This is a genomic window from Novosphingobium fuchskuhlense (assembly GCF_001519075.1).
Lineage (GTDB): Bacteria > Pseudomonadota > Alphaproteobacteria > Sphingomonadales > Sphingomonadaceae > Novosphingobium > Novosphingobium fuchskuhlense.
Map to the genome: position 1 here is coordinate 228432 of NZ_KQ954244.1, position 56553 is coordinate 284984.

A 56553-nucleotide genomic window follows, 5' to 3' on the forward strand; every position below is an offset into this window, starting at 1 on the left:
TGCTCGCTGAACGGCATGGCCTGGTTGGCGCCATAGACGCTGCTCGTCGAGGCATAGACCAGATGCTCGACCCCGCCATGGCGGCAGGCCTCGAGGATGTTGGTGAAGCCGATGATGTTGCTTTCGACGTAGGCGTGCGGGTTCTCGATCGAATAGCGCACTCCGGCCTGAGCGGCGAGGTTGATCACCCGGCGGATATCGTTCTCGCCAAAGGTCCGTTCGACCGCGGTGCGATCCGCCAGATTGGCGCGCACGAACGTGTACTGCGCATTTGTCTTGCGGGCGGTTTCCTCAAGGATGGCAAGGCGCGCCTCCTTGATGGCCGGATCGTAGTAATCGTTGACCACATCGAGCCCGACCACATCGTCGCCGCGTTCGAGCAGGGTCTTGGCTGTGTGGAAACCGATGAAGCCGGCATTGCCGGTGACGAGGATGGCCATGTGAGGTCTCCAATGAGGTCTTGGGCCGCCCGTAGCAGGCTGGCGATCAAGTTGCAGCGGATTCGGTGATAATTCCGCAGCTTGTCGAAACAAAGTTTTCGAGCATGCGCGGCACCGAGAACTTGGCATCGAGGAAATCACGCGTCGCCGGCTCAAAAATCGCTGGATCGTGGGCGCGGCCGACAAGCGCGCGCACCTTGGCGCAAGCCTCGTCGAGATCGGTCTTGTCCGCCGATCCGAGAATATGACCGGTCACCCCCTCGATGAAGCATTCCGCCGCGCCGCCGGCCGGGGTCGACACGACCGGCACGCCGAGGAACTGCGCCTCGATCAGCACGTTGGGCAGGCCTTCGAAGCTGGACATGAGGACCAGCACATCCATCCGCTTCATCCAGCTGCCGACTTCGGTCGAGCGGCCGACGAAAAGGATCTTCTCGCGCACGCCAAGTGATTCCGCGAGGGCGATGGCATCATCGAGCAGGCGGCCACCGCCGACCAGAAGGAAGCGCGCGGTGGGATGCGCCTTGGCATAGCGCGCGGCAAAGCGGATCCAAAGCAGGGGGCGCTTGTCGGTATCGAAGCGGAACACACCGCCGATGGTATGATCGGCCTGGGGCGTTGCGGCGGTGAAGGCCTGCCACTGCGCCTCGATCTCATCGCTGTGCGGCGTCGGCATGCGCTGTACGCCGTTGTAGACGATGGCGAAGCGTTCGAGCGGCAGTTCGAGCCATTCGGCATAAGCCCGCGCTGCCGCCTTGCTGTTGCTGATGAACTCGACGCCGGGCACCGCGGCAAGCGCGCGGTACATCACCTCGTATTCCGGCTGGAACATGTGCCGGCGGATGACCGGCGGCAGGCCGCGGATCACCAGCTGGACGCGGGGCACCCCGGCGATCACGGCGGCAAGGCCCGCGAACAGACAGGCACCGTCCTGCCAGATCGAGACGACATCGGGCTGCGACTGCTGGAAATGCTGGACCAGACGGCGGGTGCCGAAATTGACCTTGGGCGGCAGATAATCGAGCAGCGCCAGCAGCGTCTTGTCATCGACGCCCAGTTCGGTCACGCGCGCCTGCGGCATCGCGTTGATCTCGAACAGGTCGACATCTGCGGCGCGCAGATCGTCGAGGAAGAAATCGTGCTGGCCGTTGGGTTGGTGCGAGCGGACGACCACCTCGACCGGGCGATCGAGCGCGAAATCGCCGATCCGGCCTTCGGCGCGGCGCTGCTTTTCAAGCTCGGCCGCCGTGCGCGTGAGCTGCCGCTCCGCGCCGCCGGGACCGAGGCTGCCGGTAATCAGGGAAATGCGCCCCAGCCGGTCCTTGGCAAGTTCCCGTACCGGGCGATTCTCGAAAGCCGCGATAGCAAGCCTGAGCGCGCGCATCCGGGCGTCTTCATCCTCAGCCAGCGGGGTGCTGTCGGCGTTCTCGAAAATTGTCTTGAGCCGGACCAGACGGCGGTAAAGCTGGAGCGAACGACTATCCTGAGGCAGCGCATCGGCCACAGCGTGCAGGACGTTGTAGGCGCGCAGCACCAGACCGCGCACATGAAGGCGCTTGGCGTAGGCCACGTGGATTTCGCGGTGGCCGGGATTGGCGGCAAGCAGGCGTTCGAACAGCTGGTCGGAAAGATCGGGCGCGCGGGCTTCGATCAGGGCTTCTGCCCAGGCGATCTGCAGGGCAAGATCGGCGTCGGGCGAGAGCAACGCAGGATCAAGTTCCTGCGCGGCAGCCTTGTAATCGCGCGCGGCAATGAGGCTCTGTGCCCGGGCGAAGTACTCCGTCGCATCCTCGGCGACCGGGGTCTCGGCCTCAGCCGCCGCAGCGAGGCGCAGCGGCACAACCGTCGACTGCACGGCGGCGGCGGGATCGGGCTCGACACCCTTGACGTGGACAGTTGCCATGACGGTCCCCTAGAGCCCCCTTGCGCGCCGCGTGATCATGCGGCGAGTGCCGGGCGCATGCGGCTGGCGCGGGCCGCCTGACGCTGTGCGTGGATCTGGCACCGGCTGATGTTGTTGGCCGTGCTTTCAAGGCCCGGCGAGACGCGGTCAAGCTCCCGCCAGTAATCAAGCGCGGTTTCGAAATCCTGAAGTTTCATCGCCTCGAGCGCGGCGCGGCGCAGGGTGGACGGATCTTCCGGCATGATCGCCAGCATCAGCCGCAGGATCCGCATCGGCTCCGTGCCGGTATCTTCTTCTTCATCGAGCTCGCGCAAGCGGTTGCGCAAGGTCCTGCGCAGCTTGACGAGCTCGACCGAGACGCGTTCGCGCGCCGAAGTATGCTGTTCGAGCAGACGGCAGAGCGCGATCGCCTTCTCGAATTCGCCCGCTGCGACCAGGGTGCGGATCTGCTTGATCCCGTTGCGGCCGGCCCGCTCGAAACACCGCTCGGCCCGGACCCGGTAGCGCTCGGCAGCGGGATCGTTTTCGAAATCGAGTTCGCCATAAAGCGTGAGCGCCAGCGCGGTTTCGCCGATGCTCGCGGCGATATGGGCGGCGAGGCCGCGCATGTCGATGTTCTCTGGAAAGGCTTCGCAGCCCTGGCGCGCCACGGCCAGCGCTTCGATGCCGCGGCCCGCAGCGAGCAGCGAGCGGGCGTAGGCAGCCGCGATCTCGAAGCGGCGGAACAGCATGCGTCCCGCGCCCTGCCCCATCCGGATCACCGCCTCGTGATCACCGATGGCCTGCGCCGAGCGGATCTTGTCGCGCAGATGCAGCACGATTCCGCGCTCGATCCGGCGGGCATCGCGGTTCTTGGGCAGCACAGTCATGTAGCCCGTGGCGAGCACATAGGCATCGCCGATCCGCCCTTCCTCGAGCAGCGCCTCGCAACGGGCCGGCCAATCGGCCACCATCGCACGGAAGCTGCGCATCAGTCCGGTGTCGTCCGAGCCGCTGAGCGCGACCAGCTCAACCAGCGTTTCCGACGCGGCAGCCAGCATGCCGCGGGTCGCCGCTTCCTCGACCAGCCGCACCATGCTGCGTGGCTCGCTCTGCGCGACCAGCAGGCTGGCAGCGCGGAACATCTGCTCGTCCTGGCGGCCTACGGCCCATTCCGCCAGCGCGCGCGCCAAGGGCACGTTGGGGGCCGCTGCGAGCCGGTCGCGCACTTCGGCGTGCCAGCTGCGCATGAGTTCCGTCTCACCCGTGGCGATATAGTGATCGAGCACGCGCGTGGCGAAGCGGTGCTGTCCGGGATCGAGCCGGAACGCGAGCTTCGCATAGTGCACCGCAGCGTCCGCCCGGCCCAGCTTGTCGGCCGCGAGACCCGCCATCTCGTAGATCTCGATCGTCTCGTACTCGTCGGTCAGCAGTTGATCGGCGATCTCGACGGCCGTCGCCGCATCGCCGCTCTCGTAGGCTGCGCGCATGAGGCTGGCGAGCGCGGGCACCGTCATCTCCGGGCTTTCCCTGAGCGGGGTCAGCATCCGCACAACCGCGCTGTAATCGCCGATCTGGCCATAGACCTGCCCCGCAAGCAGGCGCAGCGCGGCATTGTCGGGATGATCGGCCAGGGCAACGAACAGCTGTCGCGCGCCTTCGAAGAAATCGTCGTTCTCGATAGCCGCGCCGATGCTTTCGGCCAGCAGCGAGGGACTTGCCGCTTCACCCTGCTCGGCGTCCATGCCGGCCTCGATAATTCGCGGCAGCACAAACTCGCGGTGGACGTGGGTGTACCAGCGATCGGAAAAGGCGTTGGTATAGTGCGTGGTATCGAGCCCTTCGCGCTCCATCGCACGTTCCTGCCCGAACTCCCGCATAAGCCCTGTCGGATCGAAAATCTGGGTGCCGAGCCGTTCGGCTGCCAGCTTGACCCAGCGGATCACCTTGTCACGCGAGGCAATGACCGCCCCGTCCGGTCCGGACGCATTCACATGGGTCACGAACAGGATCCGGTTGCGCCCCAGTCGTTCGACCATTGCGCCCATATGCTGCAAGATCTCGTCAAAACCCTGCATCCGCATCGAGATCGAGGCAAGGAGCGCCTGATCTGTCTTGCTGTAGAGGTTGTAGACCGGGTCCGCCTTGAGAAATGCGGCCATTTCGGCGCGACTTGCCCGGTCGGACTCACTCGCCAGCTGCCAGAAACGACGGGTACGCGGCACCGATGCGAAGAAATCCGCAAAATAGCGAGTCAGATAGTTCGACTGAACTGCCGTGTCGCCTACGCGGTAACTCTTGGCCGAGCTGATCTCGATGATGGTGAGATCGGCCGGCTGCCACTGGCCCGCAGCCGCATCCGCCCGCTCGCCCGGGCGAAACAGCAGCGGCAGCTGCTCTTCCGCAAAACCGCGTTCACCCGCCATGAACTCCAGCTGCTGAAGCGCCTCTTCGGTCGTGTGGACGAAGCCGTAGACCCGCTCAAGGTTCAACCGGAACGGATACCGCGCCGCGCCGCGACGCAGCGGCGTATTGATGCGGCAGGTTCCGATCGGTGTAATCGCAATCTTGCTCAATGGATGTGGTCCCGGAGGCAAGGAACAAACAAGGCGGAGCGATCCGGCTTCCCGACTAGAGGCTCCAGTAGCGGATGTCACTCCGCAAGTCGGCAGGCTGGACGGCTGACTTCACGTCGATCAGTATGCCCTCGGGAGCGATCATGCCCTCGATCGTCGGGACACCGAGCGCAGCATATGTGTCGTGCGACACTGCATAGATGAGGACATCGAGACCCGTAAATGCATCGAGATCGGAGAGGGTGATGCCGAACTCGCGCTCGGCCGCGCCGCGATCCGCCATCGGATCGTGGACCAGCGGGCGGATGCCGAACTCGCAAAGCTCGCGGTAGATGTCCTCCACCTTCGAATTGCGGATGTCGGGCACGTTTTCCTTGAAGGTGAGGCCCAGAATGCCGACGCGGGCCGCACCCAGCGAATGGCCCGAAACCGCAAGCAGCTTCACCGCGCGCTGCGCGATGTAGCTGCCCATGCCATCGTTGATGCGGCGGCCCGAGAGGATCACTTCGGGGTGATAGCCCAGCTGCTCCGCCTTCGCCGTGAGATAGTAGGGATCAACCCCGATGCAGTGCCCGCCGACAAGGCCGGGGTAGAACTTCAGGAAGTTCCACTTCGTGCCCGCTGCGGCCAGCACTTCGGCGGTACGGATGCCGACAAGGTCGCAGATCTTCGAAATCTCGTTCATCAGCGCGATGTTGATATCGCGCTGGGTGTTCTCGATGACCTTCGCGGCTTCGGCCACGCGGATCGAGGAGGCACGATGGATGCCCGCATGGATGATCGAACCGTAGAGCGCGGCGAGCGTGTCGAGCGTCGCTTCATCCTGCCCGGCGACCACCTTGACGATCGCCTCGAGCGGATGGGCCTTGTCACCCGGATTGATCCGCTCCGGGCTATAACCCAGCTTGAAGCCCGCACCGCTCTTGAGCCCCGAGGACGCCTCGATCACCGGCGCGCAGATTTCTTCTGTCGCACCCGGATAGACGGTGCTTTCGAACACGATGATCGTGCCTGGTGCGATGACCTTGCCGATCGCAGCGCAGGCATCCACGAGATTGGAGAAATCGGGACGGCAGCTGTCGTCAACCGGCGTCGGCACTGTCACGATCAGGATACCGCACCCGCGCAGGTCCTCTACCGCACCGGTGATCGTAAGGGTCGAAGCCGCGAGTTCCTCGGGCGCGATTTCATTGGTGTAGTCATGCCCTTCGCGCAGCGTGGCGACACGGGCCTCGCTCACGTCGAAACCGATCACGTCATATTTGCGGGCGAACGAAACAGCGAGAGGCAGGCCGACGTAACCAAGTCCAACAACACCGATTTTGCCGAAACCATCCATACAATAAAAACCTGCCTCACGAGCTCAGTCTGCCGGACGCGGCCCTATTCGCTCGTCCGGATCAGCACCAAAGGACCGGACGATCGGCCAGTGCCTGCATACACAAGGGTCGCCAATACGGACTTCACCGCATCAACTCAAGCAGCGAGCCCGATGCGCGTGCGATCCCATCGTGCGACCCATTAGCATTGGATATGTGACAAAATTCCAACAGGTTTGCTACCTATCGTTAAAGGCTGGGATTGCAAACCCCCAGCAGCGGCGGGCGCAATCGCCTGATGCGGTCCGTCCGAATTGCGGGGCAGGTCGGCGCAGGTCAACTGCCGGGACGATCGCCCTGGACGCCCCTGCAACCCTACGCTTTTTCAGCAGGTGTTGCCGATTTGCACCGACCTCCTTGACCGCTGTGTGACGCGGTTTTCCAGCCGTGAAATGAACTGACCTATTCCATGGAAGCCACCACAGGCGAACTCGGCTAAGGGCAACACCCTGATTCCCTTGATCTGCAATACCGACGGAGTGAGCCATGACCGAAGCCGCGACCACCCTTGCCCGCGAAGTTGCGGCAAGCACCGGAACCGCCGGTGAACCGCTCGGCACGGTCCGCACCGACTGGACCCGCGCCGAAATCGCCGCGCTGTTCGATCTGCCATTCACCGAACTGCTGTTTCGCGCTGCGGAAGTGCACCGCCTTCACCACCGCGCGGGCGAGATCCAGCTCTGCACCCTGCTGTCGATCAAGACCGGCGGCTGCCCCGAGGACTGCGGGTACTGCTCGCAATCGGTGAAGGCCGACAGCGGCGTGGAAGCGACAAAACTGATGGACGTTCAGGCGGTGATGCAATCCGCCGCGCAGGCGCGCGACGCCGGATCGAAGCGCTTCTGCATGGGCGCAGCCTGGCGCAACCCCAAGGACCGCGACATGCCTGCGATCATCGCGATGGTGAAGGGCGTGCGCGAAATGGGCATGGAAACCTGCATGACACTGGGCATGCTGAGCGAAGCGCAGGCGGCCCAGCTCGCCGAGGCCGGGCTCGATTACTACAACCATAACATCGACACCTCGCCCGAACGCTATGGCGAGATCATCACCACGCGCAGCTTCGACGAGCGGATCGACACCCTGGCACAGGTCCGCAAGGCTGGCATCAACGTGTGTTCGGGCGGGATTGTCGGCATGGGCGAAACCCGCGCCGACAGAGTAGGCTTCATCCATGCGCTGGCGACGCTGGAGCGCCACCCCGAAAGCGTGCCGGTGAATGCGCTGGTGCCGATCAAGGGCACTGTGCTGGGCGACATGCTGGCTGATACTCCGCTCGCCAAGATCGACGACATCGAGTTCGTGCGCACCGTCGCGGTGGCGCGGATCACCATGCCGCGCTCGATGGTGCGCCTTTCGGCGGGGCGCGAATCGATGGTTGACTCCGCGCAGGCGCTGTGTTTCCTGGCCGGGGCGAACTCGATCTTCACCGGCGACCGCCTGCTCACCGCCGCCAACGCTGGCGATGATGCCGACGCGGCGCTGTTCGCCCGCCTCGGCCTAAAGCCGATGGAAGCCGAGGAGCCGATGCGCGCGGACAGGATTGCCGCCTGCGGGCAGTAGGCCATGGATCTCTGGCAAGCGCACCGCACCGATCTCGCAGGACTTGCGGTGCGCGGGCGGCAGCGCCGGCTCGTGCCGCGACAGGGCCGGGATTTCTCCTCGAACGACTACCTCGGTATGGCGCGCAGCCCCCGGCTGGCACGCGCCGTGGAAGCGGCGATTGCCCGGGGCGTGCCGATGGGATCGGGCGGATCGCGCCTGCTGCGCGGCAACGATCCTGAACACGCCGCTCTGGAAGCGGAGGCGGCGCGCTTCTTCGGCACCGAAAGCGCGCTGTTCCTGTCCTGCGGCTATGCCGCGAATGTCGCGCTGCTGGCCGCATTGCCGCAGCGCGGGGACCTCGTGGTGCATGACGCGCTGATCCATGCCTCGATGCACGAAGGCCTCGCGCTGACACGGGCTGGCAAGGCAGTCGCCGCGCACAATGATGTGGACAGCTTCGCCGATGCGATCGCGGCATGGCGTGCAGGCGGCGGCAGGGGCCGGGTCTGGCTCGCTTTCGAGAGCCTCTATTCGATGGACGGCGACCGCGCCCCGCTAACCGATCTTGCTGCCCTTGCCGAGCGGCACGAGGCGATCATGCTGATCGACGAGGCCCACGCGACCGGCGTGTTCGGCCCGGACGGCCGGGGCCTGGCCGCCGGGCTTGACGGGCGGGAAGACACGGTGGTGCTGCGCACCTGCGGCAAGGCGCTGGGGTGCGAAGGCGCGCTGGTGTGCGGCCCGGCAGTGGTGCGCGACTTCCTCGTCAACCGCGGCAGGCCGTTCATCTTCTCGACCGCACCCTCCCCGCTGATGGCCGCCGCGGTGCGCGAGGCGCTGCGCATGCTGGTGGACGAACCGGAGCGGCGCCGCGGCCTGATGGCGCACGTGGCGCACGCCGAGGCCTTGCTCGCCCCACTGGGAGCCGACGCGACGGGGACGCAGATCATACCGCTGATCCTCGGCGAGGAAGCGCGCACGATGGCGGTTGCGGAGCGGTTGCAGGCGGCCGGCTTCGACATTCGCGGCATCCGCCCGCCGACAGTGCCGCAGGGCACAAGTCGCCTGCGGATTTCACTGACACAAAACATCACGTGGGAAGATATTGACGCCTTGGCAGTAGCCTTGGCAGAGGCGCTGGCATGAGTGCGTTTGTTGTAACCGGAACCGATACCGGGATTGGCAAGACCGTCTTTTCCGCCGCCCTCGCCGGGGCCATGGGGGCGCATTACTGGAAGCCTGTGCAATCCGGCCTTGCCGACGGCGCGGACAAGGACAGCGTGGCAGCGCTGGCCGGTCTGTCCGCGGAGCGGATCATCCCCGAGGCCTATCGCCTGACCGAACCGCTCTCCCCGCACCGCGCGGCAGAACTCGATGGCGTCGCCATCGATCCCGACGGCCTGATCCTGCCCGAGATCCGCCCACTGGTGGTGGAAGGCGCAGGCGGCGCGCTCGTGCCGCTGACGCGGGAGGTGACCTATGCCGATATCTTCGCGCAATGGGGGCTGTTGACGATCGTGGTCGCCCGCACCGCGCTCGGCACGATCAACCACAGCCTGCTGACGATCGAGGCGCTGCGCGCCCGCCGCGTGCCGATCCACGGCGTCGCTTTCGTGGGCGAGGCGAACGAGGACAACGAAGCGACGATCTGCGAAATGGGCCAGGTGCGGCGGCTGGGGCGCCTGCCGCTCCTGCCCGCACTCGCGCCGGAAGCTCTGTCGAGCGCGTTTGAGCAGGGATTCTCGCTCGAAGACTTTTCGTGAGCGGCTCCTCCATCTGGCACCCGTTCACCCAGCACGGGCTGGGCGATCCTGTCCCGCTGGTCACGCATGCGCAGGGCACCTCGCTCTACACCGCCGACGGACGGCGCGTGATCGATGCGATCTCATCGTGGTGGGTGACAACGCACGGCCACTGCCATCCCCGCATCGTCGAGGCGATCCGTGCACAGGCCGGCGCGCTTGATCAGTTGATCTTTGCCGGCTGGACCCACGCGCCCGCCGAGCGCGTCGCCGCCGGCCTGCGGGCAATGATGCCTGCGGAACTGACGCGGGTGTTCTTCTCGGACAGCGGCTCGACCTCGGTCGAAGTCGCGCTCAAGATGGCGCTGGGCTTCTGGGCCCACACCGGGCGGCCGCGTTCGCGCATCCTCGTGCTTGAACACAGCTACCACGGCGATACCATCGGCGCGATGTCGGTCGGCGAGCGCGGCGTGTTCAACGCGCCTTACGAGCCGCTGCTGTTCGACGTCGGTTGTATCCCGTTCCCCACGGGCGACGGGACCAACACGCTGGAGGCGCTTGAAGCCGCCTGCCGCGATGCGCCCGCCGCCTTCATCGTCGAACCGCTTGTCCTGGGTGCCGGGGGCATGATGATGTATCCACCCGCGCTGCTCGCTGCGATGGCGGAAATCTGCCGGCGCCATAATGTGCTGCTGATCGCCGACGAAGTGATGACCGGCTGGGGCCGCACAGGCACGCTGCTCGCCAGCGAACAGGCCGGTGTGGTGCCCGACATCCTGTGCCTGGCCAAGGGCATCACCGGCGGCTCGATGCCGCTGGCGGTGACGATGGCGCGCGAGGATATCTTCATGGCACATTGGTCCACCGACCGCGCGAAGATGTTCTTCCACTCCTCCAGCTATACCGCCAACCCGATTGCCTGCGCGGCGGCGGCGGCGAACATCGCGATCTGGCGGGAGGAGCCGGTGCTGGACCGCCTCGCCGATCTCGGCGCGCGCCAGCAGGCGCTGCTCGACCGGCTGGCGGTGCTGCCCGGCGTGGCAGCCGTGCGCCGCTGCGGGACAATTGCCGCGCTCGATCTGGAAACCGGCGACGGGGGCTACATGTCGTCGCTCGCCCCGCGCCTCCTCAGCCTGTTTCGCGAGGCGGACGTGCTGCTGCGTCCGCTCGGCAACACAATCTACGTGATGCCCCCCTATTGCATCGACGAGGCCGACCTCGCGCGGATTGCCGATGTCATCGAGATGGCTGTGCTAACGGTCAGGCCCTAAGGACAAACCCTGAGGCGTTCGGCGAGACTGGCGCAACACAGAAAAATGGCCGCTTAAGCGAATCCGCTGGGAGCGCATTAAGGCGCCTTCGGCACACCTTTGCCGCATCCCCTAGCCGGAGAGCGTGCCATGGTCCGCCGTGCCTTGATCGATCCCCTTCGCCATGCTGCAAGCCAGGTGCGCCCGACGCTGCGCATCGCCGTGCTTGTGGCCTTGCTGGCTGCCTGCGGCCCGGCGCACTTGCGCCGGACGGCCGAAATTACCTCCCCCATCGGCACCGCGCAGGCTGCCGGCACCCCGGCGCGCAGCGTGGCGGAGATCGCGCAGCTGCCGCCGCTGGTGCTGGGCGTGCAGACCCATTTCAGCCAGGGCTGGTCGCCTGCCGTGCTCCCGCTGGCCCAGCAGGCCGGTGCGCCGCTTCTGCGCGATTCGCTGCCATGGGCCGGAGCGGAGAAGGTGCGCGGGACCTATGACTTCGGGACGCCCGCCTCACAGGCGCTCGCCTCGGCCTGCGCCGCCGGGCAGCGCCTGCTGCTCACCGCCGTTCCGGTCAATCCGCTCTACGATGGCGGCCAATGGGTTTCGAGCGCGGGGGGCAACGCCGCCTTTGCCGCATACCTTGCCGCGCTGGCGGACCGCTTCGGCCCGTGCCTTGCCGGCATCGAGGTGGGCAACGAGATCAACGGCCCCGGCACGCTGCTCTATCCCGCAGGCACCAACCGCCCCGCCGCTTATGTCGCCACGCTGAGGGCGGCGCGCGCACGGATTGGCGGGCGCACGGCCATTCTCGGCGGATCGACCAACACCATCGGGACGGGCTTCCTCAAGACGCTGTTCGCCGCCGGCATGCTGGCCGAAGTAGACGGCATCGCGGTCCACCCCTACCGCTCGCGCGCGGAAGGGCTCGATGTGGAGCTTGCCTCGCTGAATGCGGCGATGGACGCGGCAGGCCGGCGCGTCCCGGTCTGGGCCAGCGAGTTCAGCCTCGATACGCCAAACCAGCCGCTGGCGGCTGGCGAGCTCGTCAAGCAGACGACGATGCTCGCGGCGGCGGGGGTGGCGCAGGCCAGCTGGTATGCCCTGATCGACCAACGCTGGTATCCGAGCATGGGTCTCTATGCCGGCACCACGCCCAAGGCGCAGGCCGCCGCCTTCCGCCTGATGCAGCAGGTGCTTGCGCTGGGCCGCCCGCAGAGGCTGGAACTTGGTGATCCGCTGCTCTTTGCCTACCGCTTCGGGGCAGATACCACGGTCGTCTGGGGCGCGCCGCGCTCGCTGGAAGTCCAGGGCGGGCAAGTGAGCGATGCGACGGGGGCGCCGGCTGCAACCCTGCAGGTCGGCGAGAGCCCGCTGGTGATAACCGGCACCACCGCGATCAGCTTCGGGCAGAGCACCTGGATCGCCGATACGTTGATGGGCTGGGGCACGCCGCAATGGCGCTATGCGGTGCGGGTGAAGGCGGGCAACACCTACCGCCTGCCGCTGTTCGACGATCAGTTCACCAGCTACTTCGGCGACCGCTGGTACCGTCCGCTGCGGATCAACACGACTTCGGCCGCGGTTGGCGGCACCGGACTCGCGCCGCTGCGCGCGGTCTGGCAGCACATCGCGCCTGCAGCGGAATCCGTGGATATCGGCGGCTGCTTTGCCAAGACTGCAGTGGGCGACGGGGTGGACCTTGCCATCACCGCCGCAGGCCGCCTGCTCTGGCGCGGGGTGGTGACCGGGCCGTTCCAGTTGCCCCCGCTTAGCGCCGATCTCGCGCCGGGCGAAGCGCTGGAACTCGTCGCCGGGCCCAACCAGACCTCGGGCGGGGATGCGTTCAACCTCAGGCTGGTGCTGTTCCAGCGCGGCGCGGGCGAGCCTGTCGCCTGCCCGAAATGACGGCGATCAGGGCGCAGAGCCAACTGGTTGCGGGAGACGGCGCGCGGTGAGGATCTTCACCGGCGCTTCCAGCATCTGCCCGCGCATGCCCCCTTCGCCCAGCGTTGGCGAGATCGGCGATTCCCAGATCTTGCGCACCACATCCATGCCGGCGGTGACCTTGCCGAACACGGCATAGCCCGCCTGCGCTTCCGGGTCGCTCGACTTCGGATCGGCGTCGAGTCCGGTCAGGTCCGACAGCATGATCGAGAAGTCCGCCGTCGCGGTGCCCGGCGCATTGCGCGCCATCGAGATCGCGCCGGCCTTGTGGCTGAGCCCGGTCTGGCTCGTCGGCTCGTGCGCGATGGGCGGAAACAGGCGGCGCGGATCGCGCAGGCCGCCCTGCAGCAGCCCGTTGGGCTGATCGCCCCAGGCAAGATGCATCGCCCGGTAGAACGTGATTCCGTCAAACCGCTTCGCGTCCACGTAGCGCAGGAAATTGGCGGTGCTGATCGGCGCATGGGCCCAATCGAGCGCAAGCTCGACCGTGCCCAGCTCGGTTACCAGCGCCACCCGCTCGACGGCGGCAAGTGGGCGTGGCGGGGCGAGCGGCGGGAGTGGCGCCGGCTTCTGCGGCGCGGCGGCCACCAGCAGCGCGGCAAGAGGAAGGGCGGCGAGAACGAATCGGCGGGTCATCATAACGAGACATTAACCTTCAAGGTGCGCGGCGAAGCAAGGTTTGCCGCCGCCCAAGGCCCCGACTGCCGTGAATCGGCCCTCCGGTGCCGTGCTTAAGCCGCCTTGGCGCGAATCTAACAGGGCATCCGCCAGATGGACGCACCACACGCCAACCGGAAGGATCCACTATGTTCAAGACTGCCAAGACCCTGGCCCTCGGCCTCGCTGTCACTGCCGCCAGCCTTGCTGGCACGGCCCATGCCCAGTCGGCGGACTGGATCAAGCAGGTGACCCGCACCATCGCCGCCAAGCAGACCTATCCCAAGGCCGCACAGGCACGCGGCGAACAGGGCACCGCCAAGGTGAAGATCTACGTGGCCGCCTCGGGCGCGGTGGAGCGCGCCGAGCTGATCGCACCCTCGGGATCGACCGTGCTGGACCGCGAGGCGCTGGCCCTCCCGAGCCGCACCGGCTCGGTGCCGCCGCCGCCGGGTGGGGCGACTTCGGTGACGGTGCCGATCACCTGGAAGCTGCTGTAAGCACCCGTGAAACAAGCTAGCGACCGGAGCCACAAGGCCCTCGGCCGAGGAAGGGGCGGAGCAATCCGTCCCTTCTTTTTTGCGCCCTGAACGTGCTCCACACCCCTGGAAATGGCCCGGCGCACCGGCTGCAACCCGCTGCTCGATATCGACACCATCCACGCCAGCGTGGTGAACCACGGGTTTGCCGCGGCCGATCATCTCCCGAGCATCCCGGTGGAAGCCGTCGACCAGATCCACTTGGCCGGCCACATGCAGGGCGAGCGCCTCCTGATCGACACGCATGACCAGCCGGTGCCTGACAAGGTCTGGGCGCTCTACCGCGCCGCGATCGCACTCGCGGGCCCGGTGCCGACGATGATCGAGCGCGACGACACCATTCCCGCACTCAAGGAACTCTGCGCCGAGCTGTACATCGCGCGCAGCATCGCCGCCGACCGGGGATCGCCTCCGTCGGCTGATCTAGCCGAAGCAGCCTGCCACACCGTCAAGCGTTTCGCGCAGGCGCGGGGCGGCGAAGTCGAGGAACGCCTTCAGCTTCAGCGGCTGGCTGCGTTGGCGGCGGTGGACGAGTTGGACCGGCACCGGATCGCCTCCGAGCTCAGCAAACAGCGGCACCAGCCGACCATCGGCGACCGCTGACGCAGCCTGATACGACATGATGCGGGCAAGGCCGAGCCCGGCCACCGCGGCATCGATGATGGCATCTGCGGTATTCACCGAAAGGCGCGGCACGATTTCCACCCGCTGTGCTGCCGCCCCCACGCCGATCCCCCAGGTGCGGGTCGAGTGCAACCCCTCGAAGGCGATGCATTCGTGGTGCGCAATATCGGCGGGCGCCCGCAGTGTGCCGCGCCGGGCAAGGTAGTCGGGGCTGGCGCAGACGATCCAGCGGACATCGCCCAGCTTGCGCGCGACCAGATCGCTATCCGGCAACTGGCCGATCCGGATCGCGACATCGACATGCGCCTCGACGATGTCGATCGTGGAATCGGACAGCACCAGTCGCACGGTGACATCGGGGTAGGCCGCGAGGAACGCATGCACCACCGGTGCGACATGGAGCTTGCCGAGCATGATGGGCGCGGTGACGAGGAGTTCTCCGCGCGGCACGCGGTATTCGCCGCTGGCCGCGCGTTCGGCATCGGCGAGATCTTCGAGCAGCCGCCGCGCTGAACCGACAAAGGCCTCGCCTGCCTCTGTCAGGATCAGCTTGCGGCTTGTCCGCACCAGCAGTTGGGCGCCAAGGTGCGCCTCGAGATCGGAAACGCGGCGACTGACCGTGGGCAGCGGCGTGTTCAACGCGCGCGAGGCGGCGGACAGGCTACCCCCGTCCACAGCGGCGAGCAGGGTGCGCATAGCCTCGAAGCGGTCCATTGAAGTGTTCCGTTTTATGGAAGGATGCATTGCCGAGCTAGCGGATACTGCCACCTGCCGGAAGGGCTTACCTAGAGATCACCGTCAGATGCCGGTCTGCCCCAAGGAAAGGTCTCCCCCGAAATGTCGCGTATCCCCACACCCGCCAGTGTCGCCGATGCTCCAGAAGCCTCGCGGCCGCTGCTCGAAGCCGTGAACAAGGCGCTCGGCACCGTCCCCAACCTCCACCGCCTCGTCGCCACCAGCCCCGCCGCACTGGAAGGCTACCTCGCGATGAACGGCGCGCTCGGCAAGGGCAAGCTGCCCGCCGCCACGCGCGAGCGGATCGCGCTTGCCGTGGCAGAGCTCAATGGCTGCGATTACTGCCTCTCGGCGCACACCTATCTGGGCAAGAACCTTGCCCGGCTCGATGATGCGGAGATCACCGCCAACCGCAACGGCACCTCGAACGATCCCAAGGCCGATGCTGCGGTGCGCTTCGCAACTCAGCTGGTGAAGGCACGCGGCCACGTCAGCGCGGCTGAAGTCGAGGCGGTGCGCGCTGCCGGCTACACCGATGCGCAGGCGCTCGAGATCGTCCAGCACGTCGCGCTCAACACCTGGACCAACTACGTCAACTCGGCCTTCCAGACCGAGATCGACTTCCCGGTCGTCACCGCTCGGCCAGCTGCGCTGATCCCAGCCTGACACCTCGGCGGGCATCGGCTCCCCCCTTCCGCCGGTGCCCGCAACGTCTTCAAGGAGTCCTCGCGATGTCGCTTCGATCCCGCCTGGTGAGCGTCGCTGTCTCGGTTTCAGTTCTCGCCGTGAACGTCGTCGCTTCATTTCCGGCCCTGGCCGCTGCCAGCTTCCGATAATCCGTTGCGCGATGCAACTTATACTCCACCGATTTGGTTGAGATTCTTCTCGCACCGGGTTGAGCAACGTGGTAATGATATACCATAAAACGTCGTACGGCCCGTGTCGCTTGCATCGGGATTGTTCGTTTTGCCCCCGTTGCTCTTCCTCGCGGCCCGCGCTGTCCGGCACAGCCGAGGAGAGTGTGCATGGCCTACGTTACTCCCGAGACCAATCACCGCCGGATCGTTGCGCTGGGCGCTGTCGGTGCCGTGCATGGCGTGATGGCGCTGGCGATCCTCACCGGGTTTGCCGGCGGGATGATCCAGCGGATCGAGCGCCATGCACTGAAGGATTGGACCTTCATGCCTCCGCCAACCCCGAAACCGACCACCGAGCCAGCCTCGAAGGTCCCCCCGCGCACGCAGGACACCAAGCCGACGCCCGATGTCCTGCTCCCGCAGGAGCCGCTGCCGGGATCGGAGGTCAAGATCGATCTCGGCCCCATCGTCCCGGCCGGCGGCGAGATCGGCCCCGGCCCCCTGCTGCCCACGCCCACTGCGTCGGCCAGCCCCACCTTCACACCACGCACTGCCGCGCCGCTGGGCATGCCGGGGATGTGGGTCTCGCCGTCGGACTATCCCTCGTCCGCGCTGCACCGGGGCCAGCAGGGCGTGACCGGCTTCGAACTGACCATCAGCCCGGACGGGCGGGTCCGCGATTGCCGGATCACCCGCTCGAGCGGTTCGGCCGATCTCGATGCGGCGACCTGCGCGCGCGTCAGTGAACGCGCGCGATTCAACCCGGCGCGTGACGAGCACGGCAATCCGGTCGTCGGCCGCTATGCCAACAAAATCCGCTGGCAGATTCCCGAATAGGAACCCGCCACGGACGGCGCTGCCGGGGCCTGCTGCAAGGAGGCAGCCCCGGCAGTATCATTGCCGCCCTGTGGGCCATCAATTACAGGAGAGATGGTGCGGTCGAGAAGACTCGAACTTCCACGGGCTTTCGCCCACAACGACCTCAACGTTGCGCGTCTACCAGTTCCGCCACGACCGCACATCGTAAGCGGGAAGGCCTTCGAAAAGGCTGCCCCGCCGGGGTAGAGGCGGGCCCCTAGCAAAGGACCCTGCCCGGCGCAACAACCAAGCGGGGATTTTTTATTCCGGCTTCCAGCCGATCTGGGCCACTGTCGCGCTGTTGGGGACATCGGTGACCGCTTCGTTGATCGTCACGCTTTCGCCCGGTTTCAGCATCTCGCGTGGCGGGGTGACATCCCAGGTGTAGACCACCTTGTCCTTGCTATCGCGCAGGACGATGAGGATCGGCGGCACTTCCTGCGGTTCCTTGCCGACATTGGTCACCGTGCCGCTCGCCCCGAAATACTTGGTGCCGTTGGGCAGGGTGCGGCGATCCTGCCGTTCGGACGGGAACGACAGGACGAGATCGGGATTGCCCGCACCGAACGTGCCGTGCGTCGTCGGCAGCCAGCGCGGCAAGCCGAGCCACGACGCGAGGGCGATCAGCACCGCCACAAGCACGGCGAATACCACACCCCCTATGGTCCAGAGCTTCGCGGTGTTGCGGCGTGGACGGAACGGAGGCTGGTGATCGAAGCTCGATGCGCTCTCCTCGAAGCCGTCGTCCGCGGAACGGATGGCGGGACGGACAACCGGGCGTGGCACCACGGGCGGTTCCGGAACGGGCTCGGCCGGCAGGTCGACATCTTCAGGATCGGGCTGCGGTGCAGGGGGTACCGAAACGGACGGAACCGGAGACGGCGGCACAGGCTGGGGGGAAGACGGCTGGGGGGGCGGCGCAGCGGCAGGGACCTCCCGCGGCGGGAGTTCGGGGCCGTGCTGGAACCAGCTGTGCCGGCACTTGGCACAGCGCACGGTTCGGCCATCCACACCGACCGCACTGTCAGGGACGACGTAGCGCGTCGAGCAGGCGGGGCACGCAATGATCATGGGGCGGTTAAGCATGGGCTGATGCCGGGAAACAATAGGTGCAGGCGGGGAGAAGTGCTCACCTGCCCTTTTTTCCACATCGATTGCGCCCTATAGCCCCTGCACGTGCCGTACGCGCCGCGTGCGAAAACAACCCACCGGGACCGCAACGCCTGACATGAGCCAGCCTGACGCCGAAATCGTCCAGTTCGACAACGTCGGACTGCGCTACGGAACGGACAAGGAGATCCTGACCGATGTCTCCTTCACGCTCTATCCCGGCTGCTTCTACTTTCTCACCGGGGCCAGCGGCGCGGGCAAGACCAGCCTGCTGAAGCTGCTCTACCTTTCCCAGCGCCCCTCGCGCGGGCTGATCCGGCTGTTCGGCACCGATGCGATAACCCTCCCGCGCGAGCGACTGCCGGGCTTTCGCCGCCGCATCGGCGTGGTGTTCCAGGACTTCCGGCTGGTTGACCATCTTTCCGCCTTCGACAACGTGGCGCTGCCGTTGCGTGTGGCGGGAGTCAGCGAGCGGGACATCGCGCGGCCAGTGGGTGAGATGCTTGACTGGGTCGGCCTCGGTGATCGGCAGCACGCCCGCCCCGCCACGCTTTCTGGCGGGGAGCAGCAGCGCGTCGCCATCGCCCGCGCGGTGATCGCCCGGCCCGACATGCTGGTGGCCGACGAGCCGACCGGCAACGTCGATCCCGAGATGGCGCTCAAGCTCCTGCGCCTGTTCGAAAGCCTGAACCGCCTCGGCACCACCGTGGTCGTCGCCACTCACGATGTCCACCTCATCCGCAAAGTGCCGGAATCGCTGATCATGCGGCTCGACAAGGGTCGGCTGAGCGATCCAACCGGCGCGCTGCGCTATCCACCGCGCCGCCCCGGGATGGCCCCGGGCGCCGGCACGCAGTCCACGCTCTGAGCCGGCTGCAACATGGGCCTCCTCTCATCCCTGTTCGAGCGCTGGCGCGCCCCGGCCGCGGCAAGTGATCCGCGCCTGCTGCCCGAAGGGCAGTTTGCGGGACCGATGCCGTGGGTCATCGCGATCATGATTTCGCTCACGGTGGTGGCCGCAGCAAGCGGCCTTGCCCTGCGCAACGCCGCCGAAACCGCCAGTGCCGATCTTGAAGGCGGCGTGACGGTGCAGATCGTCACCGCCGCGCCATCAGAGCGCGTCCGCCAAGCCGCCGCGGTGCTGGCGGTGCTGCACAAGGCTCCCGAAGTGGCCGAAGCGCGGCAAGTGGCGCAGGAAGAGCTCAACACGCTGGTCGAACCGTGGCTCGGCACGCGCCCGGGCGACGACGTCGAGGCGCTGCCGATCCCGGCACTGATCGACGTACGCCTGAAAGGCGCGGCCACGCCGGACCGGGTGGCGCACCTGCGCGCGCTCGTCGTGCCTGCCGCGTCTGCGGCGCGTGTCGATGCGCAGGCCGGGTGGCTCGCTCCGGTGTTCAGTGCGATCGGCACGCTTCAGTGGCTGGCCGGCGGCCTTATCGCGCTGCTTGCGCTCGCCACGATGGCCGCAGTGCTGCTCGCCTCGCGCAATGCGCTGGGCAATCACCGCGAAACGATCGAAATCGTCCACATGCTGGGCGGAACCGACCGGCAGATCGCGCGGGTGTTTCAGCGGTCGATGGCCTTCGATGCGGCGGCGGGCGGCCTTGCCGGCCTGCTGCTCGGCGTCGTCACCATCGCCGCGCTGTCGCGCCAGTTCGCCGGGCTCGGCTCGGGCATGGTGGCGGGTGCGGTGCTCCATTGGCAGGACTGGCTGGTGATTGCCGCGATCCCGCTCGCCGGCGTGGCGCTTGCCGTGCTAACCGCGCGGATGACGGTGCTTGCCGCGCTCAGGCGAATGCTCTGAGATGGCACGGATGCGAAAGCCCCCGGGACTGCTGCGCCGGATCGGTGCGGCGGTGATGCTTGCCTGGGTTCTGGGCTTCCTCTGGTTCGCGCTGGCCCTGCCGCGCCCTGCGGGCCCGCAGAAAACCGACGGCGTGATCGCGCTGACCGGCGCCAGCGGGCGCATCCCCCGCGCGATCGATGTGCTGCGCGCTGGCCACGCCCGCAAGGTGCTGATCGCGGGCGTGGCCAGCGAAGTGAAGCCGGCCGAGTTCGCCGCCGAATACAAGGTCTCGGGAGAGCTCCTCGCCTGCTGCGTAACGCTCGGCTTCGAATCGGTCGATACCCGCTCCAACGCGCTGGAAGCGGCCCGCTGGATCGCCGCCGAACACATCACTTCGGTGCGGCTCGTCACCACCGACTGGCACATGCGCCGTGCCGAGTTCGATCTAGCCATGGCCGCGCCACGCGGCGTGGAAATCCTGCCCGATGCCGTGCCTTCGCGGCCCAGCATGAAAACGCTGTTCATCGAATACAACAAGCTGATCGCCCGCGTGCTTGCCTGGCTGGCGGGGTGGTAGGGCAGACCATGTCGAGCCAGCGCAATGCCGCCCCGCGCCTGCGCGACGTGCTGCGCAGCCTGGCCTTCTACAGTGCGTTCTACGGCGGCACGGTCCTGCTGGTGTTCGTGGCGCTGGGGGCCATTCTGCTGGGGCGGGACCGCTATAAGGAAGTGGTGCGGATCTGGTCGACCTGGCACCGCACCTGCGTGCGCGGCCTGCTTGGCATCAGCGTAGATGCCGGGGGTTTCGTGCCGCGTTCTGGCGTACTCTATGCGATCAAGCACGAATCCTTCTTCGAGGCGATCGAACTGCCCCACATGTACCCCTTCCCCGTCGTCTTCGCGAAAGAGCAGTTGCTGCGGATCCCGCTGTGGGGCGCGATCGGCACGCGCTATGGCCTTATCGCGGTGGACCGGGCCCGCGGAGCCAGCGCGCTTCGCACCATGCTGGCCGAGGCCCGCCGCTGGACGGCGGACGGACGGCCGCTGATCATCTTTCCCGAAGGCACGCGCGTGCCCCATGGCACCCGGCCCGCGCTGCAGGCCGGTTTTGCCGGCCTCTACAAGATGCTCGGCCTGCCGGTCGTGCCGGTCGCGGTCGACAGCGGGCCGCTCTACCACTGCCTGTGGAAGCGTCCGGGCACGATCCGCTACCGCTTTGGCGCAGAGATCCCGCCCGGCCTGCCGCGCGAGGAAATCGAGGCCCGCGTCCATGCCGCGATCAACGGGTTGAACCCATGACCATCGAAGATGCCCGCATGGATGAGCGCCACACTGAGGCCGACGCCCGCACCTGGGGCGAGGTGCTTGGCCCCGGCCTCGTCACCGGTGCGGCGGACGACGATCCGAGCGGGATCGGCACCTACAGCCAGGTCGGCGCGCAGTTCGGCTTCAGCCTCGCGTGGATCATGGTGTTCAGTTATCCGCTGCTCGTCGCGACGCAGCTGATCTGCGCCCGTATTGGCGCGGTGACCGGGCACGGCATCGCGCACAACCTCAAGCGGCACTATCCAAAGCCGGTGCTGTGGTTCGCAGTGCTGCTGCTGCTCATTGCCAACACGATCAATCTCGGCTCCGATCTCGGCGCCATGGCGGCAGCCCTCAATCTGCTGCTGCCGGGGCCGACGCTGCTCTATGTCGCACTGTTCGGGATGATCTCGGTCCTGCTCGAGATCTTCGTGAGTTATGCGCTCTATACGCGCATCCTGAAGTGGTCGGCGCTCTCGCTGCTCGCCTATATCCTCGTCCCCTTCGTGGCCGAGATTTCCCCTGCCGAAGTCATTCGCGGCGTGCTGGTGCCCAGACTGAGCTTTGACCGCGAAACCGCGATGGCGGTGATCGCGGCGCTGGGTACGACAATCAGCCCCTACCTGTTCTTCTGGCAGGCCGGACAGGAAGTGGAAGAGCAGCACCGGCTGCACACCCATCCTCTGGGCGTGCATCCGCGCGCTGCCGGACCGGGCCTGTCACGCATGCGCACCGACACGTTGCTCGGCATGGGGGTAACGAGCGTGACGGCGCTGTTCATTGTGATCGCCACGGCAGCGACGCTTCATGCGCACGGGATCAACCAGATCGCCTCGGCCGATCAGGCTGCCAGCGCGCTGCGCCCGATTGCCGGGGATCTGAGCTTCCTGCTCTTTGCCGTGGGGATCATCGGGATCGGCCTGCTGGCGGTACCGGTACTCGCAGGGTCGGCGGCCTATGCGCTTTCGGAAACCTTCGGCTGGGCCGAGGGGCTCGACCGCAAGCCGCACGAGGCCAAGGCGTTCTATGGGGCGATCGTGGTGGCCGTCTTGGGCGGGGTCGCGCTCAACCTGATCGGCATCGATCCGATGCACGCCCTCTACTGGACCGCAGTGATCAACGGCCTGCTCGCCCCGCCGCTGATGGTGATGACAATGCTCGCGGCGAGCAACCCCAAGGTCATGGGCCGGCTTACCCTGCCGCCGCTGCTCAAGATCGGCGGCTGGGCGGCAACGGCAGTGATGATCCTCGTCTCGGCAATGTTCTTGCTGAGTTAGTCTTCGTGGCTGCGGCCGAAGTCGGGCCGGGCGTCATCCTGTCCCATCTCGATGATCGAACGGCGGATCGCGCGGGTGCGGGTGAAGGTTTCGAACAGCGTCGCGCCATCACCCTTGCGGATCGCCTTCTGCAGTTCGGTGAGGTCCTCGCTGAAGCGCTGCAGCATTTCCAGCACCGCATCGCGATTGCTGAGAAACACATCGCGCCACATCGTGGGATCGGAGGCGGCGATGCGGGTGAAATCCCGGAAACCGCCGGCAGAATACTTGATCACCTCGCTCTGGGTCACTTCCTCGAGGTCCGAGGCGGTGCCGACGATGGTGTAGGCGATAAGGTGCGGCAGATGGCTGGTGACGGCCAGCACGCGGTCGTGATGTTCGGCGTCCATCCTCTCGACCCGCGCGCCGAGCGCTTCCCAGAAAGCCGAAACCCGCGCCACGTCTTTCTCGTCCGCGCCGGCAGGCGGTGTCACAATGCACCAGCGATTACGGAACAGCGCGGCAAAGCCGGCATCGGGGCCGCTCTGCTCGGTGCCGGCCACGGGGTGCGCAGGGATCACGGTGACGCCGGGCAGAACCTCGGCCAGAGCCTTGGCGACGCTGGCCTTGCTCGAACCGACGTCGGTCACGATCACGCCGGGCGCCAGATGCGCGGCGATGCTCGCGCCGGCGGAGGCCATCGCCCCGACAGGCACGCACAGCACGATCAGATCGGCCCCCGTCACCGCTTCGGCCACGGTATCGGGCACGAAGTTCGCAAGGCCGATTTCCCGCGCCCGGGTGCGGACGGCAGGATCGGCATCGAAGCCGGTGGTGATCGCATCGGGCAAGTGTGCATGGACGGCCCGCGCGACCGAGCCGCCGAGCAGGCCCAGCCCGATGACGGCTACCCTCTCGAACGGGACCGGCCCGCTCATCGCGCCACTTCGGCCATCTGCCGCAGCACGGCGGCAACACGGTCCATCTCGTCTGCCGTGCCGATGGTGATACGCAGGCATTGCGGCAGGCCCTGCCCCGGCAGCCATCGCGTGATGAAGCCATGGTCCATGAGGCCGTTGTAGGCCTGCTCCGCGGTGAACGCGCCGGTGAACTCGATCAGCACGAAGTTGGCCTCACTCGGCAGCGGGCGCAGGCCGTGGTTGCCGAGCGCTGCCAGCGCGGCGACAAAGCGGGTCCGTTCGGCGCGGTTGTGCTCGCGCGAAGCCGCGACGAAAGTCTGATCGTCCAGCGCAGCCAGTGCGGCGGCCTGCGCGGTGACGGTGATGTTGAAGGGCCCGCGAATGCGGTTCAGCATGTCGATCAGATGCGGCGCGCCGGTCGCCCAGCCCACCCGCTCCCCGGCCAGGCCGTAGATCTTGGAAAACGTCCGTGTGACGAGCACGTTCTCGGCCGCAGCGGCCAGGTCCAACGCGCCGTCTTCGGCATCGGCGTCCACATATTCGGCATAGGCCTGGTCGACCACGAACAGGACATCCGAGGGGAGGCCGGCATGGAGGCGGGCAAGCTCTGCGCGGGGCAGATAGCTTCCGGTCGGATTGTTCGGATTGGCGAGGAACACCACCCGCGTGCGCGCCGTGACTGCGCCGAGCAGGACATCCACGTCCGCCGCATAGTCGCGGTCCGCTGCCACGACCGGCTCCGCGCCGCAGCGTCTTGCGGCGATCTCGTAGACCGAGAAGCCATAGCGCTGGTAGAGCACCTCATCACCCGGCCCGGCAAAGGCCTGTGCGGCAAGGTTGAGGAGTTCGTCCGAGCCGGTGCCCATCACGATCCGTGCAGCATCGATGCCGTGCAGCGCGCCGAGCGCGCCCCGCAAGGCGTGGCTTTCGGGATCGGGATAGCGTGCGGGATCGCCAGCACCCGCGCCGCTGCCGAGGCGCGCGGCCCGGGCCAGCGGGCTGGTGCCGAGCGGGTTCTCGTTGGCAGAGAGCTTGATCAGCACGCGCCCATCCGTGCCCGTGGACTTGCCCGGCACATAGGGATGGATCGCCGCGATCCACGGCTTGGGCACAGGACGGGCGGCGGCGGGCTGGGCGGACGGATCAGACATGATCGGCGCGCCTTAGCGGGCTTGCCGCGCCAAGGGAACCATCTCGCGCGGGCAGATGATCCCGGGATCAGGTTTCGGCGCGGAGCGCGGCGCCCTTCCAGTCGCTCGCCATGGCAAACGCCGGCATCGAAGCCTTGCCGTCCTCGCCGCCCCCGCCGATGAGATGCGGGCCGATCGGCTGGATGCCATCGCCCTTGGGGCTCTGCGGCAGACCTGCCGCGGCAAGCTGATAGGGCGAAGCGCGGTGGCGGGTGCACAAGCCGCCATTGCCATCGGGCACGAGCGCCTGCTCGAACTCCAGACCTTGCTGGCGCTTGCGCGAGCGGCGCACCCGGGCGACGGCCAGTTGCCCTTCGCCGAGATCGATCACGAACTCGGTGCCGATCGGCACATCGACAAGACCTTCGATCAGCGCGCCGGAAACCGACAGGTTGCGCAGCACGACCGGGTAGTAGTGGTTGTCGTGGATCGCGCCGATACGGCGGAACATGGCCTGGCGATCATGGCGCTGGAAGGCCGGGCCGGAGGGCTCAATCGTCCAATTGCCTTCGTTCAGCTTGGCCACGAACTCGTCATTGGGGATGGGTTTGCTGTAGATGTAGCCCTGAACCAGCGTGACATTCAGGCTTTTCATCAGATCAAACTGGTCGAAGCTCTCGACGCCCTCCGCAGTCGTGTCCATTTCGAGCGCCTGCGCCAGCGCGACAATCGCCGCGATGATCGCGCGATTGCGCGAGCCGGCCTCGGTCGCGCCGCGCACAAAGGACTGGTCGATCTTGATCTTGTCGAAAGGCGCGGTCTTCAGATAGCCGAGCGAGGAATAGCCTGTGCCGAAATCGTCGAGCGCGAGGCGGACACCGAGACCCTTGAGCGCCTTGAAGCGGTCGTTGGTGGCGCCGCCTTCCTGCAGGAACACGCTTTCGGTGATTTCCAGCTCGAGCCGTTCGGGTTCAAGCCCCGAATTGGCCAGCGCGCTGGCGACCAATGCCGGGAAACCGTCGTCGGCGAACTGCACCGGCGAGACGTTGACGGCAACCCGCAGGCCGCCCGGCCAGGCCACGGCCTGTTCGCAGGCACGGCGCAAGACCCATTCGCCGATCCCTTTGATGAGATTCGATTCCTCGGCAATCGGGATGAAGCGGGCGGGACTGACAGGCCCGTGTTCGGGGTGGTTCCAGCGCACGAGCGCCTCGACCCCGACGACATGGTTGTCGGCAGCGCGCACGACGGGCTGGTAATGGATTTCCAGTTCGTCCTTCTGCAAAGCGTCGTGCAGGTCTTCCTCAAGCAGACGCCGATCGGCCGCCGCCTTTAGCAGGTCGGCACTGAAGAAGCGAAAGCGCCCGCGCCCGCCACCCTTTGCGGCATAAAGCGCAAGGTCGGCATTGCGAACCAGACTGTCGCTGTCGTCCCCATCAAAAGGAGAGACAGCGACACCGACCGACGCGCCGATCAGGCAGCGGCTGCCATCGATCGTGTAGGGCTGCGAGATGCTGGTGATGATGCTGGTGGCAACGTCGCCGAGTACGCCGCGATCCTCAATCCCGGGCATGATGACCTGGAACTCGTCGCCGCCCAGACGGCTGACCTTCTCCTTGTCGCCCACCACGCGGACAAGGCGCGCCGCAACCTGCTTGAGCAGGGCATCGCCCGCCGCGTGGCCCAGCGTATCGTTGACCTGCTTGAACCGGTCGAGATCGATCAGCATAATCGCGCAAGGGCCGCGCTGCTGAGAGCACTGTGTCAGCGTGCGTTCGAGCAATTGCGACATGCGGCGGCGGTTGAGCAGCCCCGTGAGCGCGTCATGCATCGCCATGTGCGAGCTTTCCTCGGCCGAGCGCCGCTCGCCGGTGATGTCCTCGCAGTGGCCCCGAAAACCAGCGAACTCGCCGCGGACAAGGATGGGTTCGCCCGAGACCGACCACCACAGCGTCTCGCCGTCGGTGCGCTCGCTGCGAACCGTCAGCTTTTCGAAGCGGCCCTTGCGCGCGAAGGCAAAGGGCAGCGTGCGTTCCCCCTCGCTTTCGTTGCCGGTGCGCAGAAACAAGTCAACGAAGCTCCGCCCCGTTGCGGTGCCGTCCTCGACCAAGAGGGCATGGGCTCCGGGAGAGAGATAGGTGACAGAGCCTTCGGCGTCGGTCGACCAGAAGAAGCCGAGGCCAAGATCCTCGTAAGTATGGCACAGGGCCGCGGCCTCACCTTCAGACGTGCGGGAAGCCGGAGCATCGACTGCCCCGAGTCCGAAAACACCGCGTGCCTTGCGCAGCACCACTCCGCCATTCCTTCGGTTAACCACTCACTTCAAATTAGGTATGTAACCTAAGGCCGTTGTGGGAAGGTTAACGGACGCGATGCAGTCAATCGCCGATCAACAGCGGGTTGTTTCAAAACAAAAAAAGGGCCGGAAGCACGATTGTGCTTCCGGCCTTAGTCTGTTCGCAGGAGGAACATGGTCTGGCGGGGCCCTGTCGGGCTAGAGGGAGAGGATCTCACCCACTGGCCCCGCCAAGCTGGTCAATCGGTAGTTGCCAATCGGCGGATGCCGATCAGTAGTTGTATGCACGCTCACCGTGGTCAGCGATGTCGAGGCCTTCGCGCTCGCCTTCCTCGCTGATCCGCATGCCGAGAGTCTTGTCGAGCACGAACCAGATCACCGCCGTGCCGATGCCGGACCAGGCAAGCGTGATGAGCACCGCCTCAAGCTGGATCACGAGCTGCGCCGCGATGTCATAGGCAGGGGCGGCGACCGACGGAAACTTGGTGTAATCAATCACGCCCTGGCCGCCGAGCGCCGGCGAGGCGACGATGCCAGTGGCAAGCGCCCCGGTGATGCCGCCGATGCAGTGAACACCGAAGACGTCGAGCGTGTCGTCGTACTTGAACTTGTTCTTCACCGTGCTGACGAAGTAGAAGCACAGCGGCGAGACCACGAGGCCGAGGACAATCGACGTCATCGGGGCACCATAGCCAGAGGCCGGGGTGATAGCGACGAGGCCGGCAACGGCACCCGAAGCGGCACCGAGCATCGAAGGCTTGCCGTGGACGATCTGCTCGATCACCGCCCAGCTCACCGCAGCAGCGCAAGTGGCAAGCATGGTATTGACGAAGGCAACCGCAGCGACGCCATTGGATTCAAGATTCGAGCCCGCGTTGAAGCCGAACCAGCCCACCCACAGCAGCGAGGCGCCGATCATGGTCATGGTCAGCGAGTGCGGCGGGGTGGCTTCCTTGCCATAGCCCAGGCGCTTGCCGAGCAGGAGACAGCCGACGAGGCCCGCAATACCGGCGTTGATGTGCACGACGGTACCGCCTGCGAAGTCCAGCGCACCCTTGGCATAGAGGAAGCCGGCGTCCGTGGGAGCATCAGCCAGGAAGTCCGGACCCGCCCAGTACCACACCATGTGCGCGACCGGGTAGTAGACGAAGGTCGACCACAGCACGACGAACAGCATGAGCGGCGTGAACTTGATGCGCTCCGCGAACGAGCCGATGAAGAGCGCCGGTGTGATCATGGCGAAGGTCATCTGGAACACGAAGTAGCTGAGTTCGGGGATGTAGACGTTGTTGGAGAACGTCGCGGAGAACGTCCCGCTGGTTACGCCAGCCATCAGCGCCTTGCCGAAGCCGCCGATGAACGGCGAGCCGCCGGTGAAGGCAAGGCTGTAGCCGTAGGTTGCCCAAAGCAGACCCGCGATCGAGACGATCATGAACACCTGCATGAGCACGGAAAGCATGTTCTTGGTGCGGACGAGGCCGCCGTAGAACAGCGCGAGGCCCGGGATGCTCATCATGAGGACGAGCACGGACGAAACGAGCATCCAGGTGGTGTCGCCCTTGTTCACCATTGTGGCCTGCTGGGCCACCGTCGGCGCCTTGATCATGGCCGCCTGGGCAAAGGCGGTGGACGCGGTACCGAGCGCAAAGCCCGCACCCACGACCCCGCCGATCATCTTACGGATCATCGAAGTTCCCCTCATGTCAGAAGTGGCGGTCCCCACCGCGCTTGCCGACCCAGCACTGGAATACAGGCCGCTCACAGCGCGGTATCCCCGGTTTCACCGGTGCGGATGCGGGTGGCGGACGCAAGATCGAGAACGAAGATCTTGCCGTCGCCGATCGCCTCGGTGCTGGCAGTCTGCTGGATCACCTCGATGATCTGCGGCGTCAGATCGTCGCTCGCAGCGATCTCGATCTTCACCTTTGGCAGCATGTTGGTGGAGTATTCGGCGCCGCGGTAGATCTCGGTCTGGCCCTTTTGCCGGCCGAAACCCTTCACTTCCGACACCGTCATCCCGGCAACGCCCAGCCCGGAAAGCGCTTCGCGCACTTCGTCCAGCTTGAACGGCTTGATGATGGCGATGATGAATTTCATTCATGCCCCCTTTGCGGCCTTTTCGCCGGACGACCTGCCGGCTCGACAAACAAAGCAAGCACCATGCCAAACTCATGGAGCACTGGAATCAGGAGGAATCTTTTTCGCTACTGCGGAATACTACGTGTCAGGCCCGCTCGAATCTTGAGCAGAATTCCTCGGCTGCCCAAAAAACAGGCAGCCGCAGCCGCGCTCAACTGCCTCGGAAGAAGCGATCCGTGGGCGTGGAGGGCAGGCCGTCGATGCTGCGGGTGCGGCCGGAAGTCTTGGCCATCCAGGCGACTTCATCGGCCCCGGCGTGATACTTGACCAGGGTCTTGCGCTCCTCGCCGAGTGTCATCACGGGCACGCCCCAGCCGCAACTGGTCTGTACGCTATCGACCGCGATATCGAAGATCTGGCGGGTGCCAGGCAGGATCGTGAAATGGGCGGCGAGCTCTTCCCACCCGGCGTCCTGCGGAAGCACCGGACGGCCGGTGCCATAGAGGCGCAGGATCAGCGGTGGCTGGCCGAAGTTGCACATCATGATCGTGATGCGGCCATCGGCCATGAGATGTGCATGCGTCTCGTTGCCCGAGCCCGCAAGATCGAGATAGGCGACCCGGTTGGGGCCCAGCACGCGAAAGCTGTCATACCCCTTGGGAGAAAGGTTGATCCGCGCATCCGCCGCGGCCGTCGCGACGAAGAAGACGCTCTGCGCGCCCATCATCACTTCGTGCTGCGGGAGAATGCGATCGGAAAAATCCGCCATCAGAGAAAATCGCGCAAGGTGGCGATGAAGCGGTCGAACTGGTCGTGGTGGAGCCAGTGCCCGGCGTTCTCGAACTCGATCACCGTGCCATCGCGGAAATGCTTGATCCGCCCGTCGCGCTCCGGATTGCCGGCCCAGGAATCCGCGCCGTTGAGCAGGAGGGTCGGGCAAGTGATGGCCTCCCACAGCTCGTGCTTGCGCTCGGTAGAAATGTCATAGGGGTGATCGATGTGAACGTAGGGGTCGAACTTCCAGGTGAACGTCCCGTCCTCGTTGCGGTTTATCCCGTGGATCGTGAGATGGCGAGCCTGCACGTCGGTGAGGTAGGGGTTTTCCGACTTCATGCGCGCATAGGCATCCTCGAGCGTGGCATAGCGGCGCGGCAGACGGCCGGCAGCCTTGCGCTTTTCGGCGATGTAATCACGAACGCGCCGGGCAAACGGCACGTCTTTCATGCGCAATTCCCAATCGGGCGTCGGGAAGATCCCCTCGATCGCGACGAGCTTGGCGACATCTTCCGGAAACAGGCCGGCATAGCGCAGCGAGACATTGGCGCCCCACGAATGCGACACGATGGTGACGGGCGCGAGGCCGAGCTGGTGCACGAGCTGCGCGACATCATAGACCATGTCCATGGTCCGGTAGTTGCCATCGGACGCCCAGTCGCTGTCGCCATGACCGCGGTGATCCAGCGCGATCACGTGCCAGTCGTCGCGCAGGGCCTCTGCCGTCCAATCCCAGCTGCGGCAATGGTCGCGCCCGCCATGGATCAGAAGGAGCGGCGGCTTGTCCGCATTCCCCCAATCGACGTAGTGGAGGCGCAGGCGCTGCGAAATGAAGGTGTTCGAGGTGGGGCCGAGCAGTGTCATCCACCGTCTGTGCCGCAGGTGCGAACAGGCCGCAAGTGCGGTTTGGTCCGTCAGGTGCGGTCGCGCCAGGAGACCCGGGGCTGAAAAGCGATCAATTCACCGGCGCGGGCCGATGACAGCAAGGCCGCCTCGCCGGCGAGATCTTCGGCGAGGGGGACCGCAGGGAAATACTCGGCCATAAGTTCGCGCGAGGGACGGCCGATCAGGTTGTCCGCCGCCGCAATGATCAAGGCCTCGTGACCGGTGGTGGAGGCCTCAAGCGCACAGCGACAGGCTTCGGCGGCGTCCTCGACGTCTATGTAACTCCACAGGTTCCATCTGCGGCTGGCCGGATCGGCCTGGATCTGCGGCAGAACGGCATAGTCTTCGGCTACGTAGACGTTGGAGAAGCGCAGCGACATGATAGCGAGGCCGCCATGCCAGCGCGCAAATTCGTCTGCCATGGTTTCGCCCAATCGCTTGCCGAGCGCGTAGGACCAATTGGGTAGCAGGGGATGCGTCTCGTCGATGGGCGCGAACTGCGGGGGGTCGGAGAACGGCAGGCCGAGGATCGTCTCGCTGGAGGCCCAGACGACGCGGCCGATGCCGAGGCGCGCGGCGGCGGAGAACACGTTGTAGGTGCCCATCACGTTGATGCGGAAGGCGGCCTCGTCCGTCGTCGCACCGGGCTTCGGGATGCCGGCGAGGTGGAGCACCGCATCGAAGCGCCGCGCCGCCGTATCGACTCCGGACAGGGCGCCCATGACCGCACCGAAATCCGCGCAATCGAGGCGGACGGTGTCATCGCCATAGACCGAGCTGACGATATCGAAGCCGGTGACGCGGTGACCCGCCGCGCGGAGCGCCGCCACGGCCACTTTGCCGAGCTTGCCACTGCTTCCCGTGACCGCGATGCGCATGGGGCTTACCTTTCCTTGGTGGCGCTGAAGGTCAGCTCCGGATTGCGTTCCTGCTGGTAGCCGACATCCCACGCCGAGCGCGCCATGAAGACGGGATCGCCGTCGCGGTCCTTGGCGAGGTTCGAGAGGTTGAAATCGGCGAAGGTGCGCAAGGCGGCATCGCTCCCCTTGAGCCAGCGGGCGGTATCGAAGGGCGAAGGCTCGAGCACCGCCTCGACCTTGTATTCGGCCTCGAGCCGCGAGATCAGCACATCGAGTTGGAGCTGGCCGACCACGCCGACGATCGATTGCGCGCCGATTTCGGGATAGAACACCTGGATCACGCCTTCCTCGGAGAGGTCGTCGAGCGCCTTCCTCAATTGCTTGGTCTTGGTCGGATCCTTCAATTGGACGCGGCGCAGGATTTCCGGGGCGAAATTGGGCAGGCCGGTAAAGCGGACGGTGTTCTTTTCCGACAGGGTATCGCCCACGCGCAAGGTGCCGTGGTTGGGAATGCCGATGATATCGCCCGCCTCGGCGGTATCGGCAATCTCGCGGTCCTGCGCGAAGAACAGGATCGGCGAATGGACCGCGATAGGCTTGCCGAGGCCCGATGGCGTGAGCTTCATGCCGCGCTTGAAGGTGCCCGAGACCATGCGCATGAACGCGATGCGGTCGCGGTGCATCGGGTCCATGTTGGCCTGGACCTTGAACACGAAGCCGGTGACTTCGGGGTGATCGAGCTCGATGGTCCCGCTCTCGCTCGGCTGCGGGCGCGGCGGCGGGGCATAGCGGGCGATGGCATCGATCATTTCCGCCACACCGAAGTTCTTGAGCGCCGAGCCGAAATAGACCGGGGTCAGGTCGCCATTCCGATACGCGGTCAGGTCGAATTCGGGGTACCCCATCTGGGCGAGCTCGATTTCCTCGGCAATATCCGCCGGAATCGCGCCGTCAGTCACCGGATCACGCTTGCCGAGGAATTCGCGGCTGTCGCCTTCGGGGCGGGCGATGGTCTGCGTGGCGAAATCGAGCACGCCTTCGAAGATTCCGCCCATGCCGATGGGCCACGACATCGGGCAGACATCGAGCGCGAGCGCGTCCGCCACTTCATCCAGTGTCTCGAACACGGCGCGCCCTTCACGGTCGACCTTGTTGACGAAGGTGATGATCGGCACCGAACGCAGGCGGCAGACCTCGAACAGCTTGCGCGTCTGCGGTTCGATGCCCTTGGCCGCATCGATCACCATGATGGCGGAATCGACGGCGGTGAGGGTGCGGTAGGTGTCTTCGGAAAAGTCCTCGTGGCCCGGTGTATCGAGCAGGTTGAAGACCACGCCGTCCTTCTGGAAGGTCATGACCGAGGAGGTGACCGAAATCCCGCGCTGCTGCTCGATCTTCATCCAGTCCGACCGGGCGCGGCGGGCCGCGCCGCGCGCCTTGACCTCGCCGGCCAGATGGATCGCGCCACCCTGGAGGAGCAGCTTCTCGGTCAGCGTGGTCTTGCCCGCGTCAGGGTGCGAGATGATGGCAAAGGTGCGGCGATTGGAACTCATGGAGCGCGCCTATACGGGACGAACCGTCACGTCCATGCGGAAGCTGCGGCTGGTTCCCTGCTGCAGCGTAACCACGCCGGGCTTGTCGCCGAAATCCCCCGCATAGCCTACCGGATCGGAATGGCCCTGCCATGGCTCGACGCAGATGTAGCGTGCGCCGGGCACCTGCCAGATGCCGAGCATCGGGCTGTCCGGGAACGCAACATCGAGCCATGCGCCGCCGTCTGCGCCATAAGACAGGCGCCGGCTGTGGAGTTCGGACCATATCAGCGCGTCGGCGCGGAACAGGTCCGGATCGAGCGCCAGTTGGCGGCCGGCAACCGGGGTAGGCAGGCTATCCGGCTGGATCAGCCCACTCGCCTTTTCAAGCTGGCGGATCGGCTGGGGCTCGTCGGCTTCGAACAGCACGCAGTGCACAGCCTTCGCGGCGCCGCCGGGAAGCGGCCAGGCAAACGCAGGGTGATAACCGAAGCTGAAAGGCAGCGGAGCATCGCCGGTGTTGTGGACGGTCGCCTCCATCGCCAGCGTCATGCCGGAAAGCGCGAAGGCCATCTCCAACGCGAAGCCGAAGGGATAGCTGGCGCGCGTTTCGGCGCTGTCTTCCAGCCGGAACACAGCGCGGTCCGCCGCTTGCTCTGCCAGCACGAAGGCGCTGCGGCGGGCGAAGCCGTGCTTGGGCATGTGGTAGCCCTGCCCATCAACCCGCAGCGTATCGTCCACCAGCGCGCCGACGATGGGGAAGAGCAGGGGGGCGCGGCCCGACCAGAAGGCCGGGTCCGCATCGGTCATGTACTCGCGGCCTGCGGCGTCAGCCAGCGAGGAAAGCTCCGCCCCTAGCGGGTTGATTCGGGCGGTGAGGCCCGCGCTGGCAATGGTGATCAGATCAGTCATTGCATCCCCGAATACGAGGCGAATCAGGCGCGCAGCACCCCACCGAGTTTCGCACCGGCTGCCACGATCTTTTCGCTGATCGCCTTCAGAGCCGCCTCGTCGTAGCTCTTCTCGGCCGGCTGCAAAGTGACCTCGACAGCGAGGGACTTTTGCCCCTCCGGTACGCCCTGCCCCCGGAAATCATCGAACACCCGCGCCGCGACGACGTTCGCCTTGTCCGCCCCGCGCACAGCGCGCAGCAGATCGCCCGCCGGGAGACTGGCGGGCACAAGGAAGGCGTAATCGCGCGTAACCGCCTGCAGCGCAGGCGGCGCGAAGTGCGGGCGTGCGAAGCTGCCGGGGCCCTTGCGCGCCGGGATCCGGTCGAGGAACAGTTCAACCACCGCAACCGGTCCGTCGAGGTCGAAGGCCTTGGCAGTGGTAGGGTGAAGCAGGCCGAAGCGCGCGAGCACAGTCTTGGGTCCAAGGCGCAAGGTAGCCGACTGGCCCGGGTGGAACTGGCTGCCGGCTTCGCCCATCACCTGCAGGTTTTCGACCGGGGCACCAGCTTCGGCGAGGAGTGCGAGCGCCTCAGCCTTTGCGTCAAAGGCGTCGAAGGGCTTGGCCTTGCCAGTTGCCCAGCCGCGCGGGTTCGCTTCACCCGCGAGGACGACAGCAAGGCTGGGCTGCTCGTCACTCGCGCCGCCCACTCCGCGCAGATAACGGCGGCCGATCTCGAACAGGCGGACTGTGCTGGCGCCGCGATCGAGATTGCGCCGCGTGGCCGCAAGAAGGCCCGGCAGCAACGAGGGGCGCATGGTCTTGAGGTCTTCGGAAATCGGATTGGCGAGGGTCCAGAGGCCTGCCCCGGAATCCGATGCGCCTTCCGAAAAATGCTCGGCTTCTATGGTCGGCAGGAACGACCAGGTAACCGCCTCGTTGAGTCCGCGCGCGGCAGCGGCGCGGCGAATGCGGCGCTCCTGCATCTGGGCCGCAGTGGCGGTGGGCTTGGCGACACCGTCTGCGCGCGGCAGCGGGGTAGAGGGGACGGCATCGAGGCCGTGCACGCGGATCACTTCCTCGACAATGTCGGGCGCGCCGTCGATGTCGGGACGCCAGGTGGGGACAGTGACGGCCCATTCCTCGGAAACGTCGAACCCGAGCGCGGCGAGGATGCGCTTCTGCTCGCCGTTGGCCACATCGATCCCGCCGAGATTGCCGGCGAGCGCCGGATCATAGACGAAGCTCTTGCGTGCGAGCGGGGGCTCGCCAGCGCGGATCAAGTCGCTCGGCTCGCCGCCGCAGATCTCGAGGATGAGGCCGGTGAGCAGATCGAGGCCAGTATCGAGGAACGCCGGATCGACTCCGCGCTCGAAGCGGCCGCGCGCATCCGATGTCAGCGCCAGCGCCTGACCGGTGCGGGCGATGTTGGCCGGGGTGAAGTAAGCGACTTCGAGGAGAACGTCGGTGGTCGTCTCCGAACAGCCGGAATGTTCGCCGCCCATGATGCCGGCAATATCGTGGACGCCGCTGTCGTCGGCAATTACGGTCATCCATGGCTGGAGCGGGTATTCGCGACCATTGAGCGCGAGGCAAGTCTCGCCTTCGACCGCACGGCGAGCGACGACCGCACCGGTGAGCTTGGCAAGATCATAGGCGTGGGCCGGACGGCCATAGCCGAGCATGACGTAGTTGGTGATATCGACCAACGCCGAGATCGGGCGCTGGCCCGCGCTCTTCAGGCGGTCCTGCAGCCACTGCGGGCTGGGGCCGTTCTTCACGCCGCGGATGACGCGGCCGTAGAAGGCAGGGCAGCCTTCGGGATCATCGGTGCGGATGTTGACGGGGCAGGGGAAGCTGCCGGCGACCGGCTTGGCATCGATGGGTTTGAGCACGCCGAGGCCGGCGGCTGCAAGATCGCGCGCGATGCCGTGGACGCCCATACAGTCCGGCCGGTTCGGCGTGATCGCAACGTCGAACACCGGATCGGAGCCGAGGTAATCGGCAAAGCTGGTGCCGACGGGCGCATCGGCGGGAAGCTCGATGATGCCGTCATGCTCTTCGCCAAGGCCAAGCTCGCGCGTCGAGCACATCATGCCATTGGATTCGACGCCGCGGATGGCGGACTTGCGCAGTTCCATGCCGTTGGCCGGAACAACCGCGCCCGGGAGGCCGAGCACGCCGATCAGGCCTGCGCGCGCGTTGGGGGCACCGCAAACCACCTGCAGCGGGTTGCCGTCACCAAGGTCGACCGAGAGCACCTGCAGCTTGTCCGCCTGCGGGTGCTTGTCCGCCGTGAGAACGCGGGCGACGCGGAACTGCGTGAGGGCTGCAGAGGCATCCTCCACGCCCTCGATCTCGAGCCCGAGCGAGGTGAGCTTTTCGGCGATCTGCCGCGCATCGGCCTTGGTGTCGAGCAGGGCCTGCAGCCAGGAGAGGGCAAACTTCATGCGCGCACTCCCACGCCGCCGGAAAGGGTGGGCACGTCTAGTGCACCGAAACCGTAGTGCTGGAGCCAGCGCACATCGCCATCGAAGAAGGCGCGCAGGTCATCCATCCCGTATTTCAGCATGGCGAGCCGGTCGACGCCGGTGCCGAAGGCAAAGCCCTGCCATTCATCGGGATCGAGCCCGCCGAATTCGATCACCTTGCGGTTGACCATGCCGGAGCCGAGCACTTCCATCCAGCCGCCATTGGCCGCATCTCCGCTGCCGCCGACGACGCGCTTGCCGTTAACGAGCGTGTAGCCGACATCGACTTCGACCGAGGGTTCGGTGAAGGGAAAGTAGCTTGGGCGCAGGCGCAGGACGATATCCTCGCGCTCGAAAAAGGCCTTGAGGAAGGTTTCCAACGTCCATTTGAGGTGGCCGAGATGGATGCCCTTGTCGATGACAAGGCCTTCGATCTGGTGGAACATCGGGGTGTGCGTGGCGTCGCTATCGGAGCGGTAGACGCGGCCCGGGGCGATGACGCGCAAGGGCGCGCCCTGGCTCAGCATGGAGCGGATCTGCACCGGCGAGGTATGCGTGCGCAGAAGCATCGAACGACCCTGCGCATCCTTATCGGGGAAGTAGAACGTATCGTGCATCGCCCGCGCCGGATGGGTTTCAGGCATGTTGAGCGCGGTAAAGTTGTGCCAATCGTCCTCGATTTCCGGCCCGGTGGCGACGGCGAAGCCCATGTCGGCGAAGATCTCGGCCAGTTCGTCCATGACCTGGCTGACGGGATGGACACTGCCGCGCTGGGCAGCGGGCGCGGGGAGCGAAAGATCTGCAGTTTCGGCCGCCAGCTTAGCCTCGAGCGCGGCGCTTTCCAGCGCGGCGCGGCGTTCGGCCAGCGCGGTGGCCACCGCCTCGCGCGCGGTGTGAATACGGGGGCCCGTGCTGGTGCGCTCCTCGGGGCTCATGCCGCCCAGCGACTTGAGCAGCGCGGAGACCCAGCCCTGCTTGCCAAGCGCGGCGACGCGCAGGGCCTCTACGGCATCGATCGTGTCTGCCGCAGCGATTGCGGCGAGTGTAGGTTCAAGCTGTTCCATCGCGCCCGCCGCTAGCGCCAAATGGCGCGGAATCCAAGGTGCGCGTTCAATCCCCTGAGGGATCGTGGAGTGCCTGCACCGGGGCGCCCGCCGCCGCCATGCGCGCGCGCATGACCCCGGCGAGCACCGGGTGCGGCAAAGCGGCATAGGCGCGCGGGCTCATGCCCATGAAACGGTGGAACTCGCGCACGAACTGGGCCTGATCATGATAGTGCGAATCGATGGCGCCGATCCAGGTGAGCGAGGGATCGAGCATGTACTGCGAAAGACTGCGCATGAAGCGCTGCCGGCGCAGCAGCAGGCTGGGCGGAAAGCCGAAGTGCCGACGACAAAGGCGCTCCAGCGTATGCGAGGCAAGCCCGGCGGATTCGGCCATAGCGGCGACGCTGGCGACATCGGGATCGACCAGCGCCTTGTGGGCGGAGCGGATGCGGGCCTCTTCCGGCACCTCGCGGGCGGCAAGGCTCTCGAAATGCCGGGTGATCCGCGCAAGCTCCGCCGCCTCATCCGGCGCGGGGCCGAACAGGGTTTCAACCAGAGGACGGATCGGGGCGAAGGCTGGAACGACCAGCGGATCGTAGAGCTGATCTGCAAAGAGATGGGCGGGGGCCGTGACGAACTTGGCCCAGCCGAGCGGCAACAACCCGATCCCCCAGATGCGCGATGTGCCGGTGGTGAAGCGCACGGCCGTACTGGTCGGGCCGGTGACGATCCCGGCCATGGCGGGAAAGGGCGACTGCTGCCGGATCACCGACACCGGCAGAACCCCTTCGATGATTCGCAGGTTTGCCCACTCGGGATGCAGGTGGTCAACGACGCGGCCATCGAGCCCGGCATCGATCTCGGTGATGTAGAACGTGGTGAAAAAGGGCCTCAGGGCCGGAGGCGGCTGATAAAAGCGTACCTCCACGGTACAATCGCCGTTCACTCCGATGCGCCCCACTTTTTGCCCCTATTCCCCGACCATAGTCGGTACCGGGAGGCACGTGAAGTCGCCAAAATGGCAAAAAGGGCACCAGCCTCGCGGCCAGCACCCTTTTTTGATTTTGTCGCTTTTCAAGACAATCAGGCCACAGCGCGCACCGGATTGGAACGCCCGGGCCTGTATCTCCGATCAGGCAGCCGCGCCGAGCGCCTGCTTGGCCTGAGCGATGATCGCCGTGAACACACCGGCCTCATTCATTGCGAGATCGGCCATCGCCTTCCGGTCGAGTTCGATCCCGGCGAGCTTGGTGCCGTGGATGAACTGCGAGTAGGTCAGGCCCTCGGCACGGACGGCAGCGTTGATGCGCTGGATCCAGAGACCGCGGAATTCCCGCTTCTTGATCTTGCGATCGCGGTACGCGTACTGGCCGGCCTTTTCGACGGCCTGCCGGGCAACGCGGATGGTGTTCTTGCGGCGGCCCCGATAGCCCTTGGCCTGTTCGAGAATGCGCTTGTGCTTGGCGCGGGTGGTAACACCCCGTTTGATGCGGCTCATGGGTCTTCGCTCCTCAGTTCAGCCCGTAGGGCGCCCACTTCTTGATCACCTTTGCGTCCGCATCGGAGATCACGTCCATGCCGCGGTTCTGGCGGATGTACTTGGCGTTGTGGCTGATCAGGCGGTGACGCTTGCCGGCGACACCGTGCTTGACCTTGCCGGAGGCGGTGATCTTGAAGCGCTTCTTCACACCGCTCTTGGTCTTGAGCTTGGGCATTTTCGTCTCCTTGGTAAGGGTACGTCCGACCCGCCGTGGCAGCCCTGCATGGCCAGGCAAGTCATCGAATCCGCACCCGATGAAGTGGGCGCGCTTAGGGGTACGGGGCGCAAAAGGCAAGGAGAGAGATGGATGTCGTCTCTCGCGGCACCAGCGGATCACATCGTCGGCGTTGGATCGACCATGGGTTCATCCCCGCGCGGCGTGGGCGCTGGCCATGGCTGGGCGCCGGGCTGCCGCCCCTTTTGGAGCTCCTTTCGGCGCGCCCGCATCGGACGAGGGCTCGCCATAAACGTCCATGATTTCTCCTATCGTAACCGGCGCACCGGTTCCTCCGAATGTCGAGGACCGCATCATCTTCTGCGCAAAGGCCTGACGTTCAGCGGTCTTGCGCATGGCCTGAAACGCCTCGCCGCCGGGCACCGCCGACGCGGGACCAAACGCCAAGGCTGCACAGAAGGCCGCGACAACAACGCACAGCACCGCTGCGATGCGATAGCCGCGCACGGCAAACACCGCCGCCTGCAGCGGCAAGACGGTCGCAAGAACCGGTACCAGGGCAGGCAAAGCGGCCATCAGGATGAACAACGTGTAGGCGGCAAGTTCCAACATGGAGACCGCCATAGGCGCGGCGGGTTGATGCCGCGTGAAGGAGGTCAGGCCCTCCCGATGTCCTGCCGATCGAACGGGGTCGTCTGGTACGTCTCGTTGATCCAGTTGCTGAACAGCAGATGGCCATGGCCGCGCCAGGTATTGGACGGCATGGCGGCAGGATCGTTGCCGGGAAAGTAGTTCAGCGGGAGGCTGCGCCCCTCGTCCCGGGCATATTCGCCCGCAAGAGTGAGCGTATCGTATTCGAGGTGGTTCAGCATGTGGACCGCGCTGTTGACCGGATCGCCGATCAGGCAAAGGCCGGTTTCGGGACTGTCTGCCAGCACCGCAAGGCCGCGCCCGGCAGGGAGATCGGCGCCGCGCAGTTCGCTCCAGCGCGAGACGGGAACATCGAACCGATCGGGTAGACCGCGCATGACCGGATGCGCCGGAGCGTGGTTGACATGGCTGAACACGCCGGTGGCCTTTTCAGCCAGCGCGTGCTTCGGCATGCCGTGGAAATGATGCAGGGCGGCCATCGCGCCCCAGCACAGGGTCAGCGTGCGGTGAACGTTCTGCCGCGACCAATCCAGAATGCGGCGCATCTCGTCCCAGTAGGTCACCTCCTCGAACGCAATCTGTTCCACCGGCGCACCGGTGATGATGAGGCCGTCGAACTTTTCGGACCGGACATCCTCCCATGGGCGGTAGAAGGCGGTAATGTGGCCCGCGGACGTGTTCTTGCTGACGTGATCCGAGATGCGCACGAGCTCGAGCTCGATCTGCAGCGGCGTCGCCCCGAGCAGACGGGCGATCTGCGTTTCGGTGGTAATCTTGTCGGGCATCAGATTGAGCAGCGCGACGCGAAGTGGGCGGATATCCTGCCGCGCCGCCTCGGTCTCGCTCATCACGATAACCCCCTCAGCCTCCAGCGTGCGGCGGGCGGGAAGATTGTCGGCAATGCGGATCGGCACGTTTCTTGACCCTTCGAATTTCGGGAGAAACGACGCCTGCAGCCTTGTTCCGTTTGGTTGCCGGACCGGCCGCATCCCTTCGCTGGCGAAGGCGCCACCTTGCCCGGGAACCGGCAGGTTGGCGTCGGGGCGTCAATCCCCAACTCTTGATGCAAGCTGAAGCATAGTGCCGAGCCGGTAAAAATGCAACGCCGGGCCCTGTCCGGACCCGTGCGCCGGACTGGATGCAGTTCCCCTCACTATTGCAAGTGCTTTGCATTACTTATTGCAAGAGTAGGAGCGAAAACTCGTTTCCGATGCAGATGTCCATCGTGCAGGCCTGGCACGCTCTCTAGCCTTGCCCGAAAGCGACGAGACCCAGCGTGAAGGGTGATTCCGGTCCGCGGCTCAAAGAAGCCATCGCACATTACGAAGACATGCGCGATTTCGTCGGCCGGGATCTGTTCGCCGATATCCTCCCCAGCGAGGACGAGCATTTCGACGTACTCGAGACCCAGTTCGAGATGATCGCCCGGATGGGCCGGGCCCAGCTCAACAGCGAAGCGCCGAATGAGTAGGGCTCACTCCGCCAGCACGGCAAGACCGCGGGCGGCAGCGTGCGCTGCAAAATCACCGCCCGGCACAGCGCGCAGGCCCAGCACTGCGCGCCGGTTGGGCAGATAGGCCGCCGCGCGCAGCGGTCCGCCGCGGGTGTGGACGACCAGAACCGTGCGCCGATACTCACCGCGTCCGGGGCGGCGCGGATCGCAGTGCTCCCATGCATCGAAGGCCGCCAGCACGGCACGGGGGATTGGCCGCAACCCGCCATAGACCCAGCCGCGGACACAGCCAGCCCCGGGCATCAGCACCGGATAGCCCCCTTGGCGATCCCGCCGCAGGAACAAGGCGCCGCGCACCCAGCCGCGACGCGGCCGCCCGCCAAGGCGTGGCAGCAGCGTGTCAGTCAGGGCATTCCTGTGTTCGTGGGTGAGCGTACCATAGAAAAACAGGCGGCGCGGAAGGCTCATCGGAGCACTCTTCGAGGGTCAGATGTGCCACGTATCAATGGTGGCAGGCCAAGGCCTCCACCACGTGCTCCAGCCGGGCCGGATCGCCGAGTGCGAGCACGTGGCCATCGGAACCGGCGTGGAGTGGCTCACCGTTCCAATCGGCCATGGTACCGCCGGCTCCTTCGACAATGGGGACGAGCGCAGCCCAATCATGCAGCTTGAGCCCGGCCTCGCAGACCACGTCGAGAAAGCCGGACGCCAGCATGGCGTAGTTGTAGCAATCGCCGCCCATGACCATGCGCTTGTGATCGGTGCTCGCCGCAAGGCTCATGAAATGCGCGCCGTCGTGATCATCGAAATAGTGCGGGCCGGTGGTCGCGAGGGCAGCATCGGAGAGCACTGGGCATGCGCGTGTGCGCACGGCATGACCGTTCATCGTGGTGGGGCGGCCAATCGCGCCAACCCAGCGTTCGCCAAGGATCGGCTGATCGATCACGCCGATGACCGGGAAGCCTTCCACGACGAGGGCGATCAGCGTGCCGAACAAGGGACGACCGGCGAGGAACCCGGTCGTCCCATCGATCGGATCGAGCACCCAACTGCGACCGCTGGTACCAGGGGTCGACCCCATTTCCTCGCCGATCACCGTATCTTCCGGTACCTCGGCGGACAGCAGGGCGCGCATGGCTTCCTCGGCGGCGCGGTCGGCAAGCGTGACCGGCGAGGAATCACTCTTGCGATCGGCCGTCACCCCGCTGCGAAAGAAGGGGCGTATGGCCGCGCCTGCTGCATCAGCAAGCCGCAGCGCGAGAGCGATGTCACGATCAAGATCGATGTCTTTCATGGCCGCTGCAATGGCCCTCGGCCCATCGGTCGGTCAAGGGGTCGCAACGCCTGCCCTCGGCGGTCTACTACCTTGGCGAAAAGTCAGGTTTGTGCTTACCGATAGTGATATCAAGCACACCCAGGGGATCACAGGGCGGCTAGACCGGTAACATAGCAGTAAAACACCTGCCGCAACCAGGTTCAGGGGGACATGGATGAATCGGATGAGCAGACCTGCCATTGACCCGGCGATCGCCTCGGGCGGGGCGGCGACGCGCGATGGTCAGCCGATCTCCTACAGCCGGGCTCCGGCGAGCGACCTTGCCCCGTGGATCGCCCGTTTTTACGTGACCGTCGTCGACGCGCCGTCCGATCACGCGGTTTCCTGCGGGATCTTCAGCGATACCGCGATGGTACGCGTCCAGCTGCGGGGCGACTGGACCGCCGAAACGGCGGAAGGCCGACGCGAGATGGGCCGTGCCGCGCTCTATTTCGGCCCACAGACTGTGCGCATGCCGATAACGGTCAAGGGGAGCTTCACCAGCGTCGGTCTCTCTTTCCGGGCTGGGGCCTGCCATGCACTGGGCAAAGTGAAACTCGATGCCATGTGCGACCGGCTTGCACCGCTCGAGATGCTGGGCCTCAGCAGCCAGGCCTGGATGGACCTGTTCGCTGAAGGCGGCACTCCTGAGGCGTGGTGCTGCGCGATGGAGGAGGATATGCGCCGCCTGATCACCCGCTGCGGCGCGGCCGAACCCGATCCGGTGGCAGCCTCGGTCGAGGCGGCAGCGTTTGCAAACCCGGAAATCACCGTGGCGCGACTGGCACAGCAATGCGGCATCGAGCAGCGCAAGCTCGAACGCCTCGTCCGCCGTGACTTCGGCCTGCCGCCGAAACAGGTGCTCCGCCGTGCGCGGGCGCTCGACATGGCAAGCCACCTGCGCGGTGTGGCCGATCACGACGAGGCAGAAGCGCTGGCGCTGCGCTACTACGACCAGAGCCACCTGATCCGCGAGTTCACCGCACTGTTCGGTATGAGCCCACGCCAGTTCGTCGATTTGCCGCAGCCGCTGATGACGCTCTCGCTGGAAACCCGGCAGGCCCGGCGGCTGGAGACGATCGCGCGGATCGCACCGGGCGATATCAAGCCCTGGCAGTAACGCCTGCGCGCCATTCGCCCGGCGCGAGCCCTTCGAGTGTCCATTCACCGATTCGCCAGCGCAGCAGCCGCAGCGTGGGCAGGCCGGCGGCAGCGGTCATGCGGCGCACCTGGCGGTTGCGGCCTTCACGGATCGTCAGTTCGAGCCAGCAATCGGGCACGCTCTTGCGGAAGCGGACAGGCGGGTCGCGCGGCCACAGTGCGGGCGGATCAATCCGGCGCACGTCGGCAGGCAACGTCGGCCCGTCCTTGAGCATCAGACCCCGGCGCAGGGGCTCAAGTGCGGCATCATCCGGATCGCCTTCCACCTGCACCAGATATGTCTTGGCCAGTTTGAAGCGCGGATCGGTAATGCGCGCCTGAAGACGGCCATCGTCTGTCAGCAGGACAAGGCCCTCGCTGTCGTGATCGAGCCGTCCGGCCGGGTAGATGCCCGGGTGCTCGATAAAATCGGCGAGCGTTTGCCGTGGCGGACCGTTCGGCTCCGGGCTGAACTGGCACAGCACGCCATAGGGCTTGTTGAACAGGATCAGGGCCATCGCGCTCTCCATGGGCTGCGATGGAGGCCCTGTCAAAACGAGGCCCGCCGAGCCCCGGCCCCATCCCCTCGTCGGGGAGCGCGTCGGAGCCCCTTGAAGATCAATCGAACAGGCTGGAGACCGAGCTTTCGTCGGCGATGCGGCGGACGGCCTCGCCGATCAACGGAGCGATGGTGAGCACGCGGATGCGATCCGATGCCTGGGTGGCCTCGGTCGGCAGGATCGTGTCGGTGATAACGAGTTCCTTGAGCGCCGAATTGTTCACGCGCGCGACCGCGCCGCCCGAAAGCACGCCGTGGCTGATGTAGGCGGCAACGCCGGAGGCACCGTTGTCGAGCAGCGCCTGGGCGGCATTGCAGAGGGTGCCGCCCGAATCGATGATATCGTCGATCAGGATACACATCCGGCCGCGGACATCGCCGATGATGTTCATCACTTCGCTCTGGCCAGGGCGGTCACGACGCTTGTCGACGATGGCGAGTGGAGCGTTGTCAAGCCGCTTGGCGAGCGCGCGCGCACGTACCACGCCGCCGACGTCGGGCGAGACGACCATGAGGTCCTGACCGCCGTAGCGTGTCTGGATATCGGCCGCCATGACGGGCGCGGCGAAGAGGTTGTCGGTCGGGATATCGAAGAAGCCCTGGATCTGCCCGGCGTGGAGATCGACCGCGAGCACGCGGTCGGCACCCGCCGTGGTGATCAGGTTGGCAACGAGCTTGGCCGAGATCGGCGTGCGCGGGCCGGGCTTGCGATCCTGCCGGGCATAGCCGAAGTAGGGAATGACAGCGGTGATCCGCTTGGCCGAGGCGCGGCGTAGCGCATCGATGCAGATCAGCAGTTCCATGAGGTTGTCGTTCGCCGGATAGCCGGTCGACTGGACGATGAAGACGTCCTCGCCGCGCACATTTTCGTGGATCTCGACGAAGACTTCCTCGTCGGCAAAGCGGCGGACCGATGCTTCGGTCAGCGGCAGTTCGAGATAGGCGGCAATGGCGCGGGCCAGCGGCAGGTTGCCGTTGCCGGACATGATTTTCATGAGCTTCCCCGAGTCCCTCAACTCTGGTTGATGGGTTGGGCCTTAGCCCAAGATGACAGCATTGCAACGTTTGGAGACATGGTTTTACACCAGCGCCCACCGAAGTGGTCCGTTGCACCGTTGGATATCCTTGAACTCGTGCGCCAATGCCGCCTAGGGTCGCGACCATGGCCGACACACTCATCATCACGCTTGCTCAGCTCAACCAGAAGGTCGGCGATCTGGCCGCCAACGCGGCCGCCATGTTGGCCGTGCGCGAACGGGCGGAGGGCAGCGACCTCATCGTCTATCCCGAGATGCAACTGATCGGCTATCCGCCGGAAGACCTCATCCTGAAGCCGGCGCTGATCGAGCGCGCGGCGATCGCGCTGGAAGCGCTTGCGGCGGCAACGGCGGATGGCGGCCCGGCCATGCTGGTCGGCTCCGTTTTCGTGCGCGATGGGGCGCTGCATAACGGCGTGGCATTGCTGGATCAGGGCAAGGTGGCAGCCGTGCGCTTCAAGGTGGAACTCCCAAACTATGGCACCTTCGACGAGAAGCGCTATTTCCTACCCGGCCCGCTGCCCGAGCCGGTGCCGTTCAAGGGCGCCATGCTCGGCCTGCCGATCTGCGAGGACATCTGGCATGCGCCAGTCTGCCGCCATCTGGCCGAGCAGGGTGCGGAGATCTTCATCTGCATCAACGGCAGCCCCTATGAAATCGACAAGGACGAGTTGAGGATCGAAGGCGTGGCCAAGCGCCGCGCGATCGACACGGGGATCCCGCTGGTCTTCGTGAACCGCGTCGGCGGGCAGGACGAGGTCGTCTTCGACGGGGCGAGCTTTGTGGTCGGCCCGGAAGGCGCGCTCTGGGCGCAGTTGCCGGATTGGGAAGAAGCCGTGGTCGACACGGTTTGGCAGAAGGTGCCTGCAGCTTCGGGCAGCCGCTGGCGCTGCCAGCCGGGCGGGGTGGCCGAACTCGCCGAACACCCCGAGGACATCTATTGCGCCATGGTGCTGGCGCTGCGCGACTATGTGAACACCAATCGGTTTCCCGGCGTGGTGCTTGGGCTCTCGGGCGGGATCGATTCGGCGATCTGTGCGGCGATTGCAGTCGACGCGCTGGGGGCGGAGCGGGTGTGGTGCGTGATGATGCCAAGCGCCTATACCAGCGCCGAAAGCCTTGAAGACGCCGAGGGTTGCGCGAAAATGCTGGGCGTGCGGCTCGACACGATCCCCATCGTGCCGGCGGTTGATGCCTTCGGGGCAATGCTCGCGCCGACGTTCGAGGGCCGATCCCCCGATCTCACCGAGGAAAACCTCCAGTCGCGCATTCGCGGCACGACCTTGATGGCGCTTTCCAACAAGTTCGGGCCGATGCTGGTGACGACCGGCAACAAAAGCGAGATGAGCGTCGGCTACGCCACGATCTACGGTGACATGAACGGCGGCTACAACCCGCTGAAGGATGCCTACAAGACGACGGTCTTCGCGATCTCGCGCTGGCGCAATGCGGCGCGGCCGAAGATCGGCCTGGGCCCGGACGGCCCGGTGATGCCCGAGCGGATCATCACCAAGCCGCCGAGCGCCGAACTCCGGCCCGACCAGAAGGATTCGGATTCGCTGCCCGACTACGCGGTGCTCGACGGCATTCTGCTGGGGCTGGTGGAACATGAGAAGAGCGTCGATCAACTCGTTGCGGACGGCTTCGACCATGCCACGGTGGCGCGGATCGAGCGGCTGCTCAACGTGGCGGAATACAAACGGCGCCAAGCTCCCCCGGGGGTGAAGCTGGGGATGCGCAACTTCGGGCGCGACCGGCGCTATCCGATCACGCATGGGTTTCGCACCGGCTGAGCCGATCTAGCCAGTCGGGCGCGGTGCGCTATAGGGCAGGCCATGTCATCTACTGTCACCACCCGCTTCGCGCCCTCGCCCACCGGCACGCTTCATGTCGGCAACATCCGCACGGCGCTGCACAACTGGCTGCTGGCAAAGAAGAGCGGCGGGCGTTTCCTGCTGCGGATCGACGACACCGATGGGGCACGCAGCCGCGAGGAGCATGTCGAGGCGATCCGGGACGATCTGGCGTGGCTGGGGCTGCATCCGGAGCGCGAGGAGCGGCAATCTGCGCGCTTTGCGATCTATGAGGCCGCGTTCGAGACGCTGGTCGCGGCGGGGCGGCTTTATCGCTGCTATGAAACGGCGCAGGAGCTGGAACTCAAGCGCAAGGTGCTGCTGGGGCGCGGTCTGCCGCCGATCTACGACCGCAGTGCGCTCACGCTGAGCGAGACCGATCACGCTGCCAAGGCGGCAGCGGGCGAGGCACCCCACTGGCGGTTCCTGCTCGACCATGACGCACCGATCAAATGGGTGGACGGCATCCGCGGACCGCAGCACTTCGATCCGCGGCAGATGTCGGACCCGGTGGTGCGCCGCGCGGACGGTTCGTGGCTCTACATGCTGCCATCGGTGATCGACGACATCGCCATGGGCGTGACGGATGTGCTGCGCGGCGAGGACCACGTTTCCAACACCGCAACCCAGGTGCAGATGTTCATCGCGCTGGGCGCGCCGGTACCGCGGTTTGCGCACGAGGCACTGCTGACCGGCGCGGAGGGCAAGTTGTCCAAGCGGCTGGGATCGCTCGGCGTGGCGGAGTTGCGCGAAAGCGGCATCGAGCCCGAGGCACTGATCGCGCTGCTGGCCAGACTGGGAACGAGCGATCCGGTGGACGCGGACCTGGAAGCCGATGCACTGGCAGCGAGTTTCGATCTGGGGCGCTTTGGCCGGGCGCCGGCGCGGTTTGATGATGCGGAACTGGCGCGGGTGAACGCGGCGGTCATCCACCGGTTGCCTTTCGCGCATGTGCGCGTGCGGCTGCCCGAGGGCATGGGCGAGGCGGCGTGGGAGGCAATTCGACCGAACCTGAGCAAAGTGGCCGAGGCGGCGGACTGGTGGCGGGTGGTCACCGGGCCCGTTGCGGCGCCGGCGTTCGATGCCGAGACGCGGGCCTATCTGGATCAGGCGGCGGTTGCTGCCGCCACGCTCGACTGGGACATCGACCCCTGGAGTGCGCTCACCGCTGCGCTGAAGGATGCAACCGGGCGCAAGGGCAAGGCGCTGTTCCTCCCGCTGCGGCAGGCGCTGACGGGGATGGACCACGGGCCGGACATGAAGGCGCTGTTGCCGTTGATCGGCAAGGACGAGGCGGTGCGGCGGTTGGGGTGAGGCAAGCCGCTCCGTCAGCCCTTCGGGCTGCCACCTCCCCATTTCTGCAACGCAAGAATGGGAAGGACCTCAGGCCCGTCCGGTCTGGCTGACGAGATGCGAGGGATCGATCCCCTCGGCGCGCCAGGTGGCGGCCCAGCGGGCGTTGACCGAACTTTCGAACAGGATCTCGCTGCGGCCCTGCGCAGCGTACCAGCCGTGCTGACGCATCTCGCCTTCGAGTTGGCCCGCACCCCAGCCCGCATAGCCAAGCGCGACAAGCCATTTCGACGGGCCGCGCCCTTCGGCAATCGCCCGCAGCACATCCAGCGAAGCAGAGAGCGCGCAGAGCGGGTTCACTTCGACGGACCCGCTGCCGCCCCAATCGGTGCTGTGGAGCACGAACCCGCGGGAAGTTTCCACCGGGCCGCCATTGAGCACCGGGCCATCGGGCACCCCGCCTGGATCGATGCCGACATCGGTGAGCAGACTGTGCAAGGTCACCCCTTCGCGGACGCTGCCAATGCCGATGCCAAGCGCGCCATGCTCGTCGTGAACACACATCGCGATCACGGCGCGTTCGAAACGCGCATCGCCCATGCCGGGCATGGCAAGGAGGATACGGCCGGCAAGGTACTGCGCCTCGGTCATGCTGCGGCAGCCCGCGAGCGCCGGTCCTCCGCTGCTTCGATCAGGCGCTTCTCGATCGCGCGCGTCCGGCTTTCCGCCTCGATCTTCTCGCCGAGCAGGTCGGTGACATAGAACGTATCGACCGCCCGCTCGCCATAAGTGGCGATATGGGCGGAGTGGACGACCAGCCGGGCCTCGAACAGGCCGCGCGCCAACTGGCTGAGCAGCGCCGGACGATCGCGCGCGCCCACCTCGATCACGGTGAAGCGATTGGATGCCTTGTTGTCGAAGATGACGATAGGCTCGACCTCGAATGCTTCGGCGCGCGGACGGGCAGAGGGGCGGGCCGCGAGCTGGGGCAGGAGCTTGACCCGGTTGGCGAGGGCATCGGCAATCGCGGTCTTGAGGCGGGCAATCTGCGCTGGCTCGTTGAGCGGACGACCCAGCGGATCCTGCACGAGGAAATTGTCGACCGCCAGGCCATTACGCGCGGTGTGGATGCGCGCATCGATGATGTTGCCGCCGGCAAGGTGGATACCGCCGGCGATGCGGTAGAACAGGCCCGGGTGGTCAGCGGCGAGCACGGTGACGAGCGTGGCGCCGCGCGCGGCATACCAGTGCGCTTCGACTGTCAGCGGCTCGTCGAGCGATAGATCCATCTGCTGCAGATTGAGCGCGATGATGTCCTCGGGCTCGGCGATCCAGTAGGCGTCGCCCAATTGGCGGCCGACCGTGCCGATCAGCACGTCGCGCTCCTTGAGGAGAACGGCGACAGCCTTCTTCTTGGCGGCGATGCGTTCGGCGCGTCCGTGCTGCTTGTGGCCGAGGCGGAGCACTTCCTCGGCAGACGTGAACAGATCGCCCAGCAACTGGCGCTTCCACGAATTCCAGATGCCGGGGCCGACCGCGCGAATATCGACTATGGTAAGCACAAGAAGCAGGCGGAGGCGCTCCTGGCTCTGCACGCGCCCGGCAAAATCGGCGATGGTCTTGTAATCGGCCAGATCGCGCTTGAAGGCTGTTGCACTCATCAGGAGGTGCCAGCGCACCAGCCACGCGACCAGTTCCGTCTCGGCCGGTGACATACCGAGGCGCGGGCACAGCTTCATCGCGACTTCGGCGCCGAGGATCGAATGATCGCCGCGCCGGCCCTTGGCGATATCGTGCAGCAAGGTCGCGACATAGAGCACCCGGCGCGAAGCGACCTTGCCGATCACTTCGGTGGCGAGCGGATGCTGCTCGGTCTCCTCACCCTTCTCGATGCGCGAGAGCAGGCCGATGGCGCGAATGGTATGCTCGTCGACCGTGTAATGGTGATACATGTCGAACTGCATCTGCGCGACGACGCGGCCGAAATCGGGCACGAAGCGGCCGAAGATGCCCGCCTCGCTCATCCAACGCAGCGCTGTTTCCGGATCGTTGCGGCTGGTGAGCAGTTCCATGAACATGGTGTTGGCACGCGGATCGCGGCGCACGGCGGCGTCGATCAGACCGCAATCGCGACGGGCGAGGCGCATCGCTTCGGGATGGATCTCCAGCCCCTCGCGATCGGCGACCAGGAATATCTCGATCAGGCGGACAGGATCGGTCCGGAAGAAATCGTCGCCATCGGCCCCCAGCTTCTCGGCCTGGATCGGGAACGCGCCGATCTTGCGCTTGCGACGCCCCCGCAACGCCGCGAAGAAGCCGACACGGGTCTTGGCGAACTGCTCGTCGAGCTGGGCGAGGAACATGCCGGTGAGCGATCCGACCTGCGTCGCCTGCAGAAAGAAATACTGCATGAAGCGTTCGACCGCGCTCTTGCCCGGACGATCAGCGAAGTTCATGCGCAGCGCCACTTCGCGCTGGAGATCGAATGTGAGGCGGTCCTCGGCGCGGCCGGTCACGGTGTGGAGATGGCAGCGCACCGACCAGAAGAAGTTCTCTGCGCGGCGGAAAGCCCGGTATTCGGCGGCCGTGAGCAGGCCGACTTCGACCAGTTCGCTGGGATCGCGGACCTTGTGGATGTATTTGCCAATCCAGTAAAGCGTATGCAGATCGCGCAGACCGCCCTTGCCTTCCTTGACATTGGGTTCGACCACGTAGCGGCTGTCGCCCAGTTTCTTGTGCCGCTCGTTGCGCTCGGCCAGTTTCTCGGCGACGAACTGGCGTTCGGTGCCGGTGACGACTTCGGCCCAGAAGCGCCGCGCGCTTTCTTCATAAAGCGCGCGGTCACCCCAGACATAGCGGCCTTCAAGGAGTGCCGTGCGGATCGTCAGATCGCTGCGCGCCATGCGCACCATTTCGTCGAGCGAGCGGCTCGACTGGCCGACCTTGAGTCCGAGGTCCCAGAAGAAATAGAGCATGGCCTCGATCACCTGCTCGCACCAGGCCGTGGGCTTGGTCGGGGTGAGAAAGGCGATATCGACATCCGAATGCGGGGCCATCTCGCCGCGCCCGTATCCGCCGACCGAAACGAGTGCGATGCGTTCGCCGGTCGACCGGTTGCTGGCGCGGTAGACATGGCCGACCACGTGATCGTGGATCACGCGGACCAGTTGGTCGATCAGGAAAGCCTGCCCCTGCGCGCATTCGGTGCCGTGCGAGGGCTTCTCGCGCAGGCGGCGCGCGAGTTCCTCACGCCCCTTGGCAAGTGCCTCGCGCAGCAGTTCGACGATAGCCGGACGCGCCTTGTCGCCTTCCGCGCCGACGCGCTCGGCAATGGCATCGGCAAGCGCCCGGCGATCGATGATGGCGCGCTGGTTGGAAATCCGGGGGGTGATCATACCCCGCGTCTCTACCCTATCCGGCCTTGCGCGTCTCTTGCCATTACGCCCCGTAACGCTGCTTGAGGGTGCGTTTGTCCACCTTTTCGGTGCCCAGCCGGGGCAAGGCCTCGTGCTCTTCCCAGAAGCGGACGGGGATCTTGAACGCGGCGATGTGCGAGGCGAGGAAGGCACGTAGATCGTCGGCGGTCACGGTGCAGCCTTCCTTGGCGAGATAGACGGCGACCGGGACCTCGCCATAGAGTTCATCCGGCAGCCCGAACACGCTCGCTTCGGCCACGCCGGGATGCGCGTAGATCGCGTTCTCGACTTCGATGCAGGCGATGTTCTCACCGCCACGGATGATGATGTCCTTCTTGCGATCGACGATGAAGAGGTACCCCTCGGCATCGCGATAGCCAAGATCGCCGGTGCGGAAATAGCCATCCGGCATGATCGCGGCCGCAGTCGCCTCCGGGTTGTCCCAGTAGCCGATGAAGTTGGCGACGCTGCGAATCGCGACCTCGCCAAGCTGGCCCTGCGGGACCGGCTGGCCGGCATCGTCGAGGATGGCAAGATCAACCAGCGGACGCGAGGGCGTGCCGGTGCTGCCAGGCTTGGCGAGATAGTTCTCGTTGAAATTGCCGCAGCCCACGCCGTTGGTTTCGGTGAGGCCATAGCCCAGGATCGGGAACGCGTGGGGCAGCGCCTTGCGGATACGGTCGACGTGTTCGACCGGGCGGGGTGCGCCGCCCGCGGCGAACGTGACGCAAGACGAAAGGTCGTACTTGCCGTGATCCGGGTGCGTGGCGATCTCGTAGCTCATGAGCGGCACGCCGACGAAATAGGTCACCTTCTCGCGCTCGATCAACTGCATCGCGGTAACCACGTCCCACTTGGGCATAAGCACTAGCTTGCGCCCGAGCGCGTAGGACTGGAGCAGCAACGGCACTTCGCCGGTCACATGGAACAACGGCACGTTGACGAGCGCGATCGGCTGCGAATCTGCTGGCGGCGCTTCGCCGCGCGCGGTCATCAGGCCGAGCACCATGACGCTCTGAGCAAGGTAGCTGTAGGTGCCCTGCACCACGCCGCGATGGTTGGAATATGCGCCCTTGGAAACGCCGGTCGAACCAGAGGTGAACAGGATCGTCGCCAGATCGTCAGCCCCGAGTTCAGGGAGCGGCGTGGCGGCGTCGCCGCCTTTGGCGGTCAGCGCTGCGAGACCTTCGGCCGGATGGCAATCATGGAGCAACGGAATGATCTCGGCCCCATGGGTGATGCCGGTGAGGCGTTCAGCGCGCTGGCGGTCGGCGATGATCATGCGGCAGCCGACCATGTCGATGCCATGGGCCATTTCCTCGCCCTGCCACCAGCCGTTGATGAGGACAGCACAGCCGCCGGCCATGAGCACAGCCATGTAGGCAACGATCCAGTTGGCCGAATTGCGGGCGGCGATGCCGATGCGGTCGCCCTTCTGGACGCCGTGCCCCGCGACAAGGCCACCAGCCGCCATGCGTGCGGCCTCGAGCGTTTGCGCGAACGTGAGCCGCACATCGCCGTCGACGATGAACTCCTTGGCGCCGTGGAACGTGCAGAACTGCGCGAAATAGGCGGCGAGCGTAGGCGGCGCGGCAGCGATCATCGGCAGATCGCGGCCGAAGGCCTGATGCGGCGCAGTCGCAAGCATGCCATCGGGGGCGGTCAGCCCGTCCATCACGCGGGCAAGGTCCCGGTCAAGCTGGGTCAACATGGGCTAAATGACGCTCCTCTCCGCCCGATTTCGGCAATACCCCTGCAATGGAGGGCCGATAACGGGTCTATACGGTTATTCGGTTTGCCTCACCGGTTTGCCCTGTGCCAGATAGCCACGCAAGGCCGCGTCGCCAGCGGCACAAAACAAAACCGTTCGATTACAAACTCGCACCGTCACGATCTCTAGGGAGCTTGCTTCTTGCTGTCACTATCGGCCGCCGCCGCAGCCCCAGCCCTTGTCGGCGCGGGCCACCAGCCGCTGCACTGGGAGAGCCTGGGGCTTTCACCTATCGCGCTCGACCTCGGGTTCTTCGCGATCAAGTGGTACAGCCTCGCCTATCTGGCCGGCATCATGCTCGGCTATTTTCATCTGGGGCGGATGATTCGCCAGCCGGGAGCCCCCCTCGCACAGCGCCATGCCGACGACCTGTTCTTCTATGCCACGCTCGGGATCATCCTGGGCGGACGGCTTGGCTATGCCCTGTTTTATGCCCCGGAATTGCTGAGTGATCCTGCGCGGCTGGTCCGTTTGTGGGAAGGCGGCATGAGTTTTCACGGAGGCCTCATCGGCACCGTGCTGGCAATCGCATGGGTTTCCTGGCGCGGCGGGCTCAACTTCGTGCGGACCTGCGACTATATCGCCGTCTGCGTACCGCCGGGCCTGTTCTTCGGGCGCTGTGCCAACTTCGTGAATGGCGAATTGTGGGGGCGCGTGACCGATTCGAAGTTGCCCTGGGTCATGGTGTTCCCGGGTGCCGGCCCGCTGCCGCGCCACCCGAGCCAGCTCTACGAAGCGTTGCTTGAGGGCATCGTTCTGGGACTAGTGCTGTTCCTGCTGTTCTGGCGGACCCGCGCGCGCTGGCGGCCGGGCCTTCTCGTCGGCCTGTTCACGCTGGGCTACGCGCTGGCCCGCTTTACCGTGGAGTTCTACCGGGAACCGGATGCGCAACTGCTCGATTTCGCCATGCGCAGCGGGCTTTCGATGGGCCAGTGGCTGACCCTGCCGATGATGGCGATCGGCCTTGGCTTCGTGGCGCGCGCGCTGATCCGGCAGCCGCTGGCGGTGACGATCCAGCCCACCGGCCAGCCTGCCGGCTCCACAGTGGTATCCTGACAATCGGGCAGAATGCAGACGTGAACGCTGAAGCGCCGGGCGGATTGGCGACTACCTTCGCGCGGTTGATCGCGGCGACCGGACCGGTGCCGATCGCGCACTACATGGCCGAGGCGAATGCTCGCTATTATGGTTCGCGTGACCCCCTGGGCACGGGGGGCGACTTCGTGACCGCCCCCGAGATAAGCCAGATGTTCGGCGAACTCATCGGACTCTGGCTGGCAGACATCTGGCAGCGTGCCGGGCGGCCGGCGGATGTCTGCTATGTCGAACTGGGACCGGGGCGCGGGACCCTTGCGCAGGATGCCCTGCGCGCGGCGCGCCAGGCTGGATTGACGCCAGAGGTGCATTTCGTCGAGACCAGTGCCGCGCTCGGCGCCTTGCAGCGCGCCGCCCACCCCCGGGCATTCTGGCACGACGATCTGACAGGATTGCCAACGGACCGGCCGCTGCTGATCGTGGCCAACGAATTCCTCGATGCCTTGCCGGTGCGGCAGTTGGTGCGAACCGCCAATGGCTGGCGTGAACGCATGGTGGGGCTCGACGCGGAAGGCGCGTTCATCCCGGTTGCGGGGACGCGGCCGATGGATGCGGCAGTGCCCGAGGCCTTTGCCGGTGCCGGCGAGGGCGCGATCGTCGAGACATCGCCGGCGTCGGCAACCGTGCTGCAGGAAGTGGGCCATCGTCTGGCTTCGCAAGGCGGCGCAGCGCTGTTCATCGACTATGGCTACACCGAACCGCAGCTTGGCAGCACGCTGCAAGCCGTGCGCGCACACCGCAAGGTGGACGTGTTTGCCGAGCCTGGCGAGGCCGACCTCACCGCCCATGTCGACTTTGCCACGCTGGCGCGGGTGGCGGAGGAAGCCGGCGCACGGTGGCTTGGCACAAGCACGCAGGGCGTCTGGCTCGCGGCGCTGGGCATCGGCGCGAGGGCGGGTGCGCTTGCCCGGTCCGCGCCCCACGCAGCGGAGCCCATAGAGGCCGCCACCATGCGGCTGACTGCACCGACGCAAATGGGCACTCTGTTCAAGGTGATGGGCCTAAGCGCGCCTCGATGGCCCGATGGTGCAGGCTTTGCCCGGGTCAGCACCGACCTGCTCGCGCCGGGGCCCGTCACATCATCGCAAGACCCGTCTTGCAAGTGACTTGCAACAACTCTTCAAGTCTCTGTTAAAAATGCGATTAGATGCCTTGCAGCCACGGCAAAATGCTTGTTGGCAAACCAGCGGCTTTGCGTCTATCAGGCGCGCCCAAGGGGCCGGGCTCTCGCGCTGTAGCGAGGCTGGTGCGATCGGGCTGGGCGAGCGTCCCTTTGGGCACTTTCCCGCCGGATCGGTGTGGGACATTTTAGGACACGCTGTCCGCGCCCGATCCGTGGCGGCGGCAGCGGCAGGCAGGGAATGGCAATGGCTGAACAAGCAAGCATCGCTGAGGCGACCATGACTGGCGAAGGCGTCCGGCGTCGCGATTTTATCAATATCGCGGCGGTGAGCTTCGCGGGCGTTGGCGGTCTCGCCGCGCTCTATCCGTTGATTTCACAAATGGCACCGTCGGCAGACGTGCTGGCCGAAAGCTCGACCGAGATCGACATCTCGGCCATCGCGCCGGGCCAGGCGATCAAGGCCGTGTGGCGCAAGCAGCCGGTCTTCATCCGCAATCTGACGCCCGAGGAAATCTCGGCGGCTGAAAAGGTCGACGTGTCGACCCTGCGCGATCCGGAGACGCTGGAGAAGCGCACCACGGCCGGCAAGACCAACTGGCTCATCACCATGGGCGTCTGTACCCACCTCGGCTGCGTGCCGCTCGGTGCCGGTGAAGGCGAGGTGAAGGGCGAGTTCGGCGGATATTTCTGCCCCTGCCACGGTTCGGTCTACGATACCGCAGCGCGCATCCGCAAAGGCCCGGCCCCCAAGAACCTTGAG

Annotated in this window: 51 protein-coding genes, 1 tRNA gene, 2 pseudogenes and 1 riboswitch (2 of these 55 running past the window's edge); of the genes and pseudogenes, 21 read left to right on the plus strand and 33 right to left on the minus strand. The window is 65.9% G+C overall.

The features are described 5' to 3' along the window. The 4 genes in view from AQZ52_RS01005 to AQZ52_RS01020 are tightly spaced (at most 55 nt apart) and all read right to left on the minus strand, a layout consistent with a single transcriptional unit that may run on beyond the window. On the minus strand, positions 1–440 hold the 5' end (the start) of the coding sequence (locus tag AQZ52_RS01005; RefSeq protein WP_067906100.1) for an NAD-dependent epimerase. It extends 601 nt beyond the left edge of the window; only the first 440 of its 1041 coding nucleotides appear in the window; its start codon is at positions 438–440; the stop codon falls past the left edge of the window. 46 nt (positions 441–486) lie between these two features. After that, positions 487–2343 carry a glycosyltransferase gene (locus tag AQZ52_RS01010; protein ID WP_067906101.1) on the minus strand — a complete coding sequence of 619 codons (1857 nt, stop codon included), beginning with the start codon at positions 2341–2343 and terminating at the stop codon, positions 487–489. A 35-nt stretch (positions 2344–2378) separates the two neighbouring features. Then, on the minus strand, positions 2379–4898 hold the full coding sequence (locus AQZ52_RS01015) for a hypothetical protein (RefSeq protein WP_067906102.1): 2520 nt from the start codon (positions 4896–4898) through the stop codon (positions 2379–2381). Between the two features lie 55 nt (positions 4899–4953). Beyond that, positions 4954–6237, minus strand: coding sequence for a nucleotide sugar dehydrogenase (locus AQZ52_RS01020; protein ID WP_067906103.1), 1284 nt, complete (start codon positions 6235–6237; stop codon positions 4954–4956). A gap of 526 nt (positions 6238–6763) precedes the next feature. On the opposite strand from AQZ52_RS01020, the gene bioB reads away from it, so the two are divergent. The 5 genes from bioB to AQZ52_RS01045 all read left to right on the plus strand — a co-directional run bounded on the left by bioB (position 6764) and on the right by AQZ52_RS01045 (position 12719). Beyond that, positions 6764–7840: a biotin synthase BioB gene (gene bioB, locus AQZ52_RS01025; protein ID WP_067906104.1), complete on the plus strand. Its 1077-nt coding sequence runs from the start codon at positions 6764–6766 to the stop codon at positions 7838–7840. Between the two features lie 3 nt (positions 7841–7843). Further along, entirely contained in the window at positions 7844–8968 is a 1125-nt protein-coding gene (locus AQZ52_RS01030) for an 8-amino-7-oxononanoate synthase (RefSeq protein WP_067906105.1), read from the plus strand. Continuing rightward, the gene (bioD, locus tag AQZ52_RS01035) at positions 8965–9585 is read left to right on the plus strand and encodes a dethiobiotin synthase (RefSeq protein ID WP_067906106.1); all 621 of its coding nucleotides are present in this window, start codon (positions 8965–8967) and stop codon (positions 9583–9585) included. Before AQZ52_RS01030 ends, bioD begins: the two co-directional genes overlap by 4 nt. Continuing rightward, positions 9582–10835, plus strand: coding sequence for an adenosylmethionine--8-amino-7-oxononanoate transaminase (locus AQZ52_RS01040; RefSeq protein WP_067906107.1), 1254 nt, complete (start codon positions 9582–9584; stop codon positions 10833–10835). The genes bioD and AQZ52_RS01040 overlap by 4 nt, the downstream gene beginning before the upstream one ends. Positions 10836–10964: 129 nt before the next feature. Then, entirely contained in the window at positions 10965–12719 is a 1755-nt protein-coding gene (locus AQZ52_RS01045) for a hypothetical protein (protein ID WP_067906108.1), read from the plus strand. Between the two features lie 6 nt (positions 12720–12725). On the opposite strand, the gene AQZ52_RS01050 is transcribed toward AQZ52_RS01045, so the two are convergent. Next, positions 12726–13394 carry a peptidylprolyl isomerase gene (locus tag AQZ52_RS01050; protein ID WP_067909149.1) on the minus strand — a complete coding sequence of 223 codons (669 nt, stop codon included), beginning with the start codon at positions 13392–13394 and terminating at the stop codon, positions 12726–12728. A 170-nt stretch (positions 13395–13564) separates the two neighbouring features. Between AQZ52_RS01050 and AQZ52_RS01055 the strand changes: the two genes are divergently transcribed. Together AQZ52_RS01055 and AQZ52_RS17990 are read left to right on the plus strand one after the other, a co-directional pair. Continuing rightward, positions 13565–13915, plus strand: coding sequence for an energy transducer TonB (locus AQZ52_RS01055; RefSeq protein WP_067906109.1), 351 nt, complete (start codon positions 13565–13567; stop codon positions 13913–13915). A 111-nt stretch (positions 13916–14026) separates the two neighbouring features. Further along, positions 14027–14347: pseudogene (locus AQZ52_RS17990) on the plus strand (multinuclear nonheme iron-dependent oxidase); the annotation flags it as partial. 30 nt (positions 14348–14377) lie between these two features. On the opposite strand, the gene AQZ52_RS01060 reads toward AQZ52_RS17990, so the two are convergent. Next, entirely contained in the window at positions 14378–15292 is a 915-nt protein-coding gene (locus AQZ52_RS01060) for a LysR family transcriptional regulator (protein WP_067906110.1), read from the minus strand. Between the two features lie 123 nt (positions 15293–15415). Between AQZ52_RS01060 and AQZ52_RS01065 the strand changes: the two genes are divergently transcribed. Next, positions 15416–15979: a carboxymuconolactone decarboxylase family protein gene (locus AQZ52_RS01065; protein ID WP_067906111.1), complete on the plus strand. Its 564-nt coding sequence runs from the start codon at positions 15416–15418 to the stop codon at positions 15977–15979. A 359-nt stretch (positions 15980–16338) separates the two neighbouring features. After that, positions 16339–17007, plus strand: coding sequence for an energy transducer TonB (locus tag AQZ52_RS01070; protein ID WP_067906112.1), 669 nt, complete (start codon positions 16339–16341; stop codon positions 17005–17007). A 94-nt stretch (positions 17008–17101) separates the two neighbouring features. On the opposite strand, the gene AQZ52_RS01075 is transcribed toward AQZ52_RS01070, so the two are convergent. The 3 genes and pseudogenes from AQZ52_RS01075 to AQZ52_RS19240 all read right to left on the minus strand — a co-directional run. Continuing rightward, positions 17102–17188, minus strand: a tRNA-Leu gene (locus AQZ52_RS01075). 101 nt (positions 17189–17289) lie between these two features. After that, positions 17290–17817: a hypothetical protein gene (locus AQZ52_RS01080; RefSeq protein WP_338045496.1), complete on the minus strand. Its 528-nt coding sequence runs from the start codon at positions 17815–17817 to the stop codon at positions 17290–17292. A 186-nt stretch (positions 17818–18003) separates the two neighbouring features. Continuing rightward, positions 18004–18114, minus strand: a pseudogene (locus AQZ52_RS19240) (MJ0042-type zinc finger domain-containing protein); the annotation flags it as partial. Positions 18115–18256: 142 nt separating this feature from the next. On the opposite strand from AQZ52_RS19240, the gene ftsE reads away from it, so the two are divergent. The 5 genes from ftsE to AQZ52_RS01105 are packed head-to-tail and all read left to right on the plus strand — an operon-like array spanning position 18257 to position 22509. Beyond that, complete coding sequence (ftsE, locus tag AQZ52_RS01085; RefSeq protein ID WP_067906114.1) at positions 18257–19006, plus strand: cell division ATP-binding protein FtsE; 750 nt, start codon at positions 18257–18259, stop codon at positions 19004–19006. A 12-nt stretch (positions 19007–19018) separates the two neighbouring features. Beyond that, positions 19019–19945, plus strand: coding sequence for a cell division protein FtsX (locus AQZ52_RS01090; protein WP_067906115.1), 927 nt, complete (start codon positions 19019–19021; stop codon positions 19943–19945). A gap of 10 nt (positions 19946–19955) precedes the next feature. Then, complete coding sequence (locus AQZ52_RS01095; RefSeq protein WP_067909151.1) at positions 19956–20504, plus strand: YdcF family protein; 549 nt, start codon at positions 19956–19958, stop codon at positions 20502–20504. An 8-nt stretch (positions 20505–20512) separates the two neighbouring features. Continuing rightward, positions 20513–21226: a lysophospholipid acyltransferase family protein gene (locus tag AQZ52_RS01100; RefSeq protein WP_067906116.1), complete on the plus strand. Its 714-nt coding sequence runs from the start codon at positions 20513–20515 to the stop codon at positions 21224–21226. Next, complete coding sequence (locus AQZ52_RS01105; protein ID WP_240481398.1) at positions 21223–22509, plus strand: NRAMP family divalent metal transporter; 1287 nt, start codon at positions 21223–21225, stop codon at positions 22507–22509. The genes AQZ52_RS01100 and AQZ52_RS01105 overlap by 4 nt, the downstream gene beginning before the upstream one ends. Here the strand turns inward: AQZ52_RS01105 and AQZ52_RS01110 are convergent. From AQZ52_RS01110 to AQZ52_RS01190, 17 genes are all read right to left on the minus strand, one after another. Continuing rightward, entirely contained in the window at positions 22506–23426 is a 921-nt protein-coding gene (locus AQZ52_RS01110) for a prephenate/arogenate dehydrogenase family protein (RefSeq protein WP_067906117.1), read from the minus strand. The two genes, AQZ52_RS01105 and AQZ52_RS01110, sit on opposite strands and share 4 nt — an antisense overlap. Then, a complete protein-coding gene (gene hisC / locus AQZ52_RS01115; RefSeq protein WP_067906118.1) occupies positions 23423–24559 on the minus strand; it encodes a histidinol-phosphate transaminase in 1137 nt (378 codons plus the stop codon). The genes AQZ52_RS01110 and hisC overlap by 4 nt, the downstream gene beginning before the upstream one ends. A gap of 67 nt (positions 24560–24626) precedes the next feature. Next, positions 24627–26831 (minus strand): putative bifunctional diguanylate cyclase/phosphodiesterase, encoded by a 2205-nt coding sequence (locus tag AQZ52_RS01120; RefSeq protein WP_067906119.1) that lies wholly within the window; start codon positions 26829–26831, stop codon positions 24627–24629. 274 nt (positions 26832–27105) lie between these two features. Continuing rightward, the gene (locus AQZ52_RS01125) at positions 27106–28521 is read right to left on the minus strand and encodes an ammonium transporter (protein WP_156424738.1); all 1416 of its coding nucleotides are present in this window, start codon (positions 28519–28521) and stop codon (positions 27106–27108) included. Positions 28522–28592: 71 nt separating this feature from the next. After that, complete coding sequence (locus tag AQZ52_RS01130) at positions 28593–28931, minus strand: P-II family nitrogen regulator (RefSeq protein ID WP_067906120.1); 339 nt, start codon at positions 28929–28931, stop codon at positions 28593–28595. A 193-nt stretch (positions 28932–29124) separates the two neighbouring features. After that, positions 29125–29682, minus strand: a complete 558-nt coding sequence (locus AQZ52_RS01135; RefSeq protein WP_067906121.1) for a pyridoxamine 5'-phosphate oxidase family protein — start codon at positions 29680–29682, stop codon at positions 29125–29127. Beyond that, positions 29682–30551: an alpha/beta fold hydrolase gene (locus AQZ52_RS01140; RefSeq protein WP_067906122.1), complete on the minus strand. Its 870-nt coding sequence runs from the start codon at positions 30549–30551 to the stop codon at positions 29682–29684. The genes AQZ52_RS01135 and AQZ52_RS01140 overlap by 1 nt, the downstream gene beginning before the upstream one ends. Before the next feature lie 50 nt (positions 30552–30601). Then, positions 30602–31450, minus strand: coding sequence for an NAD-dependent epimerase/dehydratase family protein (locus tag AQZ52_RS01145; RefSeq protein WP_067906123.1), 849 nt, complete (start codon positions 31448–31450; stop codon positions 30602–30604). A gap of 5 nt (positions 31451–31455) precedes the next feature. After that, on the minus strand, positions 31456–32985 hold the full coding sequence (locus tag AQZ52_RS01150) for a peptide chain release factor 3 (RefSeq protein WP_067906124.1): 1530 nt from the start codon (positions 32983–32985) through the stop codon (positions 31456–31458). Positions 32986–32994: 9 nt separating this feature from the next. Next, entirely contained in the window at positions 32995–33876 is an 882-nt protein-coding gene (locus AQZ52_RS01155) for an aldose 1-epimerase family protein (protein WP_067906125.1), read from the minus strand. A 23-nt stretch (positions 33877–33899) separates the two neighbouring features. Then, positions 33900–36305: a phenylalanine--tRNA ligase subunit beta gene (pheT, locus tag AQZ52_RS01160; protein WP_067906126.1), complete on the minus strand. Its 2406-nt coding sequence runs from the start codon at positions 36303–36305 to the stop codon at positions 33900–33902. Further along, positions 36302–37390 carry a phenylalanine--tRNA ligase subunit alpha gene (gene pheS, locus AQZ52_RS01165; protein ID WP_067906127.1) on the minus strand — a complete coding sequence of 363 codons (1089 nt, stop codon included), beginning with the start codon at positions 37388–37390 and terminating at the stop codon, positions 36302–36304. Before pheS ends, pheT begins: the two co-directional genes overlap by 4 nt. 46 nt (positions 37391–37436) lie before the next feature. Continuing rightward, a complete protein-coding gene (locus AQZ52_RS01170) occupies positions 37437–38300 on the minus strand; it encodes a helix-turn-helix domain-containing protein (RefSeq protein ID WP_240481399.1) in 864 nt (287 codons plus the stop codon). Between the two features lie 204 nt (positions 38301–38504). Further along, positions 38505–38870, minus strand: a complete 366-nt coding sequence (gene rplT / locus AQZ52_RS01175; protein WP_067906128.1) for a 50S ribosomal protein L20 — start codon at positions 38868–38870, stop codon at positions 38505–38507. A gap of 13 nt (positions 38871–38883) precedes the next feature. Continuing rightward, positions 38884–39087: a 50S ribosomal protein L35 gene (gene rpmI, locus AQZ52_RS01180; RefSeq protein ID WP_054122496.1), complete on the minus strand. Its 204-nt coding sequence runs from the start codon at positions 39085–39087 to the stop codon at positions 38884–38886. A 189-nt stretch (positions 39088–39276) separates the two neighbouring features. Further along, positions 39277–39699 (minus strand): hypothetical protein, encoded by a 423-nt coding sequence (locus AQZ52_RS01185; protein ID WP_156424739.1) that lies wholly within the window; start codon positions 39697–39699, stop codon positions 39277–39279. A gap of 44 nt (positions 39700–39743) precedes the next feature. Further along, positions 39744–40652: a homoserine O-succinyltransferase gene (locus tag AQZ52_RS01190; RefSeq protein WP_067906130.1), complete on the minus strand. Its 909-nt coding sequence runs from the start codon at positions 40650–40652 to the stop codon at positions 39744–39746. Between the two features lie 43 nt (positions 40653–40695). Beyond that, positions 40696–40810, minus strand: a riboswitch (SAM-I-IV-variant riboswitch). A gap of 204 nt (positions 40811–41014) precedes the next feature. On the opposite strand from AQZ52_RS01190, the gene AQZ52_RS01195 reads away from it, so the two are divergent. Then, complete coding sequence (locus AQZ52_RS01195) at positions 41015–41209, plus strand: ferritin family protein (protein WP_067906131.1); 195 nt, start codon at positions 41015–41017, stop codon at positions 41207–41209. 3 nt (positions 41210–41212) lie between these two features. On the opposite strand, the gene AQZ52_RS01200 is transcribed toward AQZ52_RS01195, so the two are convergent. Both AQZ52_RS01200 and AQZ52_RS01205 read right to left on the minus strand, forming a co-directional pair. Further along, the gene (locus tag AQZ52_RS01200; RefSeq protein WP_067906132.1) at positions 41213–41659 is read right to left on the minus strand and encodes a gamma-glutamylcyclotransferase family protein; all 447 of its coding nucleotides are present in this window, start codon (positions 41657–41659) and stop codon (positions 41213–41215) included. 34 nt (positions 41660–41693) lie between these two features. Continuing rightward, entirely contained in the window at positions 41694–42485 is a 792-nt protein-coding gene (locus tag AQZ52_RS01205) for an inositol monophosphatase family protein (RefSeq protein WP_420806436.1), read from the minus strand. A 196-nt stretch (positions 42486–42681) separates the two neighbouring features. Between AQZ52_RS01205 and AQZ52_RS01210 the strand changes: the two genes are divergently transcribed. Continuing rightward, positions 42682–43626: a helix-turn-helix domain-containing protein gene (locus tag AQZ52_RS01210; protein ID WP_067906133.1), complete on the plus strand. Its 945-nt coding sequence runs from the start codon at positions 42682–42684 to the stop codon at positions 43624–43626. Here the strand turns inward: AQZ52_RS01210 and AQZ52_RS01215 are convergent. Continuing rightward, positions 43610–44164: a pseudouridine synthase gene (locus tag AQZ52_RS01215; protein WP_067906134.1), complete on the minus strand. Its 555-nt coding sequence runs from the start codon at positions 44162–44164 to the stop codon at positions 43610–43612. The genes AQZ52_RS01210 and AQZ52_RS01215 overlap by 17 nt on opposite strands. Before the next feature lie 100 nt (positions 44165–44264). After that, positions 44265–45200: a ribose-phosphate pyrophosphokinase gene (locus AQZ52_RS01220; protein WP_067906135.1), complete on the minus strand. Its 936-nt coding sequence runs from the start codon at positions 45198–45200 to the stop codon at positions 44265–44267. A 167-nt stretch (positions 45201–45367) separates the two neighbouring features. Here AQZ52_RS01220 and AQZ52_RS01225 point away from each other — a divergent pair, with 167 nt between their 5' ends. Next, a complete protein-coding gene (locus AQZ52_RS01225) occupies positions 45368–47035 on the plus strand; it encodes an NAD+ synthase (protein WP_067906136.1) in 1668 nt (555 codons plus the stop codon). A gap of 42 nt (positions 47036–47077) precedes the next feature. Beyond that, positions 47078–48409: a glutamate--tRNA ligase gene (gene gltX, locus AQZ52_RS01230; protein WP_067906137.1), complete on the plus strand. Its 1332-nt coding sequence runs from the start codon at positions 47078–47080 to the stop codon at positions 48407–48409. Positions 48410–48478: 69 nt separating this feature from the next. On the opposite strand, the gene AQZ52_RS01235 is transcribed toward gltX, so the two are convergent. Genes AQZ52_RS01235 through AQZ52_RS01245 form a run of 3 tightly spaced genes read right to left on the minus strand, consistent with a single transcriptional unit; the run spans position 48479 to position 53515 of the window. Continuing rightward, a complete protein-coding gene (locus AQZ52_RS01235; RefSeq protein ID WP_067906138.1) occupies positions 48479–49039 on the minus strand; it encodes a YqgE/AlgH family protein in 561 nt (186 codons plus the stop codon). Then, positions 49036–51783 (minus strand): [protein-PII] uridylyltransferase, encoded by a 2748-nt coding sequence (locus AQZ52_RS01240; protein ID WP_067906139.1) that lies wholly within the window; start codon positions 51781–51783, stop codon positions 49036–49038. Before AQZ52_RS01240 ends, AQZ52_RS01235 begins: the two co-directional genes overlap by 4 nt. 43 nt (positions 51784–51826) lie before the next feature. After that, positions 51827–53515 carry a class I adenylate-forming enzyme family protein gene (locus tag AQZ52_RS01245; RefSeq protein WP_067906140.1) on the minus strand — a complete coding sequence of 563 codons (1689 nt, stop codon included), beginning with the start codon at positions 53513–53515 and terminating at the stop codon, positions 51827–51829. Between the two features lie 201 nt (positions 53516–53716). Here AQZ52_RS01245 and lgt point away from each other — a divergent pair, with 201 nt between their 5' ends. From lgt to petA, 3 genes are all read left to right on the plus strand, one after another. Continuing rightward, the gene (lgt, locus tag AQZ52_RS01250; protein WP_067906141.1) at positions 53717–54631 is read left to right on the plus strand and encodes a prolipoprotein diacylglyceryl transferase; all 915 of its coding nucleotides are present in this window, start codon (positions 53717–53719) and stop codon (positions 54629–54631) included. Positions 54632–54651: 20 nt separating this feature from the next. Continuing rightward, positions 54652–55776, plus strand: coding sequence for a class I SAM-dependent methyltransferase (locus AQZ52_RS01255; RefSeq protein ID WP_067906142.1), 1125 nt, complete (start codon positions 54652–54654; stop codon positions 55774–55776). Positions 55777–56037: 261 nt separating this feature from the next. After that, a protein-coding gene (petA, locus tag AQZ52_RS01260; protein ID WP_067906143.1) for a ubiquinol-cytochrome c reductase iron-sulfur subunit crosses the window boundary here: on the plus strand, positions 56038–56553 show its 5' portion. Its footprint extends 48 nt past the window's final position; only the first 516 of its 564 coding nucleotides appear in the window; its start codon is at positions 56038–56040; the stop codon falls past the right edge of the window.

Excerpts from the sequence above, each read along its gene's own strand:
- AQZ52_RS01210 (WP_067906133.1), top strand. The coding sequence starts at position 42,682 with ATGAATCGGATGAGCAGACCTGCCATTGACCCGGCGATCGCCTCGGGC.
- AQZ52_RS01125 (WP_156424738.1), bottom strand. The coding sequence starts at position 28,521 with ATGATCCGTAAGATGATCGGCGGGGTCGTGGGTGCGGGCTTTGCGCTC.
- AQZ52_RS01070 (WP_067906112.1), top strand. The coding sequence starts at position 16,339 with ATGGCCTACGTTACTCCCGAGACCAATCACCGCCGGATCGTTGCGCTG.
- AQZ52_RS01185 (WP_156424739.1), bottom strand. The coding sequence starts at position 39,699 with ATGTTGGAACTTGCCGCCTACACGTTGTTCATCCTGATGGCCGCTTTG.
- AQZ52_RS01150 (WP_067906124.1), bottom strand. The coding sequence starts at position 32,985 with ATGAGTTCCAATCGCCGCACCTTTGCCATCATCTCGCACCCTGACGCG.
- AQZ52_RS01050 (WP_067909149.1), bottom strand. The coding sequence starts at position 13,394 with ATGACCCGCCGATTCGTTCTCGCCGCCCTTCCTCTTGCCGCGCTGCTG.
- AQZ52_RS01105 (WP_240481398.1), top strand. The coding sequence starts at position 21,223 with ATGACCATCGAAGATGCCCGCATGGATGAGCGCCACACTGAGGCCGAC.
- hisC (WP_067906118.1), bottom strand. The coding sequence starts at position 24,559 with ATGTCTGATCCGTCCGCCCAGCCCGCCGCCGCCCGTCCTGTGCCCAAG.
- AQZ52_RS01100 (WP_067906116.1), top strand. The coding sequence starts at position 20,513 with ATGTCGAGCCAGCGCAATGCCGCCCCGCGCCTGCGCGACGTGCTGCGC.
- rpmI (WP_054122496.1), bottom strand. The coding sequence starts at position 39,087 with ATGCCCAAGCTCAAGACCAAGAGCGGTGTGAAGAAGCGCTTCAAGATC.
- AQZ52_RS01240 (WP_067906139.1), bottom strand. The coding sequence starts at position 51,783 with ATGATCACCCCCCGGATTTCCAACCAGCGCGCCATCATCGATCGCCGG.
- AQZ52_RS01225 (WP_067906136.1), top strand. The coding sequence starts at position 45,368 with ATGGCCGACACACTCATCATCACGCTTGCTCAGCTCAACCAGAAGGTC.
- AQZ52_RS01030 (WP_067906105.1), top strand. The coding sequence starts at position 7,844 with ATGGATCTCTGGCAAGCGCACCGCACCGATCTCGCAGGACTTGCGGTG.
- AQZ52_RS01095 (WP_067909151.1), top strand. The coding sequence starts at position 19,956 with ATGCGAAAGCCCCCGGGACTGCTGCGCCGGATCGGTGCGGCGGTGATG.
- AQZ52_RS01215 (WP_067906134.1), bottom strand. The coding sequence starts at position 44,164 with ATGGCCCTGATCCTGTTCAACAAGCCCTATGGCGTGCTGTGCCAGTTC.
- pheS (WP_067906127.1), bottom strand. The coding sequence starts at position 37,390 with ATGGAACAGCTTGAACCTACACTCGCCGCAATCGCTGCGGCAGACACG.
- AQZ52_RS01155 (WP_067906125.1), bottom strand. The coding sequence starts at position 33,876 with ATGACTGATCTGATCACCATTGCCAGCGCGGGCCTCACCGCCCGAATC.
- rplT (WP_067906128.1), bottom strand. The coding sequence starts at position 38,870 with ATGAGCCGCATCAAACGGGGTGTTACCACCCGCGCCAAGCACAAGCGC.
- AQZ52_RS01140 (WP_067906122.1), bottom strand. The coding sequence starts at position 30,551 with ATGACACTGCTCGGCCCCACCTCGAACACCTTCATTTCGCAGCGCCTG.
- AQZ52_RS01110 (WP_067906117.1), bottom strand. The coding sequence starts at position 23,426 with ATGAGCGGGCCGGTCCCGTTCGAGAGGGTAGCCGTCATCGGGCTGGGC.
- AQZ52_RS01130 (WP_067906120.1), bottom strand. The coding sequence starts at position 28,931 with ATGAAATTCATCATCGCCATCATCAAGCCGTTCAAGCTGGACGAAGTG.
- AQZ52_RS01010 (WP_067906101.1), bottom strand. The coding sequence starts at position 2,343 with ATGGCAACTGTCCACGTCAAGGGTGTCGAGCCCGATCCCGCCGCCGCC.
- AQZ52_RS01045 (WP_067906108.1), top strand. The coding sequence starts at position 10,965 with ATGGTCCGCCGTGCCTTGATCGATCCCCTTCGCCATGCTGCAAGCCAG.
- AQZ52_RS01060 (WP_067906110.1), bottom strand. The coding sequence starts at position 15,292 with ATGGACCGCTTCGAGGCTATGCGCACCCTGCTCGCCGCTGTGGACGGG.
- AQZ52_RS01090 (WP_067906115.1), top strand. The coding sequence starts at position 19,019 with ATGGGCCTCCTCTCATCCCTGTTCGAGCGCTGGCGCGCCCCGGCCGCG.
- AQZ52_RS01020 (WP_067906103.1), bottom strand. The coding sequence starts at position 6,237 with ATGGATGGTTTCGGCAAAATCGGTGTTGTTGGACTTGGTTACGTCGGC.
- AQZ52_RS01135 (WP_067906121.1), bottom strand. The coding sequence starts at position 29,682 with ATGGCGGATTTTTCCGATCGCATTCTCCCGCAGCACGAAGTGATGATG.
- bioD (WP_067906106.1), top strand. The coding sequence starts at position 8,965 with ATGAGTGCGTTTGTTGTAACCGGAACCGATACCGGGATTGGCAAGACC.
- AQZ52_RS01145 (WP_067906123.1), bottom strand. The coding sequence starts at position 31,450 with ATGCGCATCGCGGTCACGGGAAGCAGTGGCAAGCTCGGCAAAGTGGCC.
- gltX (WP_067906137.1), top strand. The coding sequence starts at position 47,078 with ATGTCATCTACTGTCACCACCCGCTTCGCGCCCTCGCCCACCGGCACG.
- AQZ52_RS01245 (WP_067906140.1), bottom strand. The coding sequence starts at position 53,515 with ATGTTGACCCAGCTTGACCGGGACCTTGCCCGCGTGATGGACGGGCTG.
- bioB (WP_067906104.1), top strand. The coding sequence starts at position 6,764 with ATGACCGAAGCCGCGACCACCCTTGCCCGCGAAGTTGCGGCAAGCACC.
- AQZ52_RS01055 (WP_067906109.1), top strand. The coding sequence starts at position 13,565 with ATGTTCAAGACTGCCAAGACCCTGGCCCTCGGCCTCGCTGTCACTGCC.
- AQZ52_RS01235 (WP_067906138.1), bottom strand. The coding sequence starts at position 49,039 with ATGACCGAGGCGCAGTACCTTGCCGGCCGTATCCTCCTTGCCATGCCC.
- AQZ52_RS01200 (WP_067906132.1), bottom strand. The coding sequence starts at position 41,659 with ATGAGCCTTCCGCGCCGCCTGTTTTTCTATGGTACGCTCACCCACGAA.
- AQZ52_RS01065 (WP_067906111.1), top strand. The coding sequence starts at position 15,416 with ATGTCGCGTATCCCCACACCCGCCAGTGTCGCCGATGCTCCAGAAGCC.
- AQZ52_RS01205 (WP_420806436.1), bottom strand. The coding sequence starts at position 42,485 with ATGAAAGACATCGATCTTGATCGTGACATCGCTCTCGCGCTGCGGCTT.
- AQZ52_RS01220 (WP_067906135.1), bottom strand. The coding sequence starts at position 45,200 with ATGAAAATCATGTCCGGCAACGGCAACCTGCCGCTGGCCCGCGCCATT.
- ftsE (WP_067906114.1), top strand. The coding sequence starts at position 18,257 with ATGAGCCAGCCTGACGCCGAAATCGTCCAGTTCGACAACGTCGGACTG.
- pheT (WP_067906126.1), bottom strand. The coding sequence starts at position 36,305 with ATGAAGTTTGCCCTCTCCTGGCTGCAGGCCCTGCTCGACACCAAGGCC.